Annotated in this window: 50 protein-coding genes, 1 rRNA gene and 1 riboswitch (1 of these 52 running past the window's edge); of the genes, 10 read left to right on the top strand and 41 right to left on the bottom strand. The window is 57.7% G+C overall.

Going from position 1 to position 57,671, the window contains the following annotated elements; all coding sequences use genetic code 11:
* Positions 1–570 precede the first annotated feature (570 nt).
* From GXP70_RS09920 to GXP70_RS09885, 8 genes are all read right to left on the bottom strand, one after another.
* Positions 571–2,619: a molybdopterin-containing oxidoreductase family protein gene (locus GXP70_RS09920; RefSeq protein WP_162356287.1), complete on the bottom strand. Its 2,049-nt coding sequence runs from the start codon at positions 2,617–2,619 to the stop codon at positions 571–573.
* A 189-nt stretch (positions 2,620–2,808) separates the two neighbouring features.
* Positions 2,809–3,792: an aldo/keto reductase gene (locus GXP70_RS09915; protein WP_162356286.1), complete on the bottom strand. Its 984-nt coding sequence runs from the start codon at positions 3,790–3,792 to the stop codon at positions 2,809–2,811.
* A gap of 47 nt (positions 3,793–3,839) precedes the next feature.
* Complete coding sequence (locus tag GXP70_RS09910; protein WP_225442744.1) at positions 3,840–5,636, bottom strand: LTA synthase family protein; 1,797 nt, start codon at positions 5,634–5,636, stop codon at positions 3,840–3,842.
* 277 nt (positions 5,637–5,913) lie between these two features.
* Entirely contained in the window at positions 5,914–6,531 is a 618-nt protein-coding gene (locus tag GXP70_RS09905) for a TetR/AcrR family transcriptional regulator (RefSeq protein WP_162356284.1), read from the bottom strand.
* A gap of 99 nt (positions 6,532–6,630) precedes the next feature.
* Entirely contained in the window at positions 6,631–7,401 is a 771-nt protein-coding gene (locus tag GXP70_RS09900) for an SDR family NAD(P)-dependent oxidoreductase (RefSeq protein ID WP_162356283.1), read from the bottom strand.
* The gene (locus tag GXP70_RS09895) at positions 7,398–8,204 is read right to left on the bottom strand and encodes an SDR family NAD(P)-dependent oxidoreductase (protein WP_162356282.1); all 807 of its coding nucleotides are present in this window, start codon (positions 8,202–8,204) and stop codon (positions 7,398–7,400) included. The genes GXP70_RS09900 and GXP70_RS09895 overlap by 4 nt, the downstream gene beginning before the upstream one ends.
* Positions 8,201–9,202 carry a sugar phosphate isomerase/epimerase family protein gene (locus GXP70_RS09890; protein ID WP_162356281.1) on the bottom strand — a complete coding sequence of 334 codons (1,002 nt, stop codon included), beginning with the start codon at positions 9,200–9,202 and terminating at the stop codon, positions 8,201–8,203. The genes GXP70_RS09895 and GXP70_RS09890 overlap by 4 nt, the downstream gene beginning before the upstream one ends.
* A gap of 216 nt (positions 9,203–9,418) precedes the next feature.
* Positions 9,419–10,189: an SDR family NAD(P)-dependent oxidoreductase gene (locus GXP70_RS09885; protein WP_162356280.1), complete on the bottom strand. Its 771-nt coding sequence runs from the start codon at positions 10,187–10,189 to the stop codon at positions 9,419–9,421.
* Between the two features lie 135 nt (positions 10,190–10,324).
* On the opposite strand from GXP70_RS09885, the gene GXP70_RS09880 reads away from it, so the two are divergent.
* On the top strand, positions 10,325–11,218 hold the full coding sequence (locus tag GXP70_RS09880) for a helix-turn-helix transcriptional regulator (protein ID WP_162356279.1): 894 nt from the start codon (positions 10,325–10,327) through the stop codon (positions 11,216–11,218).
* Between the two features lie 831 nt (positions 11,219–12,049).
* Here GXP70_RS09880 and GXP70_RS09875 read toward each other — a convergent pair.
* From GXP70_RS09875 to GXP70_RS09855, 5 genes are all read right to left on the bottom strand, one after another.
* The gene (locus GXP70_RS09875; RefSeq protein ID WP_225442743.1) at positions 12,050–12,940 is read right to left on the bottom strand and encodes a glycoside hydrolase family 43 protein; all 891 of its coding nucleotides are present in this window, start codon (positions 12,938–12,940) and stop codon (positions 12,050–12,052) included.
* Between the two features lie 340 nt (positions 12,941–13,280).
* On the bottom strand, positions 13,281–15,797 hold the full coding sequence (locus GXP70_RS09870) for a GH116 family glycosyl-hydrolase (RefSeq protein WP_225442742.1): 2,517 nt from the start codon (positions 15,795–15,797) through the stop codon (positions 13,281–13,283).
* A 170-nt stretch (positions 15,798–15,967) separates the two neighbouring features.
* Entirely contained in the window at positions 15,968–17,758 is a 1,791-nt protein-coding gene (locus GXP70_RS09865; RefSeq protein ID WP_162356277.1) for an L-fucose isomerase, read from the bottom strand.
* Between the two features lie 118 nt (positions 17,759–17,876).
* Positions 17,877–18,917: a LacI family DNA-binding transcriptional regulator gene (locus tag GXP70_RS09860; protein WP_162356276.1), complete on the bottom strand. Its 1,041-nt coding sequence runs from the start codon at positions 18,915–18,917 to the stop codon at positions 17,877–17,879.
* Positions 18,918–19,136: 219 nt separating this feature from the next.
* Positions 19,137–19,448: a hypothetical protein gene (locus GXP70_RS09855; protein ID WP_162356275.1), complete on the bottom strand. Its 312-nt coding sequence runs from the start codon at positions 19,446–19,448 to the stop codon at positions 19,137–19,139.
* A 208-nt stretch (positions 19,449–19,656) separates the two neighbouring features.
* Positions 19,657–19,785: riboswitch (SAM riboswitch) on the top strand.
* Positions 19,786–19,900: 115 nt separating this feature from the next.
* On the opposite strand from GXP70_RS09855, the gene GXP70_RS09850 reads away from it, so the two are divergent.
* The 4 genes from GXP70_RS09850 (at position 19,901) to GXP70_RS09835 (ending at position 22,040) form a co-directional block, all read left to right on the top strand.
* Positions 19,901–20,446 (top strand): hypothetical protein, encoded by a 546-nt coding sequence (locus GXP70_RS09850; protein WP_162356274.1) that lies wholly within the window; start codon positions 19,901–19,903, stop codon positions 20,444–20,446.
* A 515-nt stretch (positions 20,447–20,961) separates the two neighbouring features.
* Positions 20,962–21,186 carry a spore coat associated protein CotJA gene (locus tag GXP70_RS09845; RefSeq protein ID WP_162356273.1) on the top strand — a complete coding sequence of 75 codons (225 nt, stop codon included), beginning with the start codon at positions 20,962–20,964 and terminating at the stop codon, positions 21,184–21,186.
* On the top strand, positions 21,183–21,443 hold the full coding sequence (locus GXP70_RS09840; protein WP_162356272.1) for a spore coat protein CotJB: 261 nt from the start codon (positions 21,183–21,185) through the stop codon (positions 21,441–21,443). Before GXP70_RS09845 ends, GXP70_RS09840 begins: the two co-directional genes overlap by 4 nt.
* Positions 21,444–21,470: 27 nt before the next feature.
* Positions 21,471–22,040 carry a manganese catalase family protein gene (locus tag GXP70_RS09835; protein WP_162356271.1) on the top strand — a complete coding sequence of 190 codons (570 nt, stop codon included), beginning with the start codon at positions 21,471–21,473 and terminating at the stop codon, positions 22,038–22,040.
* Between the two features lie 12 nt (positions 22,041–22,052).
* Here the strand turns inward: GXP70_RS09835 and GXP70_RS09830 are convergent, their stop codons facing one another.
* From GXP70_RS09830 to GXP70_RS09795, 8 genes are all read right to left on the bottom strand, one after another.
* On the bottom strand, positions 22,053–22,622 hold the full coding sequence (locus GXP70_RS09830) for an SF0329 family protein (protein ID WP_162356270.1): 570 nt from the start codon (positions 22,620–22,622) through the stop codon (positions 22,053–22,055).
* Between the two features lie 193 nt (positions 22,623–22,815).
* A complete protein-coding gene (locus GXP70_RS09825; RefSeq protein WP_162356269.1) occupies positions 22,816–24,000 on the bottom strand; it encodes a hypothetical protein in 1,185 nt (394 codons plus the stop codon).
* Between the two features lie 324 nt (positions 24,001–24,324).
* Positions 24,325–25,026, bottom strand: a complete 702-nt coding sequence (sigK, locus tag GXP70_RS09820) for an RNA polymerase sporulation sigma factor SigK (RefSeq protein WP_162356268.1) — start codon at positions 25,024–25,026, stop codon at positions 24,325–24,327.
* A gap of 200 nt (positions 25,027–25,226) precedes the next feature.
* Positions 25,227–26,927 carry a hypothetical protein gene (locus GXP70_RS09815; RefSeq protein ID WP_162356267.1) on the bottom strand — a complete coding sequence of 567 codons (1,701 nt, stop codon included), beginning with the start codon at positions 26,925–26,927 and terminating at the stop codon, positions 25,227–25,229.
* A gap of 303 nt (positions 26,928–27,230) precedes the next feature.
* On the bottom strand, positions 27,231–28,094 hold the full coding sequence (locus GXP70_RS09810; protein ID WP_162356266.1) for a class I SAM-dependent methyltransferase: 864 nt from the start codon (positions 28,092–28,094) through the stop codon (positions 27,231–27,233).
* Positions 28,095–28,352: 258 nt separating this feature from the next.
* A complete protein-coding gene (locus GXP70_RS09805) occupies positions 28,353–30,020 on the bottom strand; it encodes an apiosidase-like domain-containing protein (protein WP_162356265.1) in 1,668 nt (555 codons plus the stop codon).
* Positions 30,021–30,360: 340 nt separating this feature from the next.
* Positions 30,361–31,197, bottom strand: coding sequence for a sugar phosphate isomerase/epimerase family protein (locus tag GXP70_RS09800; RefSeq protein ID WP_162356264.1), 837 nt, complete (start codon positions 31,195–31,197; stop codon positions 30,361–30,363).
* Positions 31,198–31,210: 13 nt separating this feature from the next.
* Complete coding sequence (locus GXP70_RS09795; RefSeq protein WP_162356263.1) at positions 31,211–32,404, bottom strand: Gfo/Idh/MocA family protein; 1,194 nt, start codon at positions 32,402–32,404, stop codon at positions 31,211–31,213.
* A gap of 129 nt (positions 32,405–32,533) precedes the next feature.
* On the opposite strand from GXP70_RS09795, the gene GXP70_RS09790 reads away from it, so the two are divergent.
* Positions 32,534–33,388: an AraC family transcriptional regulator gene (locus tag GXP70_RS09790; RefSeq protein WP_162356262.1), complete on the top strand. Its 855-nt coding sequence runs from the start codon at positions 32,534–32,536 to the stop codon at positions 33,386–33,388.
* Positions 33,389–33,471: 83 nt separating this feature from the next.
* Here the strand turns inward: GXP70_RS09790 and GXP70_RS09785 are convergent, their stop codons facing one another.
* The 8 genes from GXP70_RS09785 to GXP70_RS09750 form a co-directional block, all read right to left on the bottom strand.
* Entirely contained in the window at positions 33,472–33,939 is a 468-nt protein-coding gene (locus tag GXP70_RS09785) for a GNAT family N-acetyltransferase (RefSeq protein ID WP_162356261.1), read from the bottom strand.
* A 16-nt stretch (positions 33,940–33,955) separates the two neighbouring features.
* Positions 33,956–34,420 (bottom strand): HAD family hydrolase, encoded by a 465-nt coding sequence (locus GXP70_RS09780; RefSeq protein ID WP_162356260.1) that lies wholly within the window; start codon positions 34,418–34,420, stop codon positions 33,956–33,958.
* A 15-nt stretch (positions 34,421–34,435) separates the two neighbouring features.
* The gene (locus tag GXP70_RS30280) at positions 34,436–34,648 is read right to left on the bottom strand and encodes an HAD family hydrolase (RefSeq protein WP_162356259.1); all 213 of its coding nucleotides are present in this window, start codon (positions 34,646–34,648) and stop codon (positions 34,436–34,438) included.
* A 59-nt stretch (positions 34,649–34,707) separates the two neighbouring features.
* Entirely contained in the window at positions 34,708–35,370 is a 663-nt protein-coding gene (gene rpiA, locus GXP70_RS09770) for a ribose-5-phosphate isomerase RpiA (RefSeq protein ID WP_162356258.1), read from the bottom strand.
* Between the two features lie 43 nt (positions 35,371–35,413).
* On the bottom strand, positions 35,414–35,878 hold the full coding sequence (locus tag GXP70_RS09765) for a GNAT family N-acetyltransferase (protein ID WP_162356257.1): 465 nt from the start codon (positions 35,876–35,878) through the stop codon (positions 35,414–35,416).
* A 61-nt stretch (positions 35,879–35,939) separates the two neighbouring features.
* Positions 35,940–36,530, bottom strand: coding sequence for a GNAT family N-acetyltransferase (locus tag GXP70_RS09760; protein WP_162356256.1), 591 nt, complete (start codon positions 36,528–36,530; stop codon positions 35,940–35,942).
* 50 nt (positions 36,531–36,580) lie between these two features.
* Positions 36,581–37,144 carry a GNAT family N-acetyltransferase gene (locus GXP70_RS09755; protein WP_162356255.1) on the bottom strand — a complete coding sequence of 188 codons (564 nt, stop codon included), beginning with the start codon at positions 37,142–37,144 and terminating at the stop codon, positions 36,581–36,583.
* Positions 37,145–37,158: 14 nt separating this feature from the next.
* Entirely contained in the window at positions 37,159–37,674 is a 516-nt protein-coding gene (locus GXP70_RS09750) for an NUDIX hydrolase (protein WP_162356254.1), read from the bottom strand.
* A gap of 363 nt (positions 37,675–38,037) precedes the next feature.
* On the opposite strand from GXP70_RS09750, the gene GXP70_RS09745 reads away from it, so the two are divergent.
* Positions 38,038–39,060, top strand: a complete 1,023-nt coding sequence (locus tag GXP70_RS09745; RefSeq protein ID WP_162356253.1) for a LacI family DNA-binding transcriptional regulator — start codon at positions 38,038–38,040, stop codon at positions 39,058–39,060.
* Between the two features lie 150 nt (positions 39,061–39,210).
* Here the strand turns inward: GXP70_RS09745 and GXP70_RS09740 are convergent, their stop codons facing one another.
* Both GXP70_RS09740 and GXP70_RS09735 read right to left on the bottom strand, forming a co-directional pair.
* Positions 39,211–40,254 (bottom strand): Gfo/Idh/MocA family protein, encoded by a 1,044-nt coding sequence (locus GXP70_RS09740; RefSeq protein WP_162356252.1) that lies wholly within the window; start codon positions 40,252–40,254, stop codon positions 39,211–39,213.
* The gene (locus tag GXP70_RS09735) at positions 40,251–41,288 is read right to left on the bottom strand and encodes a zinc-dependent alcohol dehydrogenase family protein (RefSeq protein ID WP_162356251.1); all 1,038 of its coding nucleotides are present in this window, start codon (positions 41,286–41,288) and stop codon (positions 40,251–40,253) included. The genes GXP70_RS09740 and GXP70_RS09735 overlap by 4 nt, the downstream gene beginning before the upstream one ends.
* 447 nt (positions 41,289–41,735) lie before the next feature.
* Between GXP70_RS09735 and GXP70_RS09730 the strand changes: the two genes are divergently transcribed.
* Positions 41,736–43,016, top strand: a complete 1,281-nt coding sequence (locus tag GXP70_RS09730; RefSeq protein ID WP_162356250.1) for an ABC transporter substrate-binding protein — start codon at positions 41,736–41,738, stop codon at positions 43,014–43,016.
* Between the two features lie 84 nt (positions 43,017–43,100).
* Here the strand turns inward: GXP70_RS09730 and GXP70_RS09725 are convergent, their stop codons facing one another.
* From GXP70_RS09725 to GXP70_RS09715, 3 genes are read right to left on the bottom strand one after another with little or no spacing between them, the layout of a single operon-like run.
* A complete protein-coding gene (locus GXP70_RS09725) occupies positions 43,101–44,246 on the bottom strand; it encodes a Gfo/Idh/MocA family protein (RefSeq protein WP_225442741.1) in 1,146 nt (381 codons plus the stop codon).
* A gap of 45 nt (positions 44,247–44,291) precedes the next feature.
* Entirely contained in the window at positions 44,292–45,440 is a 1,149-nt protein-coding gene (locus GXP70_RS09720) for a UxaA family hydrolase (RefSeq protein ID WP_162360397.1), read from the bottom strand.
* Positions 45,441–45,454: 14 nt separating this feature from the next.
* Complete coding sequence (locus tag GXP70_RS09715; protein ID WP_192043435.1) at positions 45,455–45,769, bottom strand: UxaA family hydrolase; 315 nt, start codon at positions 45,767–45,769, stop codon at positions 45,455–45,457.
* Between the two features lie 182 nt (positions 45,770–45,951).
* Between GXP70_RS09715 and GXP70_RS09710 the strand changes: the two genes are divergently transcribed.
* Positions 45,952–46,803, top strand: a complete 852-nt coding sequence (locus tag GXP70_RS09710) for a helix-turn-helix domain-containing protein (RefSeq protein WP_225442846.1) — start codon at positions 45,952–45,954, stop codon at positions 46,801–46,803.
* Positions 46,804–47,095: 292 nt separating this feature from the next.
* Here GXP70_RS09710 and GXP70_RS09705 read toward each other — a convergent pair whose 3' ends face one another.
* From GXP70_RS09705 to GXP70_RS09690, 4 genes are all read right to left on the bottom strand, one after another.
* Positions 47,096–48,082, bottom strand: coding sequence for a Gfo/Idh/MocA family protein (locus tag GXP70_RS09705; protein ID WP_162356247.1), 987 nt, complete (start codon positions 48,080–48,082; stop codon positions 47,096–47,098).
* Positions 48,083–48,209: 127 nt separating this feature from the next.
* Complete coding sequence (locus GXP70_RS09700; protein ID WP_162356246.1) at positions 48,210–49,166, bottom strand: 3'-5' exoribonuclease YhaM family protein; 957 nt, start codon at positions 49,164–49,166, stop codon at positions 48,210–48,212.
* 167 nt (positions 49,167–49,333) lie between these two features.
* A complete protein-coding gene (locus GXP70_RS09695) occupies positions 49,334–50,443 on the bottom strand; it encodes a glycoside hydrolase family 172 protein (protein ID WP_162356245.1) in 1,110 nt (369 codons plus the stop codon).
* A gap of 157 nt (positions 50,444–50,600) precedes the next feature.
* Complete coding sequence (locus tag GXP70_RS09690) at positions 50,601–51,047, bottom strand: helix-turn-helix domain-containing protein (protein ID WP_162356244.1); 447 nt, start codon at positions 51,045–51,047, stop codon at positions 50,601–50,603.
* Between the two features lie 372 nt (positions 51,048–51,419).
* Here GXP70_RS09690 and GXP70_RS09685 point away from each other — a divergent pair, with 372 nt between their 5' ends.
* The gene (locus GXP70_RS09685) at positions 51,420–52,475 is read left to right on the top strand and encodes a LacI family DNA-binding transcriptional regulator (protein WP_162356243.1); all 1,056 of its coding nucleotides are present in this window, start codon (positions 51,420–51,422) and stop codon (positions 52,473–52,475) included.
* A gap of 130 nt (positions 52,476–52,605) precedes the next feature.
* On the opposite strand, the gene GXP70_RS09680 is transcribed toward GXP70_RS09685, so the two are convergent.
* From GXP70_RS09680 to GXP70_RS09670, 3 genes are all read right to left on the bottom strand, one after another.
* Positions 52,606–53,565 carry a phytanoyl-CoA dioxygenase family protein gene (locus GXP70_RS09680; RefSeq protein ID WP_162356242.1) on the bottom strand — a complete coding sequence of 320 codons (960 nt, stop codon included), beginning with the start codon at positions 53,563–53,565 and terminating at the stop codon, positions 52,606–52,608.
* A gap of 59 nt (positions 53,566–53,624) precedes the next feature.
* Positions 53,625–54,716, bottom strand: a complete 1,092-nt coding sequence (locus GXP70_RS09675) for a Gfo/Idh/MocA family oxidoreductase (protein ID WP_162356241.1) — start codon at positions 54,714–54,716, stop codon at positions 53,625–53,627.
* Positions 54,717–55,085: 369 nt separating this feature from the next.
* Positions 55,086–57,671, bottom strand: a 23S ribosomal RNA gene (locus tag GXP70_RS09670) (it continues 340 nt past the right edge of the window).

The raw sequence follows: 57,671 nt of genomic DNA, 5'->3' as shown, positions 1-57,671 counted from the left end.
TGTAGAGAAACCCGCGTTTTTCTTAATACGCCGGGTTTCTTACGTATTCGATGCCGTCCAAGTGCTTCGGAGGGGCGGTTATCCCTCTCGAGCCTTCTTTTCCAGGCGGAGGGCAATCAACTTCATACCGGACAGACTCGCGACAACCCCGCTCAGGAACACAAACGGATCCTGTTGCCGTTTCGCCCGCGTGGCATGGCTGGCTGTAACCGTTTGGAGAGCTTCATGACGGTTGGTTCGCGGTATGTCCCTCGATACAAGGAAGTGGACAGGAGATCTGTTATTTGCATCATGATCACGTTTTTTCATATGCTCGCGGACAGGAGATCCGCTATATCGGCTGCTTAGCCTGGTTTCGATGTCATTCGAGAACATTAACGGATCCTGTGTCCGTCCACGCCCCCAATAGCCCTATTTCCCCCAAATAACGGAACCTCTGTCCGCCCAGTCTTGGAGAGGGGACCTTTTCCTTTCAATAAATGCGGGCATATGCGGCATCTAACTTTCTCGACAGCCTAAGAACCCGCCTTGCGGCAGGTTCCGGCACCGATATAGCTATGCGTTCGCAGTCTATGCGCGGGCCACGTCAACGCGCCCTGAGAAGAACGTCGCTCCCTGCCCCATATCCGCGACGCGGTCGGGGGTGAGCGCATTGACGACGGCGTTGTCGGCCTTGCCGTCGGACCATAAGCCTTGGCTGACGACGACGCCCGGCAGCACGTCCTCCCCGACGGCGGCCGTCAGCACGCACGCGCCGCGGTCGTTCCACGCCTTCACCGCATCGCCATCCCGAATGCCGATTCCGGCGGCGTCGGCGGCGTTCATGTACAGCTTCGGCGTCTTCTCCAGCGCCGCGTGCTTGTCGTTGTTGGCGAAGGTGGAATTCAGGAAATTGTGGTTCGCCGTCGGAATGAACAGGAACGGGTATGGCCCGTCGTCCGGCAGCGGAATGTACGTCGGCAGCGGCGGGAAGCCTTGCTTCTCCATGGCGGCGGAGTACAGCTCGATCTTGCCGCTCGGCGTGCGCAGCTTGCCGGACAGCACCGGCCTGACGGCCGCCTTGGCGAATTGCCGCTCCTGCAGCAGCGCGGCGGACAGGCCCGCAAGATTCGGGTTGTTCGGATTGTCCAGCGCCTGGTCGATCATGGCGAGATCGCCGTCGCGCAGCGGCTCGTCCTCGTAGCCCATCGCCTTGGCGAGCAGCCGGAACACATCGGCGTTCGATTTGCTCTCGCCGTACGGCGCGACGACCGGCTCCTGAATTTGCACGTAATGATGCCAATAGGATGAATAGACGTCCGTATTCTCGAAGGCGGACGTTGCCGGCAGCACGATATCCGCGTACAGCGCCGTCTCGGTCATGAAGAGCTCGTGCACGACGGTGAACAGGTCTTCGCGCGCCAGCCCTTCCCGCACCTTGCCCGCATGGGGCGCAACGACGGCCGGGTTGGCGTTATAGACGTAGAGCGAGTAGATCGGCCGCTCCAGCTCGAGCAGCGCGCTGCCGATCAGGTTCATGTTGATGGCGCGCGACCGCTCCAGCCCGTCCGGCTTCAAATCCGGGCGTTCCAGCGCATGCTTGTTGAGCGCCAGATGGCCGCCGTTCCCTTTGATCGCGCCGCCGCCCTTCTTCAGCCACTGGCCGGTCAGCGCGGGGAGGCAGGAGATCGTGCGGGTCGTCATGCCGCCGTTGTCATGATGTTGCGGCCCGTTGCCGATCCGGATGAACGCGGCGCCGTCGACGCCGCCGTACATGCGGGCCAGCTTGACGATATCCTCGGCCGGAACGCCCGTAATGGCGGCAACGACGTCAGGCGGGTACTGTTTCGCATGCGCGCGCAATGCTTCATGGCCGACCGTATGCTGCGCCATGAACGCTTCGTCCGTATATCCTTCCGCGAACAGCACGTGCATCAGCCCGAGCGCGAGCGCCGCGTCCGTCCCCGGCTTGATCGGAATGAACCAGTCGGCCCATTTGGCGGTGCGGTTGCGGTGGACGTCGATGACGACGACGGCGGCGCCGTTCTTGCGCGCTCTCTCGGACAGCGTCACCTGATGCATATTCGTGCTGACCGCGTTGACGCCCCACATGATATGCAGCTTGGCATGGACCGTATCTTCGGGATCGGTGCCGAAGCTGCCGCCCATCGTGAAGCCGTAGCCGACCGTCCCCGCCGCCTCGCAGATGGAATAGATCAAGCGGCTCGCATTCATGCGGTTGAAGAAACGCCGCCCCATCCCTTCCGTGTTGATGCGGCCCATATTGCCGTAGAAGCTGTAAGGCAGTATCGCGTCCGGTCCTTCGTCCGCGATCAGCGTCTTCCACTTGCCGGCGATCGTGGCGATCGCCTCTTCCCAGCCGATCCGCTCGAATTGGCCGCTTCCTTTGGGACCGATCCGCTTGAGCGGATATTGCAGCCGCTTCTCGTCGTAGATCCGCGCCGTCATGTTCCGTACTTTATTGCAAATCGCTCCCTGCGTGACCGGATGCGCGGGGTCGCCTTCGATCTTGACGATCACGCCGTCCCGTTTATGAACGAGGAGTCCGCACTGATCGGGACAATCCAGGGAGCAGACGGACGGGAATACGCCGTCTGCCTGTTCGATATAGCTGCTCATGCCGTCTCTCCTTTCGCCTATCAACGCCGTTGAATCTGCAATTAAGTATACTAGCCGCCGGGCCGGACGACAAACAAGAATGCACGCGAAGCCGATTACCGCCCCGTCAAGCACGCAAGCGCAAAAAAAAGCCTGACGGCCGCGGGGACCGACAGACTTTCGCTTAACATTCGCTCTACCCTTGCATCGTTACCGCTCGCCTGTCTCCAGGAAGCGCTTCTGCGCCGGCGTCAGCGCCAAATCCCCGGCCGAGCAGCTCTCGCGCACGTACTCCGGCTTCGTCGCCCCGATGATCGGATAGACCGGGAAGTCGTGCGCCGTCAAATACGCCAGCGCCACCGCGCTGCTTGCCGCGCCCAGCTCGGCGGCAAGCGCCTGCACCCGCTCCAGCCGGTCGAAGCTGGCGGCATTGAAATACTGCCGTTCGACCGCGGAGGCGCTGCCTTGGCTGCCCGCTTCGCGTCCGCGCGCATACCGGCCGCCGAAGAAGCCGTTCGCCTGCGACGAGAACGGAATGACGGCCATCCCGGTCTCCTCGAAATACCGTTTATCCCCATCCGTCATCGCCACGAGCGTCGGGTCTCCGATGGAACCGGGATTAAGCACGGCCAAGTTCCAGAGCGGCTGGCTGGCGGCGAACGGCGTGCGGCCGTTCGCGGCGGCATAGGCTTGGGCTTGCTTGATCCGCTCGACCGTCCAGTTGGAGCAGCCGATGCTGCGGATTTTGCCGGCCTTGATCAGATCGTCCAGCGTATCCATGATCCCGTCCACCGGTCTGGACGGATCGTCGCGATGCAGCCAGTACAGATCGATATAGTCGGTCTGCAGCTGGCGCAAGCTCCGCTCGACGTCCGCGACGATCTCTTCCCGGCCGAGCCGGCCGATGTGCATCGACGACAGCTCGGGATGTCCGCCCTTCGTGGCGATCAGAAGCTTAGAGCGGCTGCCGCGTTCCTTCAGCCATTTGCCCAGCCGGAGTTCCGTCAGGCTGCGGCCTTGGTTCAGCCAATCGTCGTAGACGATCGCGGTGTCGAAGAAATTGCCGTCCTGTTCCACGTACAAGTCAAACAAGCGGAATGCCGCTTCTTCCGTCATGCCTCCGCCGAAGCCGGCCGTCCCCATGACGATGACGGCCGCGTTCAAGTCGGTGCCTGGAATCGTTCGATGCCTCATTGCGCGTTCCCTCCGGTTCTCGAATGGTTGCGATGAATGATAGTGCGTTATTCCGCGTCGCCGCCTTCTTTGAGCGGCAGATGCGAGACGAAGCTGTCCGATAGATTCAGCAGTTCGAGCGCGCGATTATACTGGTCTTCCGTCGCCTGCTTATCTCCCGCCTCGCCCGGAAGCGGGAAGTTCGTGCCGTCGGTGTAATCCTTGCCCGGCAGGAACACGTTCTCGTCGTTAATGAACGAACCGGAAGGCAGGAAGTGCCGCATCGGCAGCAGATTGGACGTCTGATTGAGCAAATCCTGGCCGAAATGAATCTGGTTCGCCGTCGATACGCCCAGCAAATTCGCCACGGTCGGCAAAATATCGATCTGACCGCCGACATCGTGCTGCACGGAAGGATACGTTACGCCAGGCACGCTCAAGATGAGCGGAATGCGGAACATGTCCGGGTAGCCGTACTCATGGCCGAGCATATCTTTCAGCATCTCTTTCTCGTCGCCGCTCAGCGAGTATATCGGAAGCCCTTGATGGTCACCATACATAACAATGATGCTGTCATCCCAGAGGCCGGTGTCTTTCAAGCCTTGGATGAACGCGCCCAACGCGTAATCCGCATAGTTCTGCGCATGGATGTAATTGCCTACCAGCGTGCCTTCCATGTTATCCGGCAGCGTCATCTTGTACTTCGACGCCGGGATGTTGTACGGATGATGCGCGCTCATCGAGATGACTTGCGCATAGAACGGCTTGTCGGACTGGTCCATCCGCTGCAGTTCCGGAATCGTCTTGGCGTACAGCACCTCGTCCGAAGCGCCGAACGCGATGTGATCTTCGTCGCCGTAGAACTTCTGGTCGTAATATTTGTCCCAGCCGATCGCGGCGTACAGATTGTTCCGGTTCCAGAAATGAACCTCGTTCGTATGGAACGTTGCCGTGTCGTAGCCGTTCTCGTGCAGCAATTTCGGCAAGCTCGGCAAGGCTTTATCGACATAGCTGTCCGTAGCGGCTTCGTGATGCGGCACGTACAGCGACGTATTCACGACGTATTCGGCATCGGATGTCGTGCCTTGACCTACCATCGTATAGAAACGGTCGTAGTGGAAAGTTTCCTTCACCAATTTGTTCAGGTTCGGCGTTACTTCCTGACCGTCGATTTTCAGACCGATTAAGAAATCCTGGAACGACTCCATTTGCAGGATAATGAGATTCTTGCCTTTGGCGGCTCCGAAATTGTTCGGCGCTGCCGACTGTTGAACGCCCTTCAGCTCGTCGATCTTCGCCTGCGTGATTTGATCCGCCGGGACAATCTCGTCTTTCCCCGTGGTGTCGGAGAGCAGCGTGAACACCTCGTAGTTGAGGATGCCCATGTCTTCCGCCTGTTTGTTCTCGTTCATGCTGGCCCGGTTCGGCCAAATATTGAATACGCAAAGCGCGAGCGATGCGACGATGACCGTATACAGCGTCGCCTTGCGGGCAGGACGCGCCGAGCGGAAGCCTGCATGCGGATCGTAGGACTTCTTCTTCGGCCAGAACGCGATGACCGCGAGCGCGACAACGTCAAGGAAGAACAGCAGGTAGTACGGGTCGAGCAAGGAATAGGTGCTCTCTCCGACCTTCGTTACCTTGTCGGCCTGATGAAGCGCATGGTACGTCACGATTACGCCATAATACTTGTAATACATAACGACGGTAAAATAGAGCAGCGTAATCAAAAGATCGGATATTAAGTAATAGAGCATTTTGCGTTTCGATGCGAACAGCTCGATGCAGCAGAAGACGATCCAAATAAACGGAAGCTCCGTCACGATCGTTTCCCACGAGAATCCGATGTCGAATACGACATACATGACAAGACTGCCTTTAATGAGCAGCAACAGCGTAAAAAGCAAAAAACGCCGGTTTAACAGCTTTGACCAAAACATTCTTTCATCACCTTCATGCCTGAAATTATGAAGCCCCGAAGCGCGCAAACGCGCTTCGTTCCTGACCGGGATGCGCCGCAACGGCACCGGATACGGTTACCGGATGCGGCTTGAAGAAACGGCTGTCGCCGCCCGTAATCGGACGGCGAAGCAAGTTTCTTCTCCAGGCGAACGGCGCAAAGCCAGTCTTGCGGCCCGTTCGTCACGGCTGCCAGAGACTTAACGTGAAATCGACCATTTCTTCCATATACGCGGTCATGTCCGGCTCCGGAACCATCTTGATGCCGACGATGGCGCTGTACGTATACTGCATCCACATGGACAACAATTGCCGGGCCGCGAACGTGAAATTCATCGCCCGGATTTCGCCCCTGACATGTCTCCGCCGCAGAAATTCCGCAATCGACTCTACCCGCTCGGACATCATGACGGACAGCTGCTTCGCTTCCACCAAATCAAACAAATCGTTCTCGCGGAACAAAATTCGCATCAGATCGAGATCGTTCAAGAATAACTCCCGGATCTTGCCCAATATGACGAGCAAGGCATCCCGGAGCGGTAAATTCTCGATCGTCTCGTTCGTCAGCTGTTTGATTTCCCGGACGCGATGCTCAAAACTTTCCTTCAGCAGGACAGCCATGATTTCTTGCTTCCCGCCGGGAAAATAATGATAGAGAATGCCGTCGCCCTTCTGAATCTGTCTTGTGATCGCACGAACCGGAGTGCCGTGATAGCCCATCTCTGCGAAAAGATTTTTAGCGGTTTCCAGTAGCTTATCTCTCGTTGCCGTTGCTTGTTCTTTTCGACTGATTTGCGCCATCCCGCTACCCTCCAGCTTTCGTTGAACGATCGTACAGTGAGAAGTATAGTCCCGGCCCGCTCGTTCTGTCAATGATAATGTCGGTGCGCCGCCGGTGCGTCAGCGCAGGCTTAATCCGCCGTCAACGGTTAATATTTGGCCGGTCACTTGCCGGCTTAGCGACGACGCCAGGAACAGGACGCTGTCGGCGATATCCTCTCCCGTCTGCATCCGCCCGAGCGGCAGGCGCGCGCCGACTTCGGCGTACTGCTCGTCAGGATTGACGCCGGTCGCGCGAATCCGTTCCGTCTCGCCTTCCGAAGCGACCCAGCCGGGCTGCACGCAGTTGACGCGTATGCCGTGATGGGCCAGCCCTTTGGCCAAATTCCGGGTCAACGTCACGATGCCGCCTTTCGACACCGCGTATGCCATGGCGTCAGGCGAGCCCATGCTCGCGTGCGTGGAGCCGATGTTCACGATGCAGCCCGTTCCTTGCTCGATCATCCCGGGCACGAAGGCTTGGCTCATGAGGTAGGCGCCCTTCAGGTTGATGTCCATGATGCGATCCCAGAACGCCTCTTCCGTGCGCAGCAGGTCGGCCCTCGGGAAGATGCCCGCATTATTGACAAGCACTTGAACGGTGCCGGCCTTCGCTTGCACTTCCGCCGCCAGCGCCTGAATATCGTCCGCCCGGGAGACATCGCAGCGAACGAAATGCGCTTCCTGCCCGGCTGCGGCCATGTTCGCCGCTTTCTCCGCGCCCGCTTCGTTCACGTCTACGATTACTACCCGCGCCCCGAATTGCGCGAAACGATCCGCGATCGCTCCGCCGATCCCTTGCGAACCGCCGGTGACAAGCACCGTCTTGCCGGCAACATCGATTCCCGTCATCCTGCTTCCCCGTCCTTCTGCGCGGCTTCATATGCCGCCTTTGGAATTTGCGTCGCCAGCTTGCCGCCGCTGACGTCGATCATCGTTCCCGTAATATAGGAAGCGTGGTCGGAAGCCAGGAAGCAGATCAAGCTGCAAACGTCGTCCTTGCTGCCCCAGCGGCGAAGCGTCAGCGTGTCGAGCAGCCGGTTCTGCCGCTCCTCGCTGAGCTCCGCGAAATGGTTCATCTCCGTCGGAATCATCCCCGGCGAGTAGCAGTTGACGGTGATGTTCCACGGTCCGAGCTCGCCGGCCAGCACGCGGGTGAACTGCTTGACCGCCGCCTTGGAGGACGCGTACGCGGCGCTGCCGTACGAGGGAACGATCGCCGCGAAGGAGGCGGCGTTCAGAATCCGTCCCGCTCCCTGCGCCTTCATGACGGGAACGACGGCTTGGCTCATCAGGAACGTGCCTTTCAGATTGATGTCCATGTTGGCGTCCCAGACGTCTTCGCCGAGCGTCTCCACGATACCGCCGCTAGCCACGCCCGCGTTGTTGACCAGGATGTCGATGCGGCCGTACAGGGCGCGAATTTCCTTGACAACCTCTGATACGCGGCCGGCGTCCCGGACGTCGCAAATAAATTGGGCGCCTTCGTGCCCGCGCTCCGCGAACTGGCTGCCCAGCTCGTCAAGCAGCTCCTGCCGGACGTCCAGCGCGACCGTCGTGACGCCTTCCTCGGCAAGCTTCAGCGCGATCTGCCGCCCGATTCCGCGCCCGGCGCCGGTAACGATCGCCACTTTCCCGTTCAGATCGATATTCACGATACCGCCTCCTCGGCATTGTCCGATTCGGCCTCCGCGATCAATGATTGCATGTACGCGATGCTGGAGCGGAGCTGCGCCCGTTCATAAGCGGCGACTTCGCCCGGCGAAGCCTCGCGCTCATGCGGCGTACGCCAATCGGACGCCGGCTTGCTGTTCGCCGCCGCGAATCGCAGCACTTCCGCCAGCTGCCGCGCGGACCGTTCCGGATAATCCGGCCAGTAATCGTCCGCAAGCACCCGGATATGCCGCGCTTCGAGCGCGCCGATCTCGATGGACATCGGCAGCTCCGCGGGTCCGAGCTCCCGGAAGATCGCCATCAGCGCCGGGAAATCGACCACTCCTTGTCCGATCGGACAGCGCACGAGGCGATAGCCTTCCTCGCTCGGATAGATCCAATAATCTTTCAGGTGAACGTTCTTGAGGTAAGGGGCGATGCGCCGGGCGAAATCGACCGGCTCCTCGGCCGTCGCCAGCGGATTGCCGGTATCGAGCGTGAGGCCGAAGTTCGGGGAGCCGATCGATTCGCACAGCCAGATCAGCTCCTCGGAGGCGAGATCCTGGTGATTCTCGAGCGCGATCGAGACGCCTTCGCGCTCGGCGGTACGCACCGCGGCAGCCAGGCCGTCGCGCACCTCCTGCAGGAAAGCGTCCCAGCGTCCGGCCATATTGCGGCGGTCGCCGCCGATCCGCGCTCCGCCCGCCACGGTACGGACGATCGGCGCTCCGCAAGCCGCCGCCAGCCGGCAAGCCTCGCCCAGCTTGACGGGATCGTACCCGCCGCAAGCTACCGTCACGTAGAGCCCGCGCTCTTGCGTCATGCGGGCGATGGCCGGTATATCGGCCGCGGCCAGCGTCGAATCCGGCAGCTCGACGCCTTGCAGATTGGCGCCGAGCGCCCAGGCGATAACGGCCTCCGCCGTCATCGGCGTCCGCCCCGACCGGGGGTGAAGCCCCATCGCATACGTCGTACCGAACATGGAAAGTCCAACTCGCATTTCCATTCACCCTTTCGTTTCGACTATTGTCGCTTCGTTCAATCGTCGATCTGGTCATCGTTCTGGTCGTCATGCTGGTCGTCGCGCGTGCTCGTTGGCACGCCGGTTCTCATGCTTGCCGTCGTATTGGCTGTCACGCTGGTCGTCGTTCCACTTGTTTTTCTGCCGATTGCATTGACGCTCTGCTTCCGGTTCGCCTGTCGGTTAATCCGCCGCCTATCGGGCCGTCCAGCCGCCGTCGACGGTGAGCGCCGATCCGGTCATGAAGCTCGAAGCGTCGGAAGCGAGGAACAGCACCGGCCCCGCGATTTCTTCCGGGCTCCCCCAGCGGCCGAGCGCGATCTGCTCGACGAAGAAGCGGTTCGCTTCGGGGTTGTTCAGAACGGGCGTATTCAGCTCCGTGGCGATCGGACCCGGGCACAGGGCGTTGACCGTCACGCCCCACGGCGCCAGCTCCAGGGCGAGCACCTTGGTCAGCTGAATGACGCCGCCTTTGCTCGCGCAATAGGCGGACCGTTCCGGCAGGCCGACCATGCCGAGCATGGAGGCGATATTAATGATGCGGCCGAACTGCTGCGCCTTCATGACCGGGGCAGCGGCCCGCGCGCACAGGTAAGGCGATTTCAAGTTGGCGCCCACCACGAGATCCCAGCTTGCCTCGTCGTATTCCTCGATCGGCTTGCGGATGTTCGTGCCGGCATTGTTAATCAGAATATCGATGCGCCCGTAACGTTCCTTCACGGCGCCGATCATCGCTTCCGCGCCGCCGTACGAAGAGATGTCCGCTTCCAGCGCGGCTACGTCGGCGCCCGTCTTCTCCCGCAGCGCGGCCGCGGCTTCTTCCGCTCTCGCCAGCGTGCGGCTCGTCAGCACGACCGCCGCCCCCGCCTCTGCCAGCGTCTCGGCCATGACGAATCCGAGTCCGCCGGCGCCTCCCGTCACCAGGGCGACCCGCCCGGATAATTGAAACAACTGCTGCACGTTCATTTCGCGTCTACCGCCTCTCGTATACTTGTAAGGGAATGCGCTTACATGGTACCATTCTGCTAACCGCGTTGGATTTACATAAAAAGGATCGCTTTTTGGATTTTTCCGTAAATTTGCCAGACGGTGGTGAAGGTAATGGAAACAAGTCCTTATGCCCTTCCGCGCCCGTGCGCCATGCGCGACTTATCGCCTGTCATCCACTGGGCGCAGCAGCATGTCCGAACGCCGGCGTATCATTGGAATCGGCGCATTTACGACTTCGAGCTGCTCTTCGTCAAGCATGGCGAGATTCTCGTCTGGATCGGCGGCGAGCCGCATGCGGCGCGGACGGGCGCGCTGCTCGTGCTCCCTCCGTGGATTCCGCATGTCGTGGAGGTGCGTTCGGAGCCGAACGCGGAGCTGCTCGGCGTCCATTTTGACTTTTTCGACGAGACGCCCGCGGGCCATTCGATTATTGTCGACGAGCTCCAGATTAACCCGCAGGCCTTCAGCGCGGTGCCTTACGTGCAGGACAAGCCGCTGCTGCCCGGCTACCTGTTCCCGAACGTCTCGGGACGGATCGTGTCGCTGCTGGAAGGCATCGTGCAGGAGTGGAACGAACGCCGTTCCGGCTACGATACCGCCTGCAAGGCGATGCTGCTCCATCTGATCGCGCTGCTCGTCCGCCACGGGAACGAATCCATGCGGCAGCCGCAGCCGAAGTACGAGGAGCGCCTGCTCTCGCTGGCGGACGAAATCCGCCGCCACTGCAGCCGCAATTGGTCCTGCGCCGAGATGGCGAAATATTTGCTCGTCCACGAGGATTACATGAGCCGCCAGTTCAAGGCGCTGATGGGCGTCGGACCGAACAAGTTCGTCCAGTCCGTCCGCCACCAGGAAGCGAAACGGCTGCTGCGCGAAACCGACCATACGGTCGAATGGATTTCGGGCGCGGTCGGGTACGAGGATTTTCATTATTTCAGCCGGATCTTCAAACGCTGGGAAGGGATGAGCGCGCTGCAGTTCCGGAAGCTCTCGCGCATGATCTGAGGCGGAAGCGCATGATCTGAGGCGGAAGCGCTTGATTTAAGGCGGAAGGAGCCGGATGCGGAGCGCCGCTGTGAACGGAAGAAGCCCGCTTCGGAATGCCGAGGCAGGCTTCTTCCGCCTGTAGAGAAACCCGCGTCTTTGATAAACCAAGGTTTTATTCCAATGTCCATTCTGAGGAGAGCACATCATTATAATCGCAGGGTTTCTTGTCATGTTAGGTTCCGTCCAGGGGCTTCGGAGAGACGTTTATCTCTTGAAACCTTCCTTCCCAGGTGGAGGGCAATCTTCTTCATGCGGCGGTCGCGAAAGGTTCGACGCCGCAATTTCCGCATGTATGAAAATAAAAGGAAAGGATCCCCCGCCAAGACTCTTGGACAGAGGATCCGTTAATTGGGCGAAATCGGGCTTTTTGTGGAAGCGCACGGACACTGGATCCGTTAAGGCGCCCGGATGGTGCCGAGAACAGGTTAATTGGCCGATATAACGAACCTCCTGTCCGCGAGCTCACGAACAAACGTGATCATGAAGCGAATAACGGATTTCCTGTCCGCTTCCTTGCATCGACGGACGCACCGTGAACCAGCCGCCATGAAGCCGGCTGGTTCGAAACGGTTACGGCCATCCGTGCCGCGCCGGCGAAGCGCCAACAGAATCCGTTCGTGCTCAGGGCACAGGTTGCCGAGCCTGCTCGCAGCAGCGTATAGGTTTCTCACCAATCGGAAGAAGCCCGCCTCGGAATGCCGAAGCGGGCTTCTTCTTCGTTCCCATTCCCTATTGAGGCGGCCGCATCAGCGGCCGAGCCGCTGAACAAGCGTCCGCGGCGATCGCGCCTTACCAGCGCTCCGTCATGACGACCGGCTTGATCTCGCCGTCGCCGATTTCCATCCGGTCGATGCAGAGGATGCGGCTGCCCGGATCCGTATCGCCGATAATCCGGCGATGGTAGACGATCAGCCACTCGTCGCTCTCCGGCAGATGCAAGTAGCCGTGGTGGCCGGGGCCTTCGGCAAGCGGCGGCTGCTTCTGCAGAACGGTGCCTTTCGGCACGAACGGCCCGAGCGGATTGTCGCTGATCGCGTAATCGACGCTGTACGTCCCGTTCGTCCAGCCGCCTTTGGACCACATGAAATAGTACAGGTTGTCTTTCTTGACCATGCAAGGGCCTTCCACGTAGCCCGCGGGCGTAATGCTGATATGGGTCTCGCCGTTCTCGAACGGCACGAAGCCCGTCATATCCGCGTTCATCTTCGCCACGTTGCAGTGGCTCCAGCCGCCGTAGTACAAGTAGATCTGGCCGTCGTCATCCTTGAACAGATGCGCGTCGATCGGCTGCGCGCCGTGAATGAACCGGTCGACGAGCGGCTTGCCCAGGTAGCCGCGGAACGGGCCTTCCGGCTTGTCGGCGACGGCGATTTCGAGACCGCCGGTTTCGTCGTTATTCTGAATGTCGTTGGACGCGAACACGAGGTAATAACGCCCTTGGCTCTCGATAATCGTCGGTGCCCAGACAGCGCGCCAAATCCACGGGAAATCTTCCATCGCGATAATGCCCTCGTGCTTCTCCCATGTCTTCAGATCGCTCGAGCTGAACGCGTCCAGGTTCATTTGCTTCGTATATTCCGTAATGGAACGCGTAACGTAAATCCAGTGCTTCCCCTCATACGTTCTCGCTTCCGGGTCGGCGTAGTAGCCGGGTACGATCGGATTCTCGATGCCTCTCAACTTGCATTCCTCCTGCGTCAATATGAAATCGCTGTCAACGTGATTATACGAATGCAGCCGGGCGTTGTCCATGACGTTCTGACAAATTCATGATGATCCGACAGACTCCCGATGATGGACTATAACCTCGTCGTTGCGCGCCAGCACCGGCCGAGAGTGGCATAAGCCCTCCTCGCCGCAAAGCAAACAACCGCCCTCCGGCCGAAGCCCGCGAACGGTTGCCCTGCTTGCAGTTGCTTGTAACTGCTTGTAACTGCTTGTATCTGCTTGTATCTGCTTGTAACTGCCTGTAACTGCTTGCAGCTGCTTGTAGCTGCCTGCAAGCATGCCATGCGTCCGGCTACAGCTGAATCGTCGTCCCGCATGCTTGAACGCGCACGCCGCTCATATCGCCGCCGAGCACGTCGATGCTTGGAACCAGCTTGCCGCTGATCGGGTCCTTGGCCTGCTTATACACGCCCCAGCCCCGTCCCGTGCTCCAGAACGACGCGTATTCCTCGTCGCCGACCGCCGGTTTGAACGCCATCGTTCCGGCCGCCATGTCGAATTCGAAGCCGGAGAAGGCGATCAGCAGCCCCCAGCTCGACATCGAGCGCGCATAGTGGTGGCCGCACTCCACTTCGTTCCACGGGCTGCGCCGGTAACCGTCCTGGCGGTCGCGGACCGCTTTCACGATCGTCAGCGCCTCGTCGATGAAGCCTTCGTAGACCAGGTTCGTCGCCACATGGTACTCGATGCCGGTCCATACTTCGTCGGAGTACACGAACGGCAGCTTCGGACGTCCGCCGTTCGGCCAGGAGCAGAGGACGAGCCCCTGCTCGTCATGGAGCGCGTACACCCGCTGGCAGTTCACGTGATCCTTGAAGTCGTGCTTGAAGTTATGCTTGAACACGGCGTGGATCGCGCTCTTCAGCCGATCCTCTTCCATCAGATGGCCGAGGCCGTACAAATGCGCCAGTTGCTGGCCGAGCAGCTGATCCGACAAGCACCCGAGCCCGTGCTGGTACTTATGCGCATTGACGTCGTCCAGTACCTGAACGAAGTATTCGCCGTTCCACGTCAGCTCGCTGAGCCGCGCGGCGCTCGCCGCCGCGGTGCTGCCGTAGCGCTCGGCGTTCTCGTCTTCCCGCAGGAAGCGGGCCATCGCCTCTCCGGCTCTCAGCGCGCCGAGCAGCATGATGCCGGTCAGCGGGTTCGGGCCGTAGAACTCGATGTCGTACGTGTTATGCTGCTCGCCCTCCATCACGCCGTCGCTGTCGTGATCCCAGTGGTCGAGGGCGTAATCGAGCGCCCGCTTCACGTTCGGCCACAGCTCCCGCAGGAATTCGCCGTCGCCGGACAGCTTCCATTCGCGGTATACCCGCATCACCGCGCCGAGCTGGCCGTCCGCCGCCGCAGGCGCGGTCTTGCCGCCCCATTCCCATGTGCGGCCGAACATCGTGAACGCGCGGAACGCCATTTTGCCGGATGCGTCGACTTCCTCCAGGAACTCGACGCGGCGCATCGTCCGCTCCAGCGACGGATACAGGAACGCGAGCGTCTGCTCGTAGTTCCACACATGCGTGCAGCTGCCGTCGCAGGAGCCGCCGTCGTCGAACGTGCCTTCGTAGCCGAGGAACTTGCCGTTCTCCAGCCAGAAGCAGGTCGTGCTGCGAAGCACCGGCATGTTGCCGGCCAAGGCGTCGACGACATAGCCGGGCAGCGTCGTGCCGAACAGCGCATCGCGGAACGCGGTCGTCCGCTCCTTCAGCCAATCCAGATTGTTCAGCAAGTACGCGCCCGCATCCCAAGCGCTCGCGAACCGCGTCGCGTAATGGTTGCGGGTCGTCTCGTGACCGGGACGCGAATCGCACAGCTGCTCGTTCCAGCCGTTCACGCGGTTCGGGAAATACCAGGACAGCGCGAATTGGAACGTCTTGGTCTCGCCGGGCTGCAGCGTCTCGATCACGCCGAGCGAGCCGGTATCCGTCTTATGCTCCTCCGACGGCGTCTCGTAACCGAGATCGGTCAGCCGGCCGTCTTCGGTGAAATCGTCCCAGAACTCCTGCAGGAAATCGTACCACGCGCCGCGCAGCCACGCCCGCTTGACGGTCAGCTGCGTATTCGTCGTCTGCAGCGCGAGGCTGCCGTATTTCAAATCGCCGGGCGCCCACTTCTCCGAGGACAGATCAAGTCCCGATATGTCCGTCTGCTGCCGGAACGCGTTCACGTTCTGCCCGCAGGGCATGTTCCAGTTCAAGTTGCCGAATTTATCGTACGTCAAACCGCCGACGGGATTGATCAGCGAGCCGGCGATGACGACTTCGGCCGGGCTATCGCTCGCGTTCGTGACGCGATAGCTCAGCGATGCCGCAGGAATGCCGGAATGCTCGGGATCGAGCGGAATCATCGGCGTGAACGCTTCGAGCTCGACGTTGACCGGCAAATCGGCGTCGCGAAAGACGACGCGCGCCATCGGATACGTGCCGATCAGCTCGGACTCGTCCAGGCGCGGCAGTCCGGCCCCCGTGAGCGGATGGTAGCCGTGCGAGAGCGCATGCGGCGGAAGCAGCTTCGACTCCAGCACTTTGGCCACCGGCTGACGCCCCTCCTGCTCGACGCGGATGGCAAAAAACGTATTCGGCATGTAGGTGTTCTTCGCCGGACCGTTGAAAATCTCCCAATCCCGCAGCTCGCCGCGGCTGCCGAGCGAAATATTGCCCGTGCCGATGCCGCCGAGCGGGAAGAGCGCTTCCCTGGCATCGCCGGGGTATGTGCGCAAACCGCTGCCGGCATGCAAGTGTTGCTTCGTTTCGATCATGAGAACACCATCGCTTTCCGCGTTATTGTTGTCCTGCCTGTTCGTAGTTGGCTTCATCGATGTCCGCCGCTGTCGTCGTTCTTGCTCGGCGATGCCGATCGGTTCGCTTAAGCGAACCGATCGCGGCGGCTTGCGCCGGCTGTCCGCGGACGCTTATTCGGGTACGCATCGGACAGCCGCCCGCTTGCCTGGTTGGTCGGCCGCTGCCTGCTGCCGTTCGGCCGCTCTTACCGGTACAGCGGCCCGAGCGCCTGGCATGCCCGGAAATCCGCACCTACCGGATCCATGCCGCCGAACGCGCTCCACATGCTCGGACGGAATACGCGGTCGTCCGGGACGTTATGCATGCTGACAGGGATACGCAGCATGGAGGCGAGCGTAATCAGATCGCCGCCGATGTGGCCGTAGCTGACGGCCGCATGGTTCGAGCCCCAGTTGTTCATGACGGCGTACACGTCCTTGAACAAGCCTTCGCCCGTCAAATTCGGCACGAACCAGGTCGTCGGCCAAGTCGGGTTGCTGCGCTGATCCAGCTTGTCGTGGACGTCGTCCGGCAGCTCGACCGTATAGCCTTCCGCCAATTGCAGCACCGGCCCGAGTCCCGCGACCAGGTTGATGCGCGCCATCGTAACCGGCATGCCGGCACGCGTCGTGAAGTCCGTCGAGAAGCCGCCGCCGCGGAAGAAGTCGACCGCCGGGCTCCATTTCGTCGCCTCGAGGCAATCGTTCGCTTCCTGCTCCGTAATGTCCCAGAACGGCTTCATCGCCGGCTGGCCGTCGATCGTCTGGCGGCCCGTGCCGTCGAGCGCCGCGGGGCCGGAATTGATGAGATGGATGATGCCGTTCGCGGCTCGGCCTTCCAATTGATGCCCCGTTACGCGTTTCACCGCGTCCGGGCTCCAATACGTCCGCACGTCGGCGAAAATTTGCGCCGCATTCGTCAGCAGATGCCCGAAGAGCATCGTAATGCCGTTCAGCGTATCGTTCTCCGTCGCCAGCATGTACGGCTCGCGAATGCCGTTCCAGTCGAACGAAGACGTCAGGATCGCTTCCATGAAGTCGCCGTTCGGGAAGTAGTCCGTCCATGCGCGCTGGCCTTGGAAGCCCGCGGCGATGGCGTTGTGGCCGAGCGCTTCCTCGCCGTAGCCGATTGCGTTCAGCTTCGGATTGCCGATCATGAGGTCGCGCGCGATGAGCGTCATCTTGACGACCGTCTCCCAATCGCCCGCTTTCTGCTCTTCGGTACGCTGCAAATGCGCCGGATTGACTTCCGCGCCTTCGTTGCAGTTCGCTTTGGCCCATGCCAACGCGCTTTCATATTCGGCCTGATCGTAGATGCCGAGTTCCATGCGGCGCACGAATTCCGTCATGTCGACGTATTCGTTGCGAATGCCGAGGAAGCGCTGGAAGAACGTCTCGTCGACGATGCAGCCCGCGATGCCCATCGATACCGAGCCCATCGACAGGTACGATTTGCCCTGCATCGTTGCGACCGCAAGGCCGGCTTTGGCGAATTGCAGCAGCTTCTCCTGCACGTCCGGCGTAATCGTCGTGTCGCCGATGTCCTGCACGTCGCGTCCGTAGATGGAGAACGCGGGAAGCCCCTTCTGATTATGCGCGCTGAGGACGGCTGCCAGATATACCGCGCCCGGACGCTCCGTGCCGTTGAAGCCCCAGATCGCTTTCGGCCTTGTCGGATGCGTATCCATCGTTTCCGTCGGGTAGCACCAGGAAGGCGTGACCGAGATCGTCAGACCGACGCCCGCGCGCGCGAATTTCTCTTCCGCCTTCGCCGCCTCCGCGACGCCGCCGATGCATGTATCGGCGATGACGCATTCCACGGGCAGGCCGTTGCTGTGCTTCAGGTTTTCCGAGAGGAATGCGGCCGCGTTGCGGGCCATCTCCATCGTGACGTCCTCCAGCGACTCGCGGATGCCGCCACGGCGGCCGTCGATGATGGGACGGATGCCGATTTTGGGCAGGCTGCCTTGCAATCTGTTGCCGATATGCGTGTTCATGGATCGATTCCTCTTTCCTCGCGTGGATTTGGGTAAGGATCATTGCAGTAGCATCGTTAAAGTAAGCATCACTTAGAAGTAAGCATTTTCGTTATCCGATTCTTGGTTGTCCGGATCCTTACGGAATGCGTTTCACTTCATGCCGAAAAATATGACCCGCAGGCGAATGCGCGTCGTCCTCGCCCCGAATGAGCCGGAGCAGCAGCTCGCCGGCCTTGAGCCCCATCTCGTACGGATGCTGGTCCACGTAATAGAGACCGGGCTCCTTCAGCAGCCTGCCCGCTTCGACTTCGCCGAAGGATGCGACCGCCATGTCGGCGGGTATGCGCAGGCCGCTCCGCACGAGCTCCAGCAGCACGCCGAGGCTCATCTGGTTGTTGAGCGACACGATCGCCGTCGGCTTCTCCGCCTCGTTCAGAAATTGACGAACCGCCCGGACACCGCCCTCGGCCGAGAAATCCCCGCTGTAGAGCAGCAGCCGGTCTTCGACGCCGCGCTCCTTCATGGCGCGCAGCACGCCTTCCAGACGGTCGCGTCCCGTGCTGACTCTCGTCGGCCCGTTCACAGCGCCGATGCGGACATGTCCCTCGTCCAGCAGCGCTTTGGTTAACTCGTAAGCGCTCTGGACATTGTCCTCCGCCACCAGGTCCAGCTTCGGCAGGCTTGCTTCCTTGCCGCTGTCTCCCTGAATGGCGCTGTCTTCGTCTTCCAGCCGCCGATCGATCAGCACCATCCGCTGCCCGTTGTCCAGAAGGCCGTTGATGTTCGCCACGTTGCCGCCGGAGGTCGCAAGGACGATGGCGTCGACGCGTTTCTCGTGCAGCAGCTGAAGCAGCCTTGCTTCCTTATCCGGCGCTTCGCCCGCGCTGCAGAACATCAATTGAAATCCTTCCGGACCGACCACGTCCTCGATGCCTCTCGAAATGCCCATGAAATAAGGGTTCGCGATATCCGGCACGATGACGCCGATCATGAACGTCTTGTCCTGCTTCAAGCTTCGCGCGATGGCGCTCGGCTGATAATTCAGCCTGGCAATGACGCCGAATACGCGTTCCTTCACTTCCGGGCTGACGTAGCCGCTGTCGTTAAGCACGCGGGATACGGTAGCCGTCGATACGCCGGCTTCCCCCGCGACTTGCTTGATCGTTGCTTTGGACAACCTGTATTCACCTCGAAACTTGGATGCAATCGTCTATGTAATCGATTACGTAAACGATTACACAATGAGATTACTGCGGTTTCCTAATGCTGTCAATAGCGAATGCTGCAATGCCGGGCAGCGAATCTCCGCCTTCAACGCCAAGCCCCCCGCCCGTCCGGAAACGAACAAAGGCCCTGCCCCGAAAAATCGGAACAAAGCCTTCGCGGCGGCGTTCAGTTAGCTGGCGAATGCATAGATCAGCAGCGCTATCAACGGCAATAGCCACAGCAGCGGAATGCCGTTCCACAACATGGCGGCGCGCCGTCTCCGGCGGGCGAACAAGATCCATCCCGCGATCATGGAACCGAGAATGGCAGCCGGATAAATCAGGATGTAGATGAAAATCAGCCAGGTCGTCACATCGTAAGCGGCTTTCGGGCTGTCGAACCCCATGACGGACATCCCGAGCACGAACAGCCACGCGACCAATGACACCAGGTAAACGAGCTGCGACATGATAAGCGCGGCAGCGGCTGTCCCGCGTTTCATTCAGGCATCGCTCCATCCCTATGAGTGGTAATCGTTGCTCAAGTATAACGAATACTAGTATCGGCTGCGGGACGAATTTCCTAAAGACTTATCGCCCGAACCGATTGCTCTGGTTCTGCCCGGACCTTCGCTGCCTAATAAAGCGCCGATGCAGCCCTTGACAGCGATCGCGCTTCTCGACCATAATGAGAGCAATTGAATACGATATTTCTTATCAAGAGCAGGTGGAGGGACAAGCCCGATGATACCCGGCAACCGACTACCCTTTGCGACCCAAAGGCAGGCACGGTGCTAATTCTTGCGGAACGCTTCGCGAAGCGAATCCGGGAGATAAGAGCGAGGATCGGTGACGTTAACAGCCCATGGCCTTCTCTGCTTCCGGAGAAGGTCTTTTTTGTCGTCTCTGCGCTTGTCTTACCGATGGAACGAACTTGGGCTCAGGAGGAACTACGATGCCGAACACGAATGCCGACCTTATAACGAATCATGAATCCGCCGCGTACCGCCGGGATGCGCTCCCCCGGCTGCTCGCGATGCTCCGCTTGAGGAATTCGGTACTGGACCTTTCAATGGGTACATTGCGGCAGGTCCGAATTACCCGCATCGAATGCTTCCGCTTCGACAGCGGGCTTGCCGAGAAGCTGCATCCCGGCAGCGGCAGCGATTACTGCTGCGGGCTGCTTAAGATCTACGCGAACACAGGAGCGGCCGGGACAGCGCAGTTTGCGATCCCTCGCGCCTCCTTGAACGGGGACCTGGTGATGTGGGCCAATCCTTTCCACCGGCTGAAGGGACTGACGCTGCTCGAAGGCTTCCACTATGCGCAGCACAAGCAGGAGGCCTGGGGACCGGCGAGATTCGAACTGCTTCTAACGGCCCTTATGAATGTTCAAGCAAACCGCGAGCCGGCAGCGGCCGGCCAAGAGAATGAGCAGCCGCAATATGTGCGGGATCGCGCATACTTGTTACGCCATACGCAAACCTACGTCGTATTCTGAGGGACGCGGCTCAATAACGCACACAAAATAACGCGGAAGCGGCTGTTCCTATTGGAGCAGCCGCTTCCGCGTTCCAAGCTGTCGAGAAAGTTCGACGCGGCATACGCCGCATTCGCATGTAGGGTAAGGAAAGGATCCCCTCTCCAACACTTTCAGCACCTCGCGCGGTGTGACGGCGTATGACGGCTGTCAATCTCATACCTCTGGCGGACAGAGGATCCGTTATTGGGGGGAAATCAGGCTTTCGGGGCAGCGAACGGACACAGGATCCGTTAATGTCCCCGAATGACAATCGAAAACAGGCTAATCAGGCCATATAACGGATCTCCTGTCCGCGAGCATACGCGCGATGTTGCCCCCCATTTGCAGTCGTCCGACGCATCCGACGCAGTTGAACCCCCCATTACACGCCTAAGCCGTCCTCTGAAAACGAATTCCGCGTGCTCTTGCAGCAGATTCAGTTCTTCGCTTGCAGGTGTATTAACTCGTAATCTTGGTCTAGGAGGTTCATAGGTATGAGCGATCATCGCAAACGCTGGAAACCCGCAGTCGGTAAAAACGATCCTTGCCCCGCTTTGGAAGTCAAAACGTACGAGACGCCTCCTAACTTGTATTTAGGCGTACAGGAGCCCGGACTCGAGCAATTCAAGCCTGCCGAGGCGCTCCGGAAAGGCACCCTGTGGCCTGCCCTGTTCGGGCCTTACGATTCCCCGTTCGGCAAGAAGGAGGATACAAGATGAAGCAGCCCACGATCAAGGCGATGAATCTGCTGGAAGAGCTGCAAGCCGTCGATTTCACGCTGACAGAGCTGAGACTGTACTTGCACACGCACCCGGACGACGCGGAAGCATTGGAGCAGTTCAACGAAATCGCGGAACAACGCATCCGTCTAAAAGAACAAGTCGAGGACGAATTCGGTACGCTCTGCCCGAGCGAGCCCTTCAAATCCGGCAAAGCGTCCGGCTGGGGCGAAGGGTTATGGCCTTGGCAGCTGTAACATCCATCCTTAAGGAGGCGTTCAAGCATGTTCGTATACGAGAAGAAGCTGCTCTACCCCGTGAAGGTGAGCAGCTGCAATCCGAAGCTTGCCAAATACTTGATCGAACAGTACGGCGGCGCCGACGGCGAGCTGGCAGCCGCGCTCCGCTACATGAACCAGCGCTACTCGATTCCGGACAAGGTGACCGGGTTATTGACGGACGTCGCGATGGAAGAATTCTCGCATCTTGAGATGATCGCCGCCATGGTATTCAAGCTGACCAAGGATGCGACGCCCGACCAGATTCGGGAAGCCGGGCTCGAGCCCCATTACGTCAATCACGGCAGCGCGCTCTATTACGAGAATGCCGGCGGCATCCCGTTCAACGCTTCCTATATCGCGGGCAAGGGCGATCCGATCGCCGATCTGTACGAGGATATCGCGGCGGAGGAGAAAGCGCGCGCGACCTATCAATACATTATCGATCTTAGCGACGATCCCGATCTCAATGACGGTCTCAAGTTTTTGCGCGAGCGCGAAATCGTGCACGGCCAGCGGTTTCGGGAAGCCGTCGAGATGCTAAAGGAAAACCGCGACGCGAGAAAAGTGTTCTAGCGTTCTCCGTTGTCAAAATGTACGCAGCCGCAGTTCATGAAAATACTGCACGACGGGATGCTTCGACTTGATCCTCTCGCGCATGTCCAGAATTCGTTTCTTCCCGACTCGCCTGTCCACCAGTGCGAGGATATTCAATAGGATATCGCGGCTCTCCAAGCTTTCCTCGATCGGAAGAGCGAGAAACTTGGTCGCTTCGACAGTGAAATTCGATTTGCTCAATGCCGACTGCGCGGACATCAGCTCCTTCGCGTAATCGGCTATTTTTCTGCCTCTTGCAATAACCTTCAGCCGCTCCTCCGGGACGTTCCCCTTGGTCTCTATTCGGACGGCTTCGATTTCGTCGATGCCGATCGGAACATGGATATCTGCATCATGCTTGATTTCGAGCTCCGACTGATACCATTTGACAGCTGTCGCTGCGTCGCTCATATTGAGCACGTTCTTCTTGTCTACGGCGATATAACAAAGCCCCGCTTTATCGGGCAAATACCGGTAGCCGGTTGCGCGGTATTCGACCCGCCCGATTAATGCCGGACAGAGAAAGCTTTCCAATCGTTGCTTCAATTTGCTCCAGGACATGCCATCCTCCTAAGTTCATCATGCCTATGACGGCAGTTATTCTCGTCTCCATCATACAATATCCGACATGCCCGGCGTCGGTAAACCGTAAAAAAGGCTTAATCAAAAAAGCCTACCCAAAGGTAGGCTAAAGTAATCAACTCTTTCTCACTGCATTGTTCAACCCCAAAGTCCAATCCTCCAGCCGAACTGGCTATAAATATTGTCGCCAAGCTTTCATTCTCTCAATTAATGCCTCTTTACTCTTTTGTGGCCGACGGTTAAATATAGCGCCATACCCTAATCTGCTTTCTAGATCGGATATTTTATTCAAACGATCATAATCTGCTGCTTTTATGTCATTTGCAAAAATGTATAAATCAATTGCTAGTTCATAAAGTTCGTTATCATCTCTTTCTTTTGCCTTCGATTCAATATGATTCCCCATGCTATCGTAAGCGTTGATGATTTTTTGATTTATCTCATCCTCTTCTCTCCAACCGTTTGCCTTCCGCCTTGCTTGATTCAGGTATTCTATCGCTTTTTCCAAGCATTCCATCGCTTTCTCATAACGAAATGGATTTTGAGTATTTTGATAAAATTCATAGAATGCTCTTGAAGCATATAATTCCCCTAAACCCTTTGCATCTGATACATTTAATACAGCCTGATCAAAAATTTCGAAAATATCATTCATGTCATCAGTTAATTCTATTTTTTCAATATAGTTTTTCGCATTTTTGGATGTGCCCTCAAGTTTTCGATTCAGTGTCTCAAGCTTTTTGTAATCTTCAATAGTCGATCGCACACTTTCAATGTAGATATCTACATCTTCTCCATGAGAACTGGCTTTCTTATAACTTTTTAATGCATTATGTAAAAAATCAAGGTTTTTTGTCTGTTCATACCATTCTTCGTAATACCGAGCTTGGTCATAAAAAATATTGCCTTTTTCTTCTGCCTCAACCGAAAACTCAAGTGCAATTTCTAATGTTTCGAAACACTCCGTAAATTTGTCTAAAAGGAATAATGCTTTTGCCTTTTCTTGATAGTTCCATGGTTTTGTCGGGTCTTTTGAAATCGTTTTATTTGTTACTTCAAGAGCACGATTAAAACACTCGACGTGTTTATTTAAATGATAAAAGTGGGTTTTCAAAATTCCGCCTTTTTTAATAAGAAAGTAATAGTCGTAATTACTTCTTTTCTTTAAAACTTGATCGCATGTGCTAAGCATATCCTCATAGCGATTTAACTGTTCCAAAAGATTTAATTTGGCTGTAACAGCTTCAAATAGATGATCGCTATGACCTTGATTGATCGCTTGATCGAAACAAATTAAAGCAGCATTGTACTTCCCTTCACTCTCTAGACCCTTACCTCTTTGTATCAGTTCAGACATTGTTCGCACTTCCTTTTATTTTTAATAAGGCACAGGAAACTCGAGAAACAATTCCATAGACAATTGCTTGATCCGGATTTTTCCATACACACTATGTAGTACAAATTCCCCACTCAATATATCACAGCCTCCTAAATTGTGACAATATTTTCACTTCAACTCCAAATAAAAACCACCCTCATGGACGATCAAAAAATCCGATACAAGAACGACCGACTACAGGAAAAGCGAAACGGCCTCAGTCCAATGGAATTCCGGACGAAGGCCGCTTTACTGTTCAACTTGACGAGGTGCAGTTCACTTACGAGCAACCACTTCTTACGCTCACTTCTTCGCCTTATAAAACTCATGGTACAGCTTCATCAGCGCCCGCTTCTCGATCCGCGACACGTACGAGCGCGAAATGCCGAGCTCCTTCGCGATCTCGCGCTGCGTCCGTTCCTCTCCGCCGGTGATCAGCCCGAAGCGGCCGATGACGACTTCCTTCTCCCGTTCGTCCAATATGTCAAGGTTCTTATAGATTTTGCTTTTTTCGATTTTCAGCTGCACCCGCTCCGCCACTTCGTCCGCTTCGGTGCCGAGGATATCGATGAGCGTTATTTCGTTGCCCTCTTTATCCGTTCCGATCGGATCATGCAGGGACACGTCCTTGCGGGTTTTCTTGAGCGACCTCAAGTGCATCAGGATCTCGTTCTCGATGCACCGAGCCGCGAACGTCGCCAGCTTCGTGCCTTTGCCGGTCTGGAAGCTTTCGATCGCTTTGATCAGCCCGATCGTGCCGATGGAGATCAGATCCTCCAGCCCTTCGCCCGTATTGTCGAATTTCTTCACGATATGGGCGACAAGTCTTAAGTTGTGCTCGATCAGCAAATTGCGGGACTGTTGATTCCCTTCCGCCATGAGCTGCAAATGCCGAAGCTCCTCTTCCTCTTGCAGCGGCTGGGGAAACGCATTGTTTTTGACATAGGAGACAAGAAGCGACAGCTGTTTGATGAACAATGCAATTGCGGCAAAAAAACCAGGCATACTACGGCCACCCCCAAGATGTAATGGCCGGGCAAGCACCGAAACCTCCCCGACTTTTCGAGACTGTTCTACATTCTATGTGGGTGAGCGCCTATTTGTGTTAGCCTGGCGGGCTTTTTTCGAATCTTTAACGTACGGATCGCGATTTCCGCTTGTTCAAGGGCAGGCCGAGGCGCACGGCTGCCGCGTTCCCTTCAACGTCACTTCAGCGGGATCGAATAGAAGATGCGGGTGCCGTTGCTGTCGGTATACCAGACTACCTTGCCGCCGCTCACGATCGGATTCGCTTCGGACAGCTTGAAATTCGGAAGCGTCTGGATGGCGCCCGCGGTATTCCCATTGCCGTCGACGTAGGCATATTTAACCGCTCCCGCATTGCCGGCCATATCGAATTCCTGCCACAGCACCATCAGCTTGTCGTCCGCAATCTTCACCAGCTTAGGAATGGAAGCGATCTTGTCGCTGCCAACGTACTTGGCGACGGTGAGCCGCTTCACCGCCGAAGCGGTCATGCTGTTCTTGGGCAATACGCACAGGACAATATCCCGCTGATCGACTGCCAGACCGACCATTTCATAGGAGGTGTAGGTTTGGACCAGCGCGTGGTTGACCGTGTTCATCGCCACGATGTAATTGGACGCGGACTGCTCGAAGCCTCCGACGGAGACGCCGGTGGCGTTGGCTCCGATTGAACCCGGGATCGTAAACAGGTCGACTGCGTCGTAGTTCTTGCCGTCGCCCTTCTGCAGCACAACCGAACGCGGATAGGCGTCGCCATGATCGATCAGGACATGCTCGCCGCCGTCGAATTGAACATACTGGTCGAAGGAATGGCTGACATGATTCGCTTGGAATCTGCCCAAATCGTTGGTGACGGCCATGTTGGACGTATTGACGATAATCGTAAGCTGGGACTGGTGGTTTAACCCGTCTTCCGTCGTATACCGGGTACGCGCCGTGTGGAAGACCAACGTATTGCCGTTCTCGGCGAATCGTCCGGAGCCGGCGTCAAACGGCACGATCGTATAGCTCTCTCCGCCTTTGACGGAGACGCTGTCGACCCGGTTCCAGCTCTTATCGTAGCGGACGATCCGGATGACTTCCTTGTCGTCGTTCTCTTCCCGGTTCTCCTGACCGAAGGCGAGATAATTATAGGCAGCGCCGCTGTAGAACCCGCCGAACAACGGCAGCTCGTTCTTGATCTTCTTCGCGGCAATTCGTCCATAGCCGGCGTTATAGGTCTCGATCGTCACCGCCGCGCCCGCTTCGATCGCGCTGATCGTCCCGTCGCCGTTGCTTACGGCATAGGACGTCACGGTGCTCCTCCATCTCGGAAAATAGCTCGATACTTCGTTGCCGCTTGCTCCGGTCTCCGTCTTGGCCCGGTAGGCGTTGTCAGGCGTTCGGGAGAACATGGAGATACGATCGGCTGCCGGATCGTAGGCGATCTCGAACGGGATTTTATCGGCCAAATCTCTCAGTTGAAAATATGTGTTGTTATCGACGGTATAGGCCACGATCGATTGCGGCTTGCCATTGATCAGCAATTTGGCCGTGGAGAGCGTGGCCATGTAAGTGCGGCCGCTGTAATAGTAGGTATCCCGTTCATTGCGCTCGGGCGTATACGGCTTGCCGGTCGTTATCTCGATCGCATGGCTTGTATGGTTCCAGGACAGCGCGAACTGGCTGGCCGTACCCGAGAAATATCGGGCGATATCGCGCAATTTGTAATAATTGCTGCCCGCAATATTGAATCCGTATCCGCTGTTCGGTTTCCCGTCGACATAGGTGCTGCTCCCCGTTACCGATGCTTTCACCGTATGCTGCTCGGCGAAGCTCACGCCGCCGAACAACGTTGTCGCGATCATCATCGCCAACCATAAACCCGTAATCCGTTTCACTCGCTCCATCCCCCATGATGTAAAGTATCGTGTAAGCTAATCCTCCGAAACGAACTGTCTACGAGGAATAAACATTCTATCAATCTAGAAGGAAGCCTACAACTTTTCCAGAATACAACATTCCAGACAGGGCTACAATCCCGATTCGACACAATATTTACCATACGCGATGCGGAGTAATGCTAAGGAATGATGCGGTACGACAGCGCTATCCAGGTCTTATGGGGGATGAGGCAGGAAGAAGTCCATGGCAAATTCGCCATGGTCCTTCGCTGTCGAGCTCTTATGGTCATGCCGCTTATCCTACCGCACGGTCCCGAACGTAATCTTCATGCCGGCCGCGTAAGCGGAGAACACCGAGGCGGTGAAGCGCTGCGCCAAGCGCTTCTCCGCTTCATATAGCCGTTCGGCGTCCTGAGCCGACATGCCGCGCTCGATCAATTGTCCGACGAACGGCTCGCGCTCGCCGGGATCGCCGAAGCGCATCGCCTCGAACAGCCGCGCCCGCGTTGCTTCGTCCGCGTTCGGATCATGCACATTGACTTTGTCGCTCACCCGGCACTGCACGTCGCGCAGTCCCAGGCAGCTGAAATAATGGGGCAGCTTCAGTCCGATATTGCCGTCCTTCTTCGTCCGGCGATAATCGCGCTCGTACAATTCTTGAAGCAGGCCGAGCGGCGTGACGTCCGATTGTTCGATGCCATCGTAGTAATAATTCGCCGCGTTGCCGATCCAGTGGGGCTCGAACGCGATCACTTTCCCGCCGCTCCGCACGCAGCCTGCCATCTTGCGCAGCAGCGCTTCCGGATCGGTCATATGCAGGAACACGGCATGGCAAATCGCGATATCGTATTCGCGCTCGAACGTCGCTTGCAGCACGTCGCCGACCGTAAACGAAGTCTTATAGGGCGAGCCTTCGAACAGCGCTTGCGCGTGCTCGATCAGCCCGCTGCCCATGTCCATGCCCGCGTACGATGAACCTTCGGGCAGGAGGGGCAGCAGCCTCGCTCCCATATGGCCGAAGCCGCAGCCGAAATCCATGATAGCCACGGGCTTGTCGATCTGCCAGACGCGTTCGACCAGAAACCGGATGTAATCGTCGTTGTAGTATAAGCTCTCCGACCGTTTCAAATATTCGATCTTACTGTCCCAATAATACGTCTCCATATCCAGCCTCCCGATTCGTTCTAGCGCCGCGGCCGCTATGCTAACCATACCGGAATGCCGAAAATAAGAGTAGACTGACGTTCGAAAAAATTATAGACTATTATGTATCTATGCCATTTGCACGTAACTCATCCTCTGTTGGATGCAATATAAGAGCCGCCGTCACTTATGACGGCGGCTCTCTTGTTGCCGGCCTGAATAGCAGGCCGCGCCGAGCTCCTCCTTCAAGGATGCTCCACGGCCTGCTCGGCATACAGCTTATTCGGTTTCGCTTCGTATCAGACGGAGCACGAAATCATCGTCGGGGGCATTCGTTGCTTCCGGGCACCGGAAGAGAACCGGCCGTTCCTCGGACAGGATGAGCTGCGGCTCGTAGAACCGGCCCGTTCTCGGGTTGTACCAGTTCATCTCGTAGCTTCCGGCCGGAAGCCGAAGCTCGAGATCTTGAGCCACGGGCGTGTACACGATATACAGTTCTCCTTCATCGGCCAGGCAGCATGCATCGCGCTGCCCGAGCGGGCTATTGTCCGGAGTCGTCCTCCACCACTCGCAGCTTTCGAAGAACGTTACGATATGGGCGAAGCCTTCGAGCATATGCATGGTGCCGTCTCCGCGGCCGTTGACCCAGCCGCCCTGTCCGTTGCCGGCGTATTCGCCGCTTGTCTGATAGCAGCCTGCCATGTAGATTTCCCAAGCTCTGCGCCGCAGCGTGTCGCCGCTTCGCATCGGATAGACTTTCCCTTCGCCCCATGCGGTCGGATAATGGTCCTCGTAGCCGAACTCTTCGTTCACCTGCGGAATGATGCGGCCCGTGCTCTGCTGCCGTTCTCGGTTGTGCAGCATGTATGCGTAACCGCCGCTTTCATCCCAGCTCTGGTAGACGGCGAAGTCCGCCCAGCCCGATCGGCCGAATTCGAAGGTTCCGTGTCCATGGCAGGTGACGAGATGGCCGTACGGATCGCAGGCTTTCAGATAATAGCCCATCCGTTCTACCCAGGCATGCGGCCGAATCAGCCGGTATTCGTTCGTTAGATCCCAGGTGATATTCGAGAAAGCCGCGAGCCGGGCTGCCGCATAGCGGAAATACCGCTGCTCGTCCTGCCCGCCCATCTGCAGCTTGCCGTATGGATCCGCTCCTTGGCGGTAAGCGTCCACGTACATGATAAGCGAGATGACGATATTCTGCCGGCGGGCATAGTCGATGATACGCTCGAGCTTGTTCCAATAGGCGATATCGAACCGCGTCACATCCCAGCCCGGATTCTCCGCGTCATCCGGACGCTCCGCCGCCCACGGGCCATAGCAGAACGTAAACGCCTCCGACTCGTACACCGGCTCGAACCAGGCCATCGCGTTGCGGACCCGGCTGGAGCTTAAGCCGATGCGAAGCCGGTTTACCCGATTCCGATGGAAGCGGTCAAGGATGCGCTTGATTTCGTCGTCTTCGCGAATGCCGGGCAAATGGTACGCCGTCATGCCGTTGTAGAAGTAATGCTCCCCCGTCCCTTCCCATACGAAATGAGAAGGAAACGCCTGATCTACCCGAAGGATTCCGCGATCGCCCGCATGCTTCGCTTCGAAGTATCCTTCATAGGACCAGGTCTTACCCTGGAATTTGAATGCAACGGTATAGCGGTATCGGCCCGCTGACCGCGGCATGAACCGGATGCGGAACAAGCTGCCGTCTTCCGAATCGCAAAACCCGTCAACCGGAATCAAGCGGTCTCGGTTCTCCGCAGTCCCTAGAAGACCGTCGGCCAGCCCGTGCGTAAAAGTAAACGGCGCTTCGTCTTCGCCGAACTGTCCGATCAGCTCGACTTCCGTGAACGGGTTACGGAATGCCGGATGTTCAACGTGGACGGCGACTTCATAGCGGTTATACATGTCAATCGTGCTTTCTGTTACCGGTTTAAACGAAATGTTCATTCCTCTGCTCCGTTTCTTGCGGCGTATTTGCCTTCTCCCTTATATTAGGGGAAAAACGCGGTTAGCCGTGTGCGAGTACTGGCCGATGCTGGATAGAAAATCGTTGGAAACCGGTACGCCTCACTCGATAGGCGCCATGCTTCCGCGGCCGCTATACCAACCATACCGGAATGCCGACCATAGTAGTAGACTGACGCTCAAAAAAAAAATCGTCTATTATGTATCCGGGGCCATTTGCGCGTAACTCATCCTCTGTTGGATGCAGCATAGAGAGCCGCCGTCACGTATGACGGCGGCTCTCTTGAGGTCAGTCGATTAGGCGGCTGCGCTTGTCAAGCTGTCAGGCACGCTGCTCCCATGTCATCCCGGACCGATCCAGCAGGCGCTTCAGCGCCCTTATCGCCGTTACGACGCGCTTCGGATTGCTGGCATGCGGCATGTAATCGCCCAAGTGCGGCTCCACGGACAGGAAGCCGTCGTAGCCGCGCTCCTTGAGCGCCGGCAGCAGCAGGTCAATCTGGCCGTCGCCCTCACCGGCCGGCATGAACCGTCTCGGCTGGAACGTCGCGTCCTTCACGTGAATATAGGACGTGTACGCCTGCAGCTTCGGATAAGCCTCCGCCATCGGCTTGACACCGTTGATGACGAAATTGCCGGGATCGAGCGCCAGTCGCAGCGCATCCGAGCCGCAGTGCTGCAGGATGTCCAGGCAGCGGTCGTCCTTCGCGCCGTACAAGTGGTCGTCATTCTCCAGAATGAGAATGACGCCGTTCTGCTCGGCCATGTCGGCGAGCTGCTTCATGCGCCGCAGTACCTCGTCCCGGCATTCGTCCAGGCTGGCGTTCTCCGGCAAGTAATAGGAGAAGACGCGGATATAGGGCGTTCCGAGCGCGTGCGCGGCCGCTATCGCTTTGCGCAAGCTCTCGAGCTGCGGCGCAAAATCGTCCTGCAGCGGATACTTGCCGATCGGCGACGCGATGGACGAGATGCCGAAGCCGCGCGCCCGGGTCATCTCGCGGATGCGGCCAAGCTCCTCTTCCGTCAGATCAAGGACGTTCTTGCCCCATACGCCTCGCAGCTCCATATACGAAAGTCCCTCTTGCTGCAGGACATCGAGCTGTTCTTCCAAATCATGCGAAATTTCATCAGCGAAGCAGGTCAGTTTCACGTTGGTCATGATGGCTCTCCCCTTATTTGGTCGTTCCGAACGAAGCGGACATGTCTTGGTTCGCATCCGGCTGCTGTACGGCTTTCTTCACATAGCTCGACGTGCGGATACGTTCTGCCAGCTCGGCCTGGAACGCATCGCCGTCGATCGGCACCGGCACGGGGCGCTGCTTGAACGAAGACAGCATGATGCCGTTCGCCAGCGTCAGCGACCCGAGCCCTTCCGGTCCTTCCGCGATCAGGTCGACCCGGTTGCCGAGCAGCCGCTGAACGAGCCGTTCCGTGACGACGTGGTGGCCGTTCGGCACATTCGTATCGACCGCGATTTCTTCCGGTACGATCTCCCATTCGGCGAAGCGCTGATCCGTCTCTTGCGAGAATTTCAGCATCGACTGCGGATACTTATAATAGAGCAGCTTGTTGTTTTCGAGAACGAGCTTGCCCAAGTCGCCGACGATCTCCATCCGGTTCGTGCCCGGCAGCTCCGCCGTCGTCACGATCAAGTGGCCGATCATGCCGGACGCATGCTCGAAATACGCCGTCACTTCATCCTCGACCTCGATGTCGTGGTACTTGCCGATATGCGCATGACCCGATATCGTCGCAGGCAAGCCGAACAGCCATTGATACATGTCCAGCGTATGCGGGCATTGATTGGTCAGGATGCCGCCGCCCTCGCCGGCCCATGTCGCGCGCCAGCCGCCGCTGTCGTAGTAGGCCTGCGAACGGAACCATTTGGTATGAATCCACGTCGCCCGCGACAGCTTGCCGAGCATGCCGCTTTCCATGATCGCCTTCAGCTTCGCGTAATAAGGCAGCGTCCGCTCCTGGAACATGATGGCGAATTGCAAGTCCGGCTTCCGCGCCTTCGCCGCTTCATGCGCTTCGATCATCGCCTTGGCGGCATTGACGTGTACGGCGATCGGTTTCTCGCACAGGACATGGATGCCCCGCTTGAACGCTTCGATCGCGATCGTCGGATGGTCGTAATGCGGCACGGCAATGATGACCACGTCGAGGCCTCCGCGATCCAGCATGTCGATCGCATCGTAATAGGCTGCCGCCCCGCAGTCCTTCGCCGTCGCGTCCGCTTTTCCCTTATCCGTATCGCACACGGCGACCAACGCCACATGCTCCATGCTGCGCAAATAATTGACGTGATGCTGTCCGATGCCGCCGATGCCGACCAGCCCGAACTTAATCGTACGCTCGCTCATTAGTACGCCTCCCGATGAATATGAATGAACACGCTTCCCTTTCATCCTATCGAAATGCATATACAACTTCCTTGACGAAATTGCGCTGAAAGTGGATAATATTGCTCAAAATTAAAGGAGGGCGGTACGATGCTCAGCAACTATCTTGCCCGGTTCGACGACCATGCGAACTTTCTTCATGCGACGCGTCAGCCGCCGTTCAATATTCACTTCCATCTGCACCGCGGCTGCGAAATCTTCTTCCTCATTCGGGGCGACGTCAATTATTTCGTGGACAAAGCCGTCTATCCGCTGCGAATCGGCGATCTGATCATTACGAACGAGCATGAAATCCATAAGCCCGCTCTGACGACGGACGCGCTGTACGAGCGCGTGACGATCGAATTCGATCCGGCGATGATCGCGTTGTTCCGTACGGAGCAGCTGGACCTGCTGGAATGCTTCTATGACCGGCCGATCGGCGAGCGCAACAAAGTCAGGCTAAACGAGCATGACCGTTCCGCGCTGGCGGAGCTGTTCGCCAAGTTCGACGACCTGCGGAAGCAGCCGGCTCCCGAATCGCTCGTCGTCAAGCTCGGCTGCCTGCTCGAAATCCTCGCGCTCGTGCATCGGTGCTATTATAAGCAGCAAGAGAAGGACATCGGTCTTGACCTGCCTTCGCAGCTTGCGCCCGTGCTCGCTTATCTCGACCGGCATTTGGCCGAGGACTTGTCGCTGGAGCGATTGGAGAGCTTGTTCTTCATCAGCAAATTCCATTTAAGCCGGCTGTTCAAGAAACATACCGGCAGCACGATCCACGAATACATTCTGTACAAGCGCATCGCCCTGGCCAAGGCCCTGCTCCGGGAAGGCCGCAGCGTGACCGAAGCCAGCATGGACGCGGGCTTCAACGATTATTCGGGGTTTCTCCGCATGTTCAAGAAGAAGGTCGGCCTGCTGCCCAGACAATACGCGAAGCAGCATCAGGCTTCATGGAACAAATAACGCATGCGCAGGATCGCCATGGACGAACGCGCTTGACAGCGAGGTTGTTGACGGCCATCACGCATCCTCAGCCATTTCCTCGCCTATTGCCCCCCGCAATCCATCCGCAGTCGAATCATATCCCGGCACGGGATACCGTCCTCGACGATTTCTTCATCGTAATGCCGCAAGAAGAAATCGCGATCGATACCGACGATTCTGAAGCCGCAGCGCTGGTACAGCTTCAGCTGATGCAAGCTTGAATTGCCTGTCCCGATGTCGATATGCGCGGCGCCTCGCCGCTTCGCTTCCTCGATCGCCCGTTCGATGAGCTGCTTGCCGATCCCCCTGCCCTGCATTTCCGGGCGGACGGCTACGTTGATGATTTCCACGGCGTCGGGAGCCGTGTCGATCAGGACGAACTCCCCGACGACTTCCGATCCGGCGCAAGCCAGGAAGCAGCTGCCTTCGCGCAAATAGGCTTCGACAAGCGCGCGCGACGGATCGGCCAGCAGCAGCAGCTCCATCGGCGCTTCGTCCGGAAGCTCCGCTAACCGAAACGTAATGTTCATGACAATACTCCCTTCGCTAGGGTGATTGCCGCTTGGGAAGCGGCGACTCTTCGGCCAATGCCGCAATAAGACCATGCAGCTCCGGAAGCTCGCGAATCCTGAGCGCCGGTCCTGCGGGCTCGCCAAGCGACGCGTCTTCTTTCCAGACGCCGCGCATTCCCGCGCGCATGCTCGCTTCCACATCGTTGGCGGGGTGGTCGCCGACGAATACCGCTTCATGCGGCCGGACGCCGAGCCGCTGCAGCGCCAGCTCGAAGATGCGGATATCCGGCTTCCGCAAGCCTTCGACTTCGGAGACGAGAATGGCATCGAAATACACTTCGATCCCGAGGCCGCGGATGCTGCCCATCTGAAAATCGCCGAACCCGTTCGTGATAACGCCCAGCTTGTACCCCTGGCGCTTGAACGTATCCAGCATCGCGATCATGCCGGAAAACCCGACGCAGTGCCGCTGGAACGAGCGGACATAGTCGTCCACCATCTCCTGCCAGTCCAGCTAAAGCCGATACTCTTCGATCAGCGTCCGGTATACGACGTCCTTCCAGACGTAGCCTTTCCGATCCAGCTCGACGAACCGCCGGATATACGCTTCTCGGCCCATGCCGCGAAGCGCCGGTACGCGCTCGAATTGTTGCGCCAGAAAAGCCGCAAGCGAGCGGTCGCGATCCAGCAGCGTTCCGTCCAAATCGAACAAAATCGCTTTCACCATCCGTGTCATCCCCGCTTCCGAATTTTGTTCTCGCTATCTTTTGTTTTCGCGATCGCTTGTCAGAGGTAACGGACTGAGCCGTCGGCACTGCCGACAATGACGGTCTTGGTCATGCCCACGAATAATCCGTGCTCCACGACGCCCGGGATCCGATGAAGCTTGCAGCCGAGCTCCGCGGCATCGTCGATTACGCCGAAGTCGCAGTCGACGATGAAATTGCCGTTGTCCGTCACGAAGGGCCGGCCGTCGACGGCCCGGAGCGCCGGCTCGCAGCCGAGCGCCCGCACTTGCTTCGTCGTCAGCTCGCAGGCGAACGGAACGATCTCCACAGGCAAGGCGAATGCCCCCAGCTTGCGGACCAGCTTCGACTCGTCGACGATGACGATGAAGGCGGTGCTGTTCGCCGCAAGGATTTTCTCCCTGAGCAGGGCGCCGCCTCCGCCCTTGATCAGATTACGCGCCTGGTCAACCTCGTCCGCGCCGTCGATCGTAACGTCGATGCCGTCGATCGCGGCGAACGGAACGATGGGAATGCCGAGCTGCTTCGCCAGCTCCTCCGATTGCTTCGAACTGGCTACCGCGCGGATATCCAGTCCTTCCTGCACGCGGGCGGCAATGCGATGAATCGCATAGTACGCCGTCGTGCCGGTTCCGAGTCCGACCGTCATGCCGGATTCGATATGCTCCGCGGCTTTCTCCGCCGCAGCTTGTTTCGCATTCATGGTGATCACCTTCGTCGTTATGGCGTAATTGCATGCTTCCTTGTTAACTACCCGCGTGCTCCGATTCATTCTGCCCCAGGTTCGTGCGTGCAGCAGCGTCTTGCGGCGCCCGCCGCATGAACCGCCCTTCGATCTGCTCGAAGCCGTACCGCTCGTACAGGCCATGGGCGTCCCGCGTACCGAGCAAGCCCGCGACGCCTTCATATTCCGGCGCGTTCACAATGGCCTCGATCAATCTTTTCCCCAGCCCTCGCCCTTGATAAGCTTCCAGTATAAACACATCGCACAAATAAAATACCGTCGCCCAGTCCGTCACGATACGGGCGAAACCGACTTGCCGTCCCTCCTCGTACACCCCGTAACAGACCGAATTGGCGATCGATTTCAATATCCGCTCTTCTGGCCGCTTGTTCGCCCAGTAGCTTCTCGACAAGTAATCCACGATCACGGCATGATCAAGCTTGTCCTTGTTATCCGAAATGACGAACGTATCGAATGCAATTTCCATATTCCGTGCTCCTTCTTCTGCCTTGTGATGTTCGAGCGGAGCGCCCCGTGCGCGCGCAAACTTACTGCCCGGACGGCCGGTCCAATCGAAGCCGGTCCCGGATAAGCGGCATGGCCTGCTCATAGTCGTTCCGATATTGTCCGAAGCTGGTCGACGGCTCGATAATGAAGCCTGCCTGCAAATACAAGCCAATCGCCGCGCAGCTCCATGTCTGCGTATGCAAATAAACTTGCCGGTCCCCTTCGAGCTGCGCCAGCGTCAGCAGGCATTGCCGGATAAGCGCTTTGCCGAGGCCGAGCCCCTGGAAGCCAGGCTTCACGGCAAGCCAGTGGAGCGAAGCGACCCGCCGCGGCCCGGATTCGTTCCACCAAGCTGTCACCGTCCCCGCGTATTCGCCTTCCGGACTGCGAACGAACAGGGTGCGTTCGCGCACCTGCTCCCGATGCGGCAAATATTCCTGCTCGAAATACCGGCGCGCCTCGTCGGCCTCGTCGAACTCCCCCACCGATGCTTCGATGTCGGCCCATTGCGCTTCATCGCCTTCCGCGAATGCCGCGAATGAATACCCCTCGGGCAGCACGGGCGGCGGAACGGGCAGCGAACCGTCTCTTGTCATAATGATATCGTAATACGGAAGCGTTTTGTCCAGCATGCCTTTCCTCCTTATTTAGGCGGCCGCTGCCTTGGACCGGGCTAGCCGAGTCAGCGGTCTCGTTTCAGCCTCGCGAACAGAACGGCATCCACGAACCGCCCTTTCTCGAAGAAATAGTCCCGCAGCAAGCCTTCCTCGCACAGCCCTGCTTTCTCCAGCACGTTTCTCGAACCCGCGTTGTCCTGGTCGATGAAAGCTTGAATGCGGTTAAGCCCCATGCGATCGAATCCGTAAGGTATGATCGCGGCAAGCGCCTCGCTCATGATGCCTTGCCGCCAGCAGGCAGGCGTCAACTCATACCCGATTTCCGCTCTGCCGTGCTCCTTCGACCAGCCGTGGTAGCCGCATGTCCCGATAATCCGGTCATCGGATTTCAAAGCGATTCCCCAGCGGATGCCTGCCTGCCGCTCGAACCGGGCGCTCCAACGCTCGATCAGCTCCTCCGCCTGCCGAAGCTCCGTGAAGCTCTCCAAATCGTAATATTTCGTCACTTCATCCAGCCTGAAATAATCGAAAATCTCGGGTGCATCCGCAAGCGTCAACTGCCTCAGCACGAGAGTTCGGTTGTTAATCGTGGAAAAGTCTGCATGGGCAGCCCCTCTTTTCTTGTTCATGAAAGTCTATGCTTTCAGCGGCGTCCTTCGCCTCGCAAATCCAACAAGCCCAGCTCCCGCAGATAGAACTTGATGCCCGCGCGGTCGACGCTCGAGAATTGCAGCGGATCGTCCCGGAACATCGCCGCCAGCTCGCGAACGGCAATCCAGCGGATAGCGCGCGTTTCATCGCCCTCGGCAAGCAGCTCGCCTTCCGCTTTGCACCTGAAATACACGCCGACCGAATCGATCGATCCCTTGGTCGTCTGGTAAGCCGCGAACGGACGGATAACTTCAACCTCGAAAGCCGGATCGATGCCGACCGTATCCACGCGCGTCTCGCTCCCTTCGATCTCGTATACATCCAGCCCGGTCTCTTCCTTCACTTCGCGGATAAGCGCCTGCGTCAACGATTCGTATAGCTCAAGCCGGCCGCCGGGCAGTTCCATTTTATGGTCGGAATCGGATTTCGCGCGCTTCTGAATGACGATCTCGGTTTCATTCCCGGCATGGGTACGTACAACGAAGGCTCTTGCATTAACGAAGAACATTTCGATCTCCTCCTTGAATCCTGCGTCTCAAGTCTCGCATCCAGCATCCATCGCCAGCCCGCTTAAGCTGACAGCCTCGGCATCCTTATTTGGTAGTATATACCACGGCCCGGCCGTTCGCACGACGAAATTCGCAGCATCCGGCAGACGCTTCTGCTCGGTTTGCCGTCTTTCCCTTCATGGTGCCGCCCGAAGCACGGCCGATGCAGCTTCCGCCGGGTCTGAACATATAGCCCAGAAGAGCATCGCCCAAGGATCGTCAAAGGATTGCTAAGTGGTTGCCTAAATGCTATCTTGAAAATATGAACGTTCATGTAGCGGTCGGTAAGCTGCTTATGATCCAGCTATGCAAGGAGTGGAAGAGTGTTAGGTAGAAAAGTGACACTTAAGGATATCGCGAATCGAGCGGGGCTGTCCGTTAATACGATCTCCAGGGCGCTTAAGGATAAAGACGATATCGCTCCGGCTACCCGGCAGGCGATTAAGACGATAGCCAAAGAAATGGGGTACGTCGGAAACTCCGCCGCAGGCTCCCTGCGTTCCGGGCATTCAAGAACGATCGCCGTGATTGTAAGCGACGTTGCCAATCCCCACTTCGGCATTCTGGTGAAGGATATCGAGAATACGGCCAGGAAGCATAATTACACGATTTTCGTGATCAACACCGAGGAGAATAATGAATTAGAAGAGCGAGCCATTCAAATCGCGATCAGCAAGAACGTCGACGGCATCCTTATTTGTCCTGCGCAATACAGCGCCGAGAATATGCATCTAATGAAGAGAAACGGCATACCGTTCGTACTCGTCGGCAGACGGTTTGTGGATGAGCCGGCGTTCGATTACGTCATCTGCGACGATGAGAAGGGCGGTTATCTGGCTGCGAAGCATTTGCTGGACCAGGGCCATACCAGAATTTTGTTTTTGAATGCGCCGCAACGGATCTCTAGCGCCCAAGAACGCTATCGCGGCTATATGCGAGCACACGAAGAAGCCGGCTTGTCCGTTGACCCCGCGCTCACGAAAGAAATCGGCATTCGAACGGGGGATGCGAAGGAAAAGGTTGAAACGATGGTTGAACGCAGCGAACCCTTTACCGGCATTTTCGCATTCAACGACGTAATTGCTTGGGAAGCGATGTATGCCCTTCAATTGAGAGGCTGCAAGATACCCGAGGAATATGCCATCATCGGATTCGATAACATCCATTCCAGAATGTTCGTTCCGTTCCCCCTCTCATCGATCAGCAGCTCCCAAGGAGAGATGGCACGCCGCGCGGTTGAAATTCTGCTTCATAAAATCAACCGGCCCGATGAAGAACACTCGTTTAAGGAAGTTATCGACACCGCCGTAATTTCGCGTGCAGCCGCAAACGGAGCTCACGGTTAATTAATGGACATCATCGACTACGGCATAATGACTTCCGACATAATGGCTTACGACATAAACAGTTGGAACTGAAAACGATCCTAAAGACTGTGCAATATGCAGTCATTAGGATCGTTTCTGCTTCTCATCAACTATTTTGCGGACTCGTTCTTACGTTGCGCCGGACACCTTGACGCGCTTCCCGCTCTCGAACGACCGTATCGCGGCATCCGCGATTAACAATGCGCGTAATCCCGAATGCGCATGGATCGGCGGCTGCCCGCCTTCTCGAAGCGCGCCGAGCAAATCATCGATATGCTTATCGAATGTCCGATGGAACTCCCGGTCGACGTCGTTGAAGTAACCGGCCTCCCAGGTTTCGCCGATCTCGTTGCCCGTCGAATGGAACGTGTATCGCTTCACGGTATCGTGGATAACGGAACGGCCCGACGTGCCGTCGATTTCCACGCGATGCGTGTCGGGGTAGGCGTAAGAGGAATCATAGGTTCCGATGACGCTGCCCACCGCTCCGTTCTCGAATCGAAGCGCGAGGGAGAGCGTCCGATACCCGCCGCCCGTCTTGTCCGTCATTTCCGCCATGACGGATTCGATCGGTCCGCATAGATGCTCCAGCATGTCGAAGCCGTGGCATTGGGTTTCGATGAGATTGGCATGCGGATGGCTGCCCCCTCCTTCGCCGCCAAAACGCCATGACGCGAACGTAAGCTCGCCAAGTCTTCCGGAACGAATCGCCTCGCAGGCAAGCTGCACGGGTTTCGCGTAGCGATGGTTAAAATTGATGGCAAAAAACAAGCTGCGCTTGGCGGCTTCATTCAGGAGAATATCCGCTTCCTTCGGATCGAACACCAACGGCTTCTCGACAAGCAGCGGGAAACCGGCCTGAATGACTTCCAATGTAGCTTCGAAATGCCCCTGGTTCGGCAGGCATAAGCTCACCAAATCCGGCGTTTCTTCGTTTAACATTTCGGCAATCGAGGTATATGGCTTCGCTCCGTACTCGCTAGCTTTGTCCGCTGTCCGCTTACCGTCGCGTCCGACAATCGCGCAGAAGTCCACGTCGGGACGCGTCGCGAAAATACGCGCATGCTGGAGCCCCCAGCTCCCCGCATGTTTAAATCCATCGGATAATCCGCGGCCGTTCGAGGAACCGCCCGCCCCGATCAATGCCACCTTCAGTTTCTTGGCCGCGCTCATTGTTCGATCACGACTTTCCCGGTATCGCCTTGGAAGAACAGCTCATAGGCTTCCTGAATTCGATCGATGCCGAAGCGATGCGTAATGATCTGCCGCAAGTACGGCAGATGCTGCAGCAGCAGCGGATGATTCTCCGCGATCTCTTGATATTGGAAGTACTCGCTGCCGAGCACGCTATGTTCGGGCGCGATCAAATCGCTCGACACCTTGAGGTTCAACTCTTGACCGTGTCCGACGCAGACAAGCGCCCCTCGACGGGCAAGCACTTCCAGCGCGCCATGGCGTCCGGCCGTTTTACCGCTTGTATCGATCGCCGCGTCAACATCCGAATAACCGGCATCCTCCAGGGCTTTCTTGATGGTTTGATTCGCTAGGTTTACCGGGATCGCTCCCATCTTCTCGGCCAGCTCGAGTCGATAGGGAACAAAATCCGTGATGAAGACCGGCATATGAAAGCCCAGCAGAATCTTCGCCATGGCCAGAACGCCAAGGCCGATCGGACCTGCGCCGACGACGAGCACGGACTGAATGTCTTGATGAACGAGCCGCGCGCGCTTGATGGCATGCCCCCCGGTGCCCATAATATCGAGCAGCATCGTGGCTTCGGTGAACGGAATCACCCCGTCAATAGCGAAGAACACGTTTTCGTTAACGACCATGTACGGATTATATCCGCCGTGATGCGAGAAGCCGTAATCGGCTCTTTTGCGCAAGCACTGATTCGTGAAGCCTTGCAGACAACTCCGGCACGCTCCGCAGAAATCCATAAGAAACACGACGCCGGGCGTTCCGATCGCAGTATGCGTTCCAGGTCCCGCCGCAGCCACGATACCGGACGCTTCATGGCCGGGAGTCACGGAGCTTCCATCGTAGAACTGGCCGCGATCGGAGCCGCACAGCGCATTAGCCTTCACCTGTATAAGAAGCTGGCCTTCGCCGGGAACAGGCACGGACATCTCGCCGTATTCGATCTTGCCATTGCCTTTGAAGACAGGAATAGCCATCGTTTGTCGTCCTTGAATGATACCGTTCATCTTGGAATGCCTCCTTGTAGATCGCCCGCTCTTCCGCTCGCATGCTCGTCTGCGGGACGACTTCTCGATTCCCTTAACCGTACTCCTGAAGCGGATTTGCAATGTCGCCGATAAATGACCGTTAGCACATTAACGATAATGTAAAAGGCCAAAAAAATATCCGCGGTAATAAACGTTATTACAATCCATTAACGTTAATGCGGATGCACAATAAGGGTAACATTAACGAAAATGGGTGTCAATTAAAAGTTTGCCAGCGTTTCCATTTCAGTCTCCCCTCCCCCGCAGCCCCTTTATCAACCGCCATGCTCCGGCATTATTCCATGAATGACGAACAAGATCAGATGATTGCCCCCTACATCATGGCGGATTTATACTATATTATGGAAATAGAGGAAGAAATCATGAAGATGCGAGGTGGTATCGCCTGTGAGAAGAGGCGCCCTATTGATCACGACAATCGCGCTTGCGGCCGCGCTGGTCGCGTGCAATAACGAGATTCAATCGGACGGGACGGGGCAGCAAGCGGCATCGGGAGACCCTGCAACGAAAGTGCCCATTTCGTTCGCTGCGCTTGGCGGATTGCCGCAGCAAATGCAGGACGATCTGATTGATCATTTTCCGAATTATGACATTACTTTCTCAGCTCTTAATTTGAATGGACTGAAAGGCCATGCGATAGACGATACATTCCCGGACTTGGTATTGGATGTCGATCATCTTGCTACGCCGAATGAGATTTGGGAGCAAGTCCGACTTGATTTAACCGACTTTATTCATGCGCAAGAGATGGATCTCAATTTGTTCGATCCGGGCCTCGTCGAGGGCGTTAATGCGCATGACAACGAAGAGGGGCATATCTATCAATTGCCGCTTAGCCGAACCTTCAGCGCGCTCTACTATAACAAGAACGTATTCGACGCAATGAAAATCCGTTATCCTGAAGACGGCATGACGTGGAAGGACGTTGCCGAATTGAATAAGCAATTCGCCGGAACGAGCTATATCGGATTTACGCCGTACACGAGCGATATAACCCTCTTGAATATGATGGACGAATACGGCTTGCATTTCCTGGATGCGACAACGGATTTGTCGACCGTGCTCAGTCCGCAGTGGACGGAGCTGGCGACGCTGTTCCGCGACCTGATCGCGCCTGCCGCAGCTAGCCAGGTGACAGAGGGCAATAATCCGTCGGCCGCACGATCGCTGTTTGCGTATAGCGGCAGCATCGCCATGGCGGTTGGAGACGGGATCGATCTGTTGTCGGAAGGGGCAAAAGGCGGGCAGAATCTCGACCTTGTCAGCTTCCCGACCGTAGACGAGGGAACCAAGCTCGGACCGTTCCAGCTGTCGACTACGTTATACATATCGTCGACGTCCAAGCATGCGAAGGAGGCGTTCCGGATGATCGCGTATTTGTTATCGGAGGAGAGACAGCTGGAATACGCGAAAGCAGGGATCGGCCCTGTCATACGCACGCCCGACACGATGGAACAATTCGGCGCGGCGGTCACCGGGACATCCGGTAAGAACGTGCAGGCGTTCTTCAAGAACGCCTCCCGGCCGAGTCCGGAGGCCAGCGCTTACGAGAATGTAGCTTTACAAGTAGCGGTGCAGCAAATTCCGGGTCTGGCGAATCCTAATGTAAGCGTGGATGATTTCCTGAAGCAGCTGAACGGCATGATCAACAGCGCCGTCCAAGACAGCAAGGCGAATCGGTCTTAAAGATAGAAGCTGACGCGGTCCACGTTCATTTGACGGGCCACAACAAAGAGGGCGCATCCGCCCTCTTTTCTGTCCTCTCCCCATCTAACCTTTCACGCCATTCGCGCCATTCGCGCCATTCGCGATTTCCGCCAGCGTCACCGGCCGATTCTCTCTCATCGACAGGTAGGCCCCGAACACCATCTGCATCGTCTCCAGATTATCCGCTACGCTGTTCTCCGGTTCGCGTTCTTCTTCGACGGCGCGCATCAGCTCGCCCATCGTCCCCATGAACGCATGCGGAAACCATTTGCCATGCAGGCGCGGCGTAAACCAGTAATCCTCGTGAATCGCCTTCGCGTGGAAGCTCAGCGTATCCTCGCGGCCGACCGGGTAATTGTACAACGAGCCGTTCGTGCCTTTGACGATGCCTTCCGTTCCCTCGAACCTGTAGGTGGCGAACCAATCGTCCTCGCCGGCGATATGGTTATGATTGTCGTGAATGAGCCCGCGCGCCTCGCCCGGAAACTTGACATGCAGCAAGGTGCGCGTCTCGCCGATCGTGCGCTGGCCCGGGAAACGGGCGCCGTCCGCGTAGACGTACTCCGGCGTGCCGAACAGAAACCGGATCGCATCCATGTAATGAATGCTGTGGTACATGAATTCCAGCGTCGGCATTTCACGCAGCCAGCCCCAATTGGCAAACTCCTGCTTCACGTTCACCTGGATCGTCGCCTGCAGCAATTCGCCCAGCCAGCCGCGCCGGATGATCGTGCGGCTGGCCCGAATGCTCGGGGACCAGCGCATTTGCTGGTTGACCGCGCCTTTGATGCCGTGCTTCGCGCAAGCCTCGGCAATGCGCACCGCTTCCCCGTACGATTCCGCAAGCGGCTTCTGGCACAGCATATGCTTGCCCGCCGCGGCTGCCCGCTCCGCGATGTCCGGCTGAACCCTCGCCGGCACGGCCAAGTCGACGATACGCACGTCGGCGTCCAGCAGCAGCTCGTCGAGCTCGCGGTATACTTTCGCAATGCCGAACTTCGCCGCCAGCCGCTCCGCCCGCTCGCGGTTCAAGTCGAAAATCCCGACGACGCGCAAGCCGCCCATTTGATAAGCCGGCAGATGGCAGGCTTCCACGATTTCGCCCGCGCCGATGATGCCGATGCCGATTTCTTTGTTTTGCGGCAGGGCCGGACGATAGTCCAGATCAAGCCAATCGTTCATTAACGCACTATTCATTAACGCACTCACGCCGGGAACACCTCCGATGTCTGTTGCCTATGGCCTCGTTACGCGTTATAAGCTCGGACCGATCCGGTTGATGCTGAACTCCGTATGGCCCAGCACTTCCGCTTTCGTCCATTTGCCTTCCGCCACTTCCACGATCTCCTGCCAAATCCGTTCGCCGGCCAGCTCCAAGCCGGCGCTGCCGTCCAGCATATCGCTTACGTCGATGTCCATGTTGTCTTCCATGCGCTCGAACATCTGCCGGTTGCCGGTAATCTTAATGACCGGCACGACCGCTGCGCCCGTCGGCGTTCCGCGTCCCGTCGTGAAGCAGACGATGTGCGCGCCGCCGGCCGCCATGCCGGATACGCATTCGATGTCGTTGCCCGGCGAATCCATGAAGTACAAGCCGTGATCCGGAATGCGCTCGGCGTATTCGATCACGTCCTTGATCGGCGCCGTGCCGCATTTGCTGATGCAGCCTAGCGATTTCTCCTCGATCGTGGACAGGCCGCCGGCGATGTTGCCCGGACTCGGATTGCCGCCGCGCATGTCGGCGCCCATCCGCTCGACTTCCTTCTCGAAGCGGTCGACGATGGCGTACAGCTTGTCCGCAACATCCTGCGTTACGCAGCGCGCTGCCAGCAGATGCTCCGCGCCGATGATTTCCGTCGTCTCGCCGATGACGATCGAGCCGCCTTCGCCGATGAGCGAATCCGCCGCCACGCCGAGCGCAGGGTTGGACGCCAGACCCGATGTCGCGTCGGAGCCGCCGCATTTGACCGCGACTTTCAATTTGTTCAGCGGCACGGGCACCTTCTCCTGTCCCTGCAGGTCGTTCATCATTCGCTTGGCCAATTCCGCGCCGTACGCGATCGCTTTCACCGAGCCTCCGACGGATTGGATATCGAAGAACTCGACCGGCTTACCGGTCTTGCGGATTTCCTCCGCCAGCGCAACCGGATCGACGACTTCGCAGCCAAGGCTAATAATCATGACGGCGCCGACGTTCGGATTCATGCCCGTGCCCGCAAGCACGTCGAACGTGCGCTCCTTGTCCGCGCCGATCTGGCTGCAGCCATGCTGATGCGGAATCGCGACGGCGCCCGGCACCAGCTGCATGATCCGGCTGCACACTTGATTGGAGCAAATCACCGTCGGGATGATCAGCAGGTGGTTCCGGATGCCGATATCGCCGTTCGGGCGTTCATAGCCCATGATCGTACGTTCCACTATTTCGTCTCCTTCGCGCCAAGGTCGCCGCGCCCGCGGATCCCTTCGATATTGTGTACGTGCACATGCTGCCCGGCCGCAATCGGCGATTCCGCGCGCCCGATAACCTCGCCGTATTTGCGTATGTCGGCGCCTGTCTCGACGCCGGCGATCGCGATTTTGTGCCCGAACGGAATATCGTTTAGCGCCGTCACTTGCCGCAAGCCTGCCGCATTCCGGTAAGTAATCGTTTCGCCTGCGGCGATTTCCCGCAATGCCGTCGCGACATGGTCGCGTTCATTCATATACAGCGCGTCCGCGCCCGTGCTGATCATAGGCTCCAACCGCTTTCACCATTCCTTATCGCATGATGGACATTCCATTTCACGTCCGTTATAGTTTCATTATAGATCGTAAGAAACAGAATCAAAATTGCGATAAACGTCGGAAATATACCTTTTCTTGCACTCATGCAAGCACATACTAGGTAAAGGAAGGAGGGATTGGGGTGAACCCCATGCGCAAGCAGTTCGCTTCCGACGGCGCGCTGCCGATCTCGCTCGAGCTGAACAGCACGAAGAATCCGCAGGCGGAGCTGCCGGATCATTTGCATGACTGGCACGAAATCATTTACGTCCACGGGGGCGCGGGCACGCTGTTCATCAATCATACGTTCTACGAAATGCGGACGGGCGACCTCTATCTCATTCCGGGCAATACGATTCACAAAACGCTTCCGCACCCGGATGCGCCCCCGACGACTTCGGTCGTCTTCTTCAGCGGCCCGTTCGTGCAGGCGTCCGCCGCCGGCATCGGCTCGTTCTCCTTCCTGCAATGCTTCGACACGGCAAGAGCGAACCGGAGCTACAAGCTGGAATTGCTTCCCGAGGAGCGGCAGCGGTTAGAGCAGCTGTTCGCGGGCATGCAGGAAGAGCTGGACGCGCGAGAGCCCGGCTTCATGCAGGCGATTCTTCTCCTGCTCCAGACGATGCTGCTGCATACGAACCGGAAGCTCAATCCCGGCAACCGCAAGCAGCCGCACGATGGTTCCAGACCCGTCTGGCTGCAGAACGCGTTGAATGAAATCGACGCGCATCTGCTGCATCATCTCAAGCTGACGACATTGGCCGCCCATGCGTCCGTCAGCCCGTCGTATTTCTCGCGCCTGTTCAAGCAGCATACCGGCCTCGGCGTGACCGAGTACATCGTTGCGAAGCGCATTATGCATGCGAAGGAGCTGCTCGCCGGGACGGACGGCACCGTGGCGGAAATCGCCGCTTCCTGCGGCTTCGAGAGCCTGCCGCATTTCTACCGGATGTTCAAGAAGGTCGCGGGCAATACGCCGGCGCATTATAAGCGGAGCCAGTAGCTCGTGCTGCAGGTCATGTATGAAAGCCGCAAATACGGCATTGGCAATGATGACGGGAGGCCGTAACGGGGATGGTTCGAATCGAAACGGAAAGATTGTTTCTGGGGCCTTACGAAGAAGACGATTTCAATCGCTGCATGCGATGCTCTCCTTTATCTTCAATAAGCCGCATCTGATTTATGCCGGTCGGATGGAGCCGTAAGCGCTAGTTCTCGCCTTCGTTAACGGCCGCCTCCCCGAACGCAAGCGAGGCAGCCGATAGATACCGGCTGCCTCGTAGTCCATGCTTGCCTTATTTCGAATCCGCCGGAAAAACAAGCCCCTGCTGCCGTCTTGCTTCATCCAGCACGTTCATGACGGCGAGCGAATTCGCGTGCGAGTTCAGCGGCGACTCGCTCTGGCCGCTCCGGACCAGGTGCAGGAAGGCCTGCACTTCATAGCTCATGACCAGTCCCCGCTCCGGCGCGTCTATGTCTTCGGCCCGGCCGTCCCGGTAGCGAACCGTAATCTTGCGCGGCAGGTTGATCGCGTCGATCGTCATCGTCCCTTCTTCGCCTTGGATTTCGGCGGGTTGCGACGAATTCGAGATTTTGGAATACGCGATGACCGCTTCCATCCCCTTATAGCCGGCGATGATGCTGCCTTGACCGTCGACGCCGGAAGACAGCATCGTCCCGCTGGCGGCGATCCGTTCGGGCGCCCCGAACAATAGGATGAGCGGATAGACGCAGTAGACGCCGAGATCCATAAGCGCGCCGTTCGAAAATTCCGGCTTGAACGCGTTCAGCACCTCGCCCGCGCGGAAGGCATCGTAACGCGACGAGTACTGGCAGTAGCTTGCCGAGTAACGCCGGATGGCGCCCAGCGACGGCAGCAGCTTCCGAATCGCCTGGAAGCCCGGCATGAACGAGCTCTTCATCGCTTCCATGAGCACGACGCCATGCTCCTTGGCCGTCTCGACCATCCGCTGCAATTCGCGCGCATTGGATGCCGCCGGCTTCTCGCACAGCACATGCTTGCCGGCGCGCATGCATTGGATCGCCTGCTCCGCGTGGAAGGACGTCGGCGATGCGATATAGACGGCATCCACCTCGCCGCTCGCCAGCATCTCGCCGATATCCGTAAACGTCAGCGGAATGCCGTGTTTCGCGGCGAATTCCGCCGCCCGCTCCGCGGTCCGCGAGTACAGGGCCGAGATGACCGCCCCTTCCGCCTCGCGCGCCGCCGCAATGAATTGGTCCGTAATAAAATTGCTTCCGATAATGCCGAATCGTAACATCGCTCTTACCCCTTTCGTCGGAATCCATTGTACCCTGTGCCCCGCTTCGGGGCAATGGCGGGCAAGGCCGTGCAGGCCGAGCCTGCGTCAAATGGCATACGGCGTGCGCCGGCCGAAGTCCGCCAGCCTACAGCTTCATCCGATAGAACGCCTTGTTCTCCAGGCCCCTGATTTGCGGCGTCCAGTCCTCGCGGCTCGCCGTCGATTCCAGCGCGTCCTCGATCATCTGCAGCTTCGCGTCGAGGGAATCGATATAGTGCAGCGCGACCGCCTCCGCGATTTGCGGCTGGACGGGGCTGCCCCATTCGCCCAAATTATGATGCGACAGCACGAGATGCTGCAGCGCCATGACGCGCTCCGAATCCGGATCGATCCCGGACTTGAACGCCGCTTCCGCAATCCAGAGCGACGCCAGCGAGATATGGCCGATCAGCTTCCCGGCGTTGCTGTAATCCGATACGATGCCGAGCTCGGACACCATTTCCTCGGGCTTCGCGATATCGTGCAGAATAATCCCCGCTTTCACCAGGTCCGCGTTCAGGAACGGCCGCTGCGCGCAGATGAAATCGCCCAGCTCCAGCATGCGGACGATATGATAGGCTAAGCCCGCGTAATAAGCATGATGATGCGATTTCGCCGCCGGCGAATGCAGCAGCCGGTCCCCCGCCTTGTCCAGGCAGTACGCGACGATCGTCCGAACTTCCGCGTCGGCGATTTCGGCCGCCGCCGCCCGAATACGGGCCACGAGCGTCTCCGGCTCGGCCGGCGCCGCGCGAACGAAATCCGTCAACTCGACGCCGTCGGCCGCGTTCGCTTTCCGAATCCGGTTGATCTTCACCTGCAGCTTCTCGCGGTACAGCTGCACGATTCCCTGCACCTTCACAAGCGACAGCGCCTTGAACAGCTCCTTGTCGCTCTCGGTCGCGTCCCATAGCTTCGCCGGCACCTGCCCGCTGGCATCGGACAGCGTAATATTCATAAAGTCTTTCGGCGGCGTCGTATTCGTCTGCTTGACTTCGCTCTCCTTGATCAGATAGAAGCCGACGAATTCGTCGCCGTCCTTCATTTCGTTAATTTGCGACATCCGCTCTTCTCCTCCTGATTGCTGCTCTCCTGATTGCTTCTCTCCCGATTGCTACTTCGCTCCCGGCCGCTTCCCGCACGAAAAACCCCTTTCGGAAGGCGGCGCTGTGTCCATCATACCATGAACATAACAAGCGCCGTCGATCGAAAGGGGATAAATTTCATCTGTTACCTATCGGTGCGTTTCGGTCCTTCGGCGTCGCTCGGCTTCAGATCCGCGCTGCGCTCCGAACGATCCGGAAACCGGCCGAACGGAACCGTCGGCAGCGTCTGATACCAGTAGGCGACGGCGCAGTAGTCGTCGCTGCGCTCGAAGTAGCAATCTTCCGCCTCGTCCGTGCTGCCCGCCGCGCGATAATGGACGAACTGCCCGTCGCCGTAATGCCGGCGCGCTTGTTCCTTATTCCCGTAACCCATCTGCTGCACCGTAACCTTCAGGCTCCGCTCGAAATAAATCGGATCGCGCACATGGAAACGGTAGATCGAATACAAGCCCAGCTTGCCGTCCACGAGCGGCGCACCCTGGTACGGCGTCAGCACTTCCTCCAGCCCCCAGGCCGAGCCCATGTAATCCTCGGCGCCCGTTCCGCATATCGTCGGGTACTCGCCGTCGCCGTCGATATAGAACTTCACTTCCCCTTCGCCCCACCAGGAATCGTTCTCCAGGCTGCGTACGCCGAGCGTCGTGCCGAGGTAGACGCCTTTCCCTTCGATGCCGTCCGCGATGACGAAATCCTCGTGCATCGGACAAGGGTTGCTGCGCCGGAATCGCGCGTGAAAATAGCCCGCCGAAACGTCCAGCTCGTCGCCGATCGTCGCGTCGATCTGATAGAACAGCAGCCGCACGTCGGAATCGGAATCGTTCTCGACCGTCACGACCGCGTTTTTGCGGAACGGCATCGGGATCCAGCAGTTCAAGCCTTTGCCCGCCTGCATCGTGACGCAGTCCGACAGCATCGTCTTCTGCCGTCCGTGCGCGATGCCGAAGAAATCGCCGATCGGCGCCTCCACGCTCGGATGCGTCTGATCGTCCCAGTACATGCGCAGAATGACGTTCCGCATATGATCGACGTTGCCCGGCGGAATCGTCATCCAGATATGGCGGATGACGCCCGGACCGTCGCAGCGGAGCAATTCGACGGTTTCGCCTTTGCGGAACCCTTCCAGACAGGGCGAGCCTTTGCGGCCGCGGTTCGATTGTCCGCCGCTTCCGGCGGCGCCGGTTTTGTTCTCCGCGGTGAACGCCCGGCTCTTCGCTTGTTTCAAGTCGTATAGCATCGTGAGCTGCCTCCTCTTGATAAACTGCGCAACGGGCATCCGCGCATGTCCCATGGACGAATCGGATGCTCGTACCTACTTCTGGATCGGCGCCCGCCTATCCTGCTGTTCATTGACCGAACCGGGCTTAATTCCGCCGAAGCGCTGCCTTGCCGGGCTACCGGTTCCTTTCCCGGAACTCCGTGGGCGTCATGCCGTTCTGTTCGCGGAACAGCTTGCTGAAATATTTCTCGTCCTGAAAGCCGAGCTGGTCGGCGATGACGTAGACCGGCTTGCTCGTATTGCGCAGCAGCGATTCGGCGGCGGCGATCTTCAGGTCGCGCAAGTAATCGCTGAAGGGCCTGCCGGCGATATCCTTGAAGCACACGCTGAAGTAGCCCCTGCTCATGCAGACCGCTTTGGCGACCTCCTCCTGGTGGATGCCATCGAACAGATGGTCGTTCATGTATCGGACTGCATTCTGAATCGCCGACACGACCTCTTCGGAATACCGTTTGCCGCTTGCGTTCTCGTCGTTGGGCACGAAGTCGTTCCGCCCCCGGCAGTCCAGCTTGACGCGATCGGCGATCCGCTCCAGCACGTCGTCCAGCTTCTCTTTATCCATAGCGACTCCTCCTTGGATGCATTGGCGAGCAGTTCCGCGTCAGCGGAACGACCAGCCTTGCCAGAACCTCGGCTCATGGGGAGGCGAAGCTTGCATGTCGTCCCCGTGCCTGTTCTCCGATAATTCCCATCGCCGCGCATTCGATGTCGCTCACTTCGAGCATAGGGGGGACATAACTGAGCCCGATATCCCGGCATTATGATGAAGCGCTTTCATAATGCGGTAATTTTGCGGCCGCAGCCGGTAATGAGCTCACCTTCGCCTGCAGCCTCTTTGTAAAGTGTAAGATTACAATTCGCGCATTTATTGACAAACCGTCCGCCGGCTCTACAATTATAGTAAGAACGTTAACCGCCTAAAGGAATGATACCTTTGCCGAAGAAGATCACGACCAGCGATATTTCGCGCGTCCTTGGCTTATCCCGGAACACGGTGTCCAAAGCGCTCAACGATCATCCCAGCATAACGAGCGAGACGAAACGCAAAGTCATCGAGCAAGCCATCGCGATGGGCTACAAGAAGATCAAGACATCCGTTTCGGGTCAGCCGCCGGAAGCCCCCGCCAAGACGAGAAGCATTGCCTACATTACCAAACATCAGCTTCATCACGGCATGGGCTTCTGGATGAATGTCATGAGCGGCGTCGAACAGATTCTGAGCGGCAGCGGGTACGAAATGAAAATCAGCTTTATCAAAAACGAAGACATCGATTCCCTCGCGCTCCCGGCCCTGCTGACGAACAACGATATCGACGGCTTCATCGTTGCGGGAAGCATCGCCAAGCCGTATACCGAGAAGCTCATGGAGCTGCCGGTACCGAAGGCGTTCATCAATATCAATCCCCGGATATCGCTCTCCGGCTTGCAGGCGGATGTCGTTTTCATGGAGAACGAGGACAGCATTTACCGCATCACGCGCCGCCTCCTCGACGCAGGCTATGCGAAAATCGGCTTTATCGGAGACATTCATTCGTGCCGAAGCTTCATGGAGCGGTGGTATGGCTTTCAACGGGCGCATGATCACGCCGGCGTTCGCGTCGATCCGGCGTACTGCATTCTTGCGCCAAGCCCTGACGGCTATCAGCAGTACGATACTCTTGCCAGAGCGTTGAAGGAAATGCCGAAGCTCCCGAATGCTTTCGTCTGCATGAACGACAAAGTCGCGCTCCACGTCATTCGGTATGCCAACGAAATCGGCAAATCCGTTCCCGCCGACCTCGCGGTCTCCGGGTTCGACCACATCGGCGAGGCCTCGTTCCTCGGCTTCACGCTGACGACCGTCGCTTACGACGAGCTGCAGCTCGGGCTTCGCGCCGCGGAGCAGCTGCTGCAGCGGGTGAACAAGCCGAACCGGCCTTTCGAGACGATCCGTCTGACGACGTCCGTCGTCTTCGGCGAGAGCACGCCCTTGCCGGATTCACAGGCTTAGCGAGTAAGATTGGGCGGCGCCGGCGTGAACGCGCGCTATGCGCAATGCGCGTTGATACGGATCGCAAAGGCTGGCGAAACGTCCCCTTGGACGATTCCGCCAGCCTCTGTCCTGTTAGCGATAATCACGCTTATTTTGCTTCCGCCTGCTTGGCTTCCTGGCGTTCCCACGTGCACAGCTCGCCGTCTTTCAACCCCAGCGACGTGCGAATCATTCGTTCCACAACCGAATAATCGGCAGGATTCTCACGGTTGAGCTGCATACGCTCCCGTGTCGGGGATACCCGGTTGCACATGAAGCGCGGAACGCCAAGCTCGTTATCCGACGGCGCATGGTACAGGAACGGATGGCAGAGCACCATGTCGCCAGGCTCGCCCGTCGTTTCGACGACGCGGAGCGAGAAGCCTTCCGGATCTTCGTACGTCTCGTTCATGAATTTCGCCAGATGCTCCTTCTTCGATTGCTTCTCTTGCGTCGGCGCGTCGGCGTAGATGTCGTCGGAAGCCGGCTTGTTGCGGCCGACCAGCTCCGCGAGCCATGGATGCTTGTTGCACTCGCGGATCGCTTCGCCAAGCCCCATGCCTTCCGGATGCTGCGCCAGCATGTTCGCGACGATATTATGCGAGCCTTCGGCCACCAGCGTGCCGGAGCCGCCCTTCTTCACGCTCGAGAACAGGCAGACGAGCAGCAAGCCTTGTTCCCAGCTGTCCAGGTAGTGCCGGAAATGACTGCCGTCATAATGCCAGCCGCCAGGAACTTCCGGACCGAAGTTAATGATGTACCCGCCCCACATGACGCCCGTCATGTCTTTGCCGCTTTCCCAGCGGCCTTCGCCGATCAAATCCTCGATCGCGTTCGTTAGCCGCTCCGAGTTCAGCCCGTCCATAACCGGATGAACATAGTTGCCGAGCCGTACGACCGGCTCCGTCCATGTGCTGGAATCGTCCTTTAGGATGCCTTTCTTGGCCAGCTCGCCCCACAGAAACTCCTGCACGTTCAACGCCGCTTCGCGGGGATACGCATTCTCCAGCTTGACCCAGCCTTTGTCGATAAAATGCTGCACTTGTTCTTCCGTCAATACTTTTGGCATGTCGAACACTCCTTGAAATTGGGATGATAGCGATGATGATGCGTTCGCGTCGAACCGTTTCATGCATTCGCCTTCAGCGCGTCCATAATCATTTGGAACAACACCAGATCTTCCTTCGAATCCTCCGGCGTCGTCTTTGGCGCAACGCCCAGCGTGACCGCTTCATGGAGACACTTCAATTCCAGCGTGTACGAATCCGTATAGGTCGGGCGAATGACCGATTCCTTGTACGTTTCGCCTTCGGTCTCGTTGACGAACAGCTTCGTCGGCAGATGACGGATGTACGGCGTGTCGTACTGCACTTTCACGGACTTGCGGCTTGCGTACACCTCCACGTGCGCGTCGAATCGTCCTTGCTGATCCATGCCCATTTCGTACGTCACCGAGAACGTGCCGTAATCGAAAATCGCATTCAAAAAGACGCTGTCGCTGTGCGCCGATACCTTCGCGGCCAACACCGCCTTCGGCATGCCGATCGCTTCGCGCATGGCCGACAGGTCATGGCTTCCCAGCCCTGCAAGCAGCCGGTAAAAGCCGAACAACCGGTTGTCCGGCTGAAGCCCGGTCGCCTCTCTGCCGAGGCGTTCCGCGCGTTCGCCGCGATCCTTCTTCGCCGCCTCCGGTATATCGCCGAACGACACCGTGCGGCTCGTAGGTTGGATGAAGAAATGATTCTGCCCGATAATATCTCTCACCCGCGCATAGGTGATATGGTCCAAGCCGCCGATTTCCTTGACCGCCTCAACGAACGACGCCGCATAACGGCGCATGTAGCCGATCATGATTTGGACGCCGTTGCGGTCCCGCGCTTCGATGATCGCATCCGCCTCGGCGGCGGTCAGGCACATCGGCTTCTCGATGAATACATGCTTCTTCATGTTCGCCGCTTGAATGGCGCATTCGGCATGATACTCGTCGCTGTTCAATACGAAGACAATGTCCAGGTCCGCCTGCTTCACAAGCTCGTTGAAATCGGTATACAGCTTGTCCACGCCATATTGAGCACCAAGATGCTGTACCAGTTTCGGTGAAATATCGCATAAGGCCGCAACGCGATACAGCTCAGGCAGCGATTGAAGCACCGGCAAATGCACGACCTGCGCCACTTCGCCCAGCCCGATAATGCCTACGTTGAACCGTTTGATCGCCATGTCGTTGGCCCGCCCTCCACATCAAGTTTACAAAACGAATTTTTGTAACATTGTAAGAATGCATTTTATGATCCTGATTATAGTATCCGGTCACGAGCTTGTAAATATCGCATTCTTATCCTGCATATTCCGATGTTGTCTTTTTCATTATCATCGGATTCCAGGACAGAGCCGCGGATGCGCCTGGCATGCACTTGTTTCTGTAATCGGCCGCAAAAAAAGGGCTGCCCGTTCGTCACCTTCAGACGTTGGTCAGCCCGCAAATAAAAAAACCTCCCAATGGGAGGTTTACTCGTTCGTGCAGCTTGCACCCTGAAAACTGGATACGAACCTTTGCGAAGGTCTTTCATTAGCTGAAGAGCATGCATGTTGGATAAGCCCTCGACCGATTAGTATTCGTCAGCTCCACGCATTGCTGCGCTTCCACCTCGAACCTATCAACCTCGTCGTCTTCAAGGGGTCTTACGTACTGGGAAATCTCATCTTGAGGGGGGCTTCACGCTTAGATGCTTTCAGCGCTTATCCCGTCCGCACTTGGCTACCCAGCGGTGCTCCTGGCGGAACAACTGGTACACCAGCGGTGCGTCCATCCCGGTCCTCTCGTACTAAGGACAGCTCCTCTCAAATTTCCTGCGCCCACGACAGATAGGGACCGAACTGTCTCACGACGTTCTGAACCCAGCTCGCGTACCGCTTTAATGGGCGAACAGCCCAACCCTTGGGACCTACTTCAGCCCCAGGATGCGATGAGCCGACATCGAGGTGCCAAACCTCCCCGTCGATGTGGACTCTTGGGGGAGATAAGCCTGTTATCCCCAGGGTAGCTTTTATCCGTTGAGCGATGGCCCTTCCATGCGGTACCACCGGATCACTAAGCCCGACTTTCGTCCCTGCTCGACTTGTAGGTCTCGCAGTCAAGCTCCCTTATGCCTTTGCACGCTACGAATGATTTCCAACCATTCTGAGGGAACCTTTGGGCGCCTCCGTTACATTTTAGGAGGCGACCGCCCCAGTCAAACTGCCCACCTGACACGGTCCCTGTACCGGATCACGGTACCAGGTTAGAACTCCGATACGATCAGGGTGGTATCCCAACGATGCCTCCACCGAAGCTGGCGCTCCGGCTTCTCAGGCTCCCACCTATCCTGTACAGATCGTACCAAAGTCCAATATCAAGCTGCAGTAAAGCTCCATGGGGTCTTTCCGTCTTGTCGCGGGTAACCTGCATCTTCACAGGTATTAAAATTTCACCGGATCTCTCGTTGAGACAGCGCCCAAGTCGTTACGCCATTCGTGCGGGTCAGAATTTACCTGACAAGGAATTTCGCTACCTTAGGACCGTTATAGTTACGGCCGCCGTTTACTGGGGCTTCGGTTCATAGCTTCGGGTTACCCCTAACCACTCCCCTTAACCTTCCAGCACCGGGCAGGCGTCAGCCCGTATACTTCGCCTTACGGCTTCGCACAGACCTGTGTTTTTGCTAAACAGTCGCTTGGGCCTTTTCACTGCGGCCCCCTCGGGCTATTCACCCTACCGAGGCACCCCTTCTCCCGAAGTTACGGGGTCATTTTGCCGAGTTCCTTAACGAGAGTTCTTCCGAGCGCCTTAGCATACTCTGCTCGCCTACCTGTGTCGGTTTGCGGTACGGGCACCTTCGCCTGGCTAGAGGCTTTTCTTGGCAGCCTGAACGCATGACCTTCGCTACTGCAATTTTCGCTCCCCATCACAGCCCAGCCTTACGATGCGCGGATTTGCCTACGCATCAGCCTCACTGCTTGGACGGGCATCCATCAGCCCGCGTCACTATCCTTCTGCGTCACCCCATTGCTCGTAACGGCTTACGGTGGTACAGGAATATCAACCTGTTGTCCTTCGACTACGCCTTTCGGCCTCGCCTTAGGTCCCGACTTACCCTGAGCGGACGAACCTTCCTCAGGAACCCTTAGGCTTACGGCGGACAAGATTCTCACTTGTCTTTTCGTTACTCATACCGGCATTCTCACTTGAATGCGCTCCACCAGTCCTTACGGTCTGACTTCGACGTACATTCAACGCTCCCCTACCCCTGATGCAAAGCATCAAGCCATAGCTTCGGTGGTGTGTTTAGCCCCGTTACATTTTCGGCGCAGAGTCACTCGACCAGTGAGCTATTACGCACTCTTTAAATGGTGGCTGCTTCTAAGCCAACATCCTGGTTGTCTTTGCAACTCCACATCCTTTCCCACTTAACACACACTTGGGGACCTTAGCTGATGGTCTGGGCTGTTTCCCTCTTGACAATGGATCTTAGCACTCACTGTCTGACTCCCGGTTATAAGTACATGGCATTCGGAGTTTGACTGGACTTGGTAACCCTTGGCGGGCCCCGCACCCAATCAGTGCTCTACCTCCACGACTCTTGACACCGAGGCTAGCCCTAAAGCTATTTCGGGGAGAACCAGCTATCTCCGAGTTCGATTGGAATTTCTCCGCTACCCCCACCTCATCCCCGAATTTTTCAACATTCGTGGGTTCGGGCCTCCAGTGCGTGTTACCGCACCTTCACCCTGGACAGGGGTAGATCACACGGTTTCGGGTCTACGTCCACATACTCATTCGCCCTATTCAGACTCGCTTTCGCTGCGGCTCCGGCTCTTCACCTTAACCTTGCATGGGAACGTAACTCGCCGGTTCATTCTACAAAAGGCACGCCATCACCCCTATATCGGGCTCTGACTTCTTGTAAGCGCACGGTTTCAGGTTCTGTTTCACTCCGCTTCCGCGGTGCTTTTCACCTTTCCCTCACGGTACTGCTTCGCTATCGGTCGCTAGGGAGTATTTAGCCTTGGCAGATGGTCCTGCCGGATTCCCACGAGGTTTCACGTGTCTCGCGGTACTCAGGATCCGTCTCGGAGAGTGCTGACTTTGGGCTACAGGGCTTTTACCTTTTGTAGCGGGCCTTTCCAGACCTCTTC

This window comes from Paenibacillus lycopersici (assembly GCF_010119935.1).
In the GTDB taxonomy this organism is placed as follows: Bacteria; Bacillota; Bacilli; order Paenibacillales; family Paenibacillaceae; genus Paenibacillus_Z; species Paenibacillus_Z lycopersici.
Note: the sequence above shows the minus strand (reverse complement) of the source record. Positions and strands in the feature narration are given on the sequence as shown.

Coding starts and splice junctions, on each gene's coding strand:
- GXP70_RS09920 (WP_162356287.1), bottom strand. CDS start 2,619: ATGAGCAGCTATATCGAACAGGCAGACGGCGTATTCCCGTCCGTCTGC.
- GXP70_RS09915 (WP_162356286.1), bottom strand. CDS start 3,792: ATGAGGCATCGAACGATTCCAGGCACCGACTTGAACGCGGCCGTCATC.
- GXP70_RS09910 (WP_225442744.1), bottom strand. CDS start 5,636: ATGTATGTCGTATTCGACATCGGATTCTCGTGGGAAACGATCGTGACG.
- GXP70_RS09905 (WP_162356284.1), bottom strand. CDS start 6,531: ATGGCGCAAATCAGTCGAAAAGAACAAGCAACGGCAACGAGAGATAAG.
- GXP70_RS09900 (WP_162356283.1), bottom strand. CDS start 7,401: ATGACGGGAATCGATGTTGCCGGCAAGACGGTGCTTGTCACCGGCGGT.
- GXP70_RS09890 (WP_162356281.1), bottom strand. CDS start 9,202: ATGCGAGTTGGACTTTCCATGTTCGGTACGACGTATGCGATGGGGCTT.
- GXP70_RS09885 (WP_162356280.1), bottom strand. CDS start 10,189: ATGAACGTGCAGCAGTTGTTTCAATTATCCGGGCGGGTCGCCCTGGTG.
- GXP70_RS09880 (WP_162356279.1), top strand. CDS start 10,325: ATGGAAACAAGTCCTTATGCCCTTCCGCGCCCGTGCGCCATGCGCGAC.
- GXP70_RS09870 (WP_225442742.1), bottom strand. CDS start 15,797: ATGAAGCCAACTACGAACAGGCAGGACAACAATAACGCGGAAAGCGAT.
- GXP70_RS09865 (WP_162356277.1), bottom strand. CDS start 17,758: ATGAACACGCATATCGGCAACAGATTGCAAGGCAGCCTGCCCAAAATC.
- GXP70_RS09855 (WP_162356275.1), bottom strand. CDS start 19,448: ATGAAACGCGGGACAGCCGCTGCCGCGCTTATCATGTCGCAGCTCGTT.
- GXP70_RS09850 (WP_162356274.1), top strand. CDS start 19,901: ATGCCGAACACGAATGCCGACCTTATAACGAATCATGAATCCGCCGCG.
- GXP70_RS09845 (WP_162356273.1), top strand. CDS start 20,962: ATGAGCGATCATCGCAAACGCTGGAAACCCGCAGTCGGTAAAAACGAT.
- GXP70_RS09840 (WP_162356272.1), top strand. CDS start 21,183: ATGAAGCAGCCCACGATCAAGGCGATGAATCTGCTGGAAGAGCTGCAA.
- GXP70_RS09835 (WP_162356271.1), top strand. CDS start 21,471: ATGTTCGTATACGAGAAGAAGCTGCTCTACCCCGTGAAGGTGAGCAGC.
- GXP70_RS09830 (WP_162356270.1), bottom strand. CDS start 22,622: ATGTCCTGGAGCAAATTGAAGCAACGATTGGAAAGCTTTCTCTGTCCG.
- GXP70_RS09825 (WP_162356269.1), bottom strand. CDS start 24,000: ATGTCTGAACTGATACAAAGAGGTAAGGGTCTAGAGAGTGAAGGGAAG.
- sigK (WP_162356268.1), bottom strand. CDS start 25,026: ATGCCTGGTTTTTTTGCCGCAATTGCATTGTTCATCAAACAGCTGTCG.
- GXP70_RS09810 (WP_162356266.1), bottom strand. CDS start 28,094: ATGGAGACGTATTATTGGGACAGTAAGATCGAATATTTGAAACGGTCG.
- GXP70_RS09805 (WP_162356265.1), bottom strand. CDS start 30,020: ATGAACATTTCGTTTAAACCGGTAACAGAAAGCACGATTGACATGTAT.
- GXP70_RS09800 (WP_162356264.1), bottom strand. CDS start 31,197: ATGACCAACGTGAAACTGACCTGCTTCGCTGATGAAATTTCGCATGAT.
- GXP70_RS09795 (WP_162356263.1), bottom strand. CDS start 32,404: ATGAGCGAGCGTACGATTAAGTTCGGGCTGGTCGGCATCGGCGGCATC.
- GXP70_RS09790 (WP_162356262.1), top strand. CDS start 32,534: ATGCTCAGCAACTATCTTGCCCGGTTCGACGACCATGCGAACTTTCTT.
- GXP70_RS09785 (WP_162356261.1), bottom strand. CDS start 33,939: ATGAACATTACGTTTCGGTTAGCGGAGCTTCCGGACGAAGCGCCGATG.
- GXP70_RS09780 (WP_162356260.1), bottom strand. CDS start 34,420: ATGGTGGACGACTATGTCCGCTCGTTCCAGCGGCACTGCGTCGGGTTT.
- GXP70_RS30280 (WP_162356259.1), bottom strand. CDS start 34,648: ATGGTGAAAGCGATTTTGTTCGATTTGGACGGAACGCTGCTGGATCGC.
- rpiA (WP_162356258.1), bottom strand. CDS start 35,370: ATGAATGCGAAACAAGCTGCGGCGGAGAAAGCCGCGGAGCATATCGAA.
- GXP70_RS09765 (WP_162356257.1), bottom strand. CDS start 35,878: ATGGAAATTGCATTCGATACGTTCGTCATTTCGGATAACAAGGACAAG.
- GXP70_RS09760 (WP_162356256.1), bottom strand. CDS start 36,530: ATGCTGGACAAAACGCTTCCGTATTACGATATCATTATGACAAGAGAC.
- GXP70_RS09755 (WP_162356255.1), bottom strand. CDS start 37,144: ATGAACAAGAAAAGAGGGGCTGCCCATGCAGACTTTTCCACGATTAAC.
- GXP70_RS09750 (WP_162356254.1), bottom strand. CDS start 37,674: ATGTTCTTCGTTAATGCAAGAGCCTTCGTTGTACGTACCCATGCCGGG.
- GXP70_RS09740 (WP_162356252.1), bottom strand. CDS start 40,254: ATGAGCGCGGCCAAGAAACTGAAGGTGGCATTGATCGGGGCGGGCGGT.
- GXP70_RS09735 (WP_162356251.1), bottom strand. CDS start 41,288: ATGAACGGTATCATTCAAGGACGACAAACGATGGCTATTCCTGTCTTC.
- GXP70_RS09720 (WP_162360397.1), bottom strand. CDS start 45,440: ATGGGCTATGAACGCCCGAACGGCGATATCGGCATCCGGAACCACCTG.
- GXP70_RS09715 (WP_192043435.1), bottom strand. CDS start 45,769: ATGATCAGCACGGGCGCGGACGCGCTGTATATGAATGAACGCGACCAT.
- GXP70_RS09710 (WP_225442846.1), top strand. CDS start 45,952: ATGCGCAAGCAGTTCGCTTCCGACGGCGCGCTGCCGATCTCGCTCGAG.
- GXP70_RS09705 (WP_162356247.1), bottom strand. CDS start 48,082: ATGTTACGATTCGGCATTATCGGAAGCAATTTTATTACGGACCAATTC.
- GXP70_RS09700 (WP_162356246.1), bottom strand. CDS start 49,166: ATGTCGCAAATTAACGAAATGAAGGACGGCGACGAATTCGTCGGCTTC.
- GXP70_RS09695 (WP_162356245.1), bottom strand. CDS start 50,443: ATGCTATACGACTTGAAACAAGCGAAGAGCCGGGCGTTCACCGCGGAG.
- GXP70_RS09690 (WP_162356244.1), bottom strand. CDS start 51,047: ATGGATAAAGAGAAGCTGGACGACGTGCTGGAGCGGATCGCCGATCGC.
- GXP70_RS09680 (WP_162356242.1), bottom strand. CDS start 53,565: ATGCCAAAAGTATTGACGGAAGAACAAGTGCAGCATTTTATCGACAAA.
- GXP70_RS09675 (WP_162356241.1), bottom strand. CDS start 54,716: ATGGCGATCAAACGGTTCAACGTAGGCATTATCGGGCTGGGCGAAGTG.